Source organism: Dermabacter sp. p3-SID358 (assembly GCF_025147465.1).
In the GTDB taxonomy this organism is placed as follows: Bacteria; Actinomycetota; Actinomycetes; order Actinomycetales; family Dermabacteraceae; genus Dermabacter.
In genome coordinates this window covers 1-57671 of the sequence record NZ_JALXOZ010000008.1, presented here as the reverse complement: position 1 = coordinate 57671, position 57671 = coordinate 1, and the positions used below count along the sequence as shown (strand labels likewise).

The 57671-nt window shown below is 61.8% G+C and carries 49 protein-coding genes and 1 tRNA gene (1 of these 50 running past the window's edge); 35 read left to right on the top strand and 15 right to left on the bottom strand.

Annotation, left to right across the window (positions count from 1 at the left end; all coding sequences use genetic code 11):
* Nucleotides 1-1304, top strand: the 3' portion of a protein-coding gene (locus tag M3B90_RS05185) for a beta-N-acetylhexosaminidase (RefSeq protein WP_259888959.1). It extends 187 nt beyond the left edge of the window; only the last 1304 of its 1491 coding nucleotides appear in the window; its start codon lies off the left edge, out of view; it ends in the stop codon at nucleotides 1302-1304.
* 12 nt (nucleotides 1305-1316) lie between these two features.
* Here M3B90_RS05185 and M3B90_RS05180 read toward each other — a convergent pair whose 3' ends face one another.
* A complete protein-coding gene (locus tag M3B90_RS05180) occupies nucleotides 1317-3338 on the bottom strand; it encodes an Ig-like domain-containing protein (RefSeq protein ID WP_259888958.1) in 2022 nt (673 codons plus the stop codon).
* A gap of 54 nt (nucleotides 3339-3392) precedes the next feature.
* Between M3B90_RS05180 and M3B90_RS05175 the strand changes: the two genes are divergently transcribed.
* Entirely contained in the window at nucleotides 3393-4796 is a 1404-nt protein-coding gene (locus tag M3B90_RS05175; protein ID WP_259888957.1) for a phosphotransferase, read from the top strand.
* On the opposite strand, the gene M3B90_RS05170 is transcribed toward M3B90_RS05175, so the two are convergent.
* Nucleotides 4780-8199 carry an ATP-binding protein gene (locus M3B90_RS05170; protein WP_259888956.1) on the bottom strand — a complete coding sequence of 1140 codons (3420 nt, stop codon included), beginning with the start codon at nucleotides 8197-8199 and terminating at the stop codon, nucleotides 4780-4782. The two genes, M3B90_RS05175 and M3B90_RS05170, sit on opposite strands and share 17 nt — an antisense overlap.
* On the bottom strand, nucleotides 8196-8951 hold the full coding sequence (locus tag M3B90_RS05165; RefSeq protein ID WP_259888955.1) for a DUF4194 domain-containing protein: 756 nt from the start codon (nucleotides 8949-8951) through the stop codon (nucleotides 8196-8198). The genes M3B90_RS05170 and M3B90_RS05165 overlap by 4 nt, the downstream gene beginning before the upstream one ends.
* A 117-nt stretch (nucleotides 8952-9068) precedes the next feature.
* Here M3B90_RS05165 and M3B90_RS05160 point away from each other — a divergent pair, with 117 nt between their 5' ends.
* Genes M3B90_RS05160 through M3B90_RS05150 form a run of 3 tightly spaced genes read left to right on the top strand, consistent with a single transcriptional unit; the run spans nucleotide 9069 to nucleotide 10970 of the window.
* Nucleotides 9069-9740, top strand: coding sequence for a hypothetical protein (locus tag M3B90_RS05160; RefSeq protein ID WP_259888954.1), 672 nt, complete (start codon nucleotides 9069-9071; stop codon nucleotides 9738-9740).
* A 13-nt stretch (nucleotides 9741-9753) separates the two neighbouring features.
* A complete protein-coding gene (locus tag M3B90_RS05155; RefSeq protein WP_259888953.1) occupies nucleotides 9754-10341 on the top strand; it encodes a hypothetical protein in 588 nt (195 codons plus the stop codon).
* A gap of 2 nt (nucleotides 10342-10343) precedes the next feature.
* Nucleotides 10344-10970, top strand: coding sequence for a hypothetical protein (locus M3B90_RS05150; RefSeq protein ID WP_259888952.1), 627 nt, complete (start codon nucleotides 10344-10346; stop codon nucleotides 10968-10970).
* On the opposite strand, the gene M3B90_RS05145 is transcribed toward M3B90_RS05150, so the two are convergent.
* Entirely contained in the window at nucleotides 10948-12441 is a 1494-nt protein-coding gene (locus tag M3B90_RS05145; protein ID WP_259888951.1) for a DUF3375 domain-containing protein, read from the bottom strand. The genes M3B90_RS05150 and M3B90_RS05145 overlap by 23 nt on opposite strands.
* A 35-nt stretch (nucleotides 12442-12476) precedes the next feature.
* Nucleotides 12477-13736 (bottom strand): tRNA guanosine(34) transglycosylase Tgt, encoded by a 1260-nt coding sequence (gene tgt, locus M3B90_RS05140; RefSeq protein WP_259888950.1) that lies wholly within the window; start codon nucleotides 13734-13736, stop codon nucleotides 12477-12479.
* Between the two features lie 112 nt (nucleotides 13737-13848).
* Between tgt and M3B90_RS05135 the strand changes: the two genes are divergently transcribed.
* Nucleotides 13849-16248: an acyltransferase family protein gene (locus tag M3B90_RS05135; protein WP_259888949.1), complete on the top strand. Its 2400-nt coding sequence runs from the start codon at nucleotides 13849-13851 to the stop codon at nucleotides 16246-16248.
* 6 nt (nucleotides 16249-16254) lie between these two features.
* Here the strand turns inward: M3B90_RS05135 and M3B90_RS05130 are convergent, their stop codons facing one another.
* Both M3B90_RS05130 and M3B90_RS05125 read right to left on the bottom strand, forming a co-directional pair.
* A complete protein-coding gene (locus M3B90_RS05130) occupies nucleotides 16255-16722 on the bottom strand; it encodes a DUF2304 domain-containing protein (RefSeq protein WP_259888948.1) in 468 nt (155 codons plus the stop codon).
* Nucleotides 16719-17426 (bottom strand): glycosyltransferase family 2 protein, encoded by a 708-nt coding sequence (locus tag M3B90_RS05125; protein ID WP_259888994.1) that lies wholly within the window; start codon nucleotides 17424-17426, stop codon nucleotides 16719-16721. The genes M3B90_RS05130 and M3B90_RS05125 overlap by 4 nt, the downstream gene beginning before the upstream one ends.
* A gap of 231 nt (nucleotides 17427-17657) precedes the next feature.
* On the opposite strand from M3B90_RS05125, the gene M3B90_RS05120 reads away from it, so the two are divergent.
* From M3B90_RS05120 to M3B90_RS05110, 3 genes are read left to right on the top strand one after another with little or no spacing between them, the layout of a single operon-like run.
* Entirely contained in the window at nucleotides 17658-19637 is a 1980-nt protein-coding gene (locus tag M3B90_RS05120; protein WP_259888947.1) for a DUF6541 family protein, read from the top strand.
* 47 nt (nucleotides 19638-19684) lie between these two features.
* A complete protein-coding gene (locus M3B90_RS05115; protein ID WP_259888946.1) occupies nucleotides 19685-20560 on the top strand; it encodes a glycosyltransferase family 2 protein in 876 nt (291 codons plus the stop codon).
* Entirely contained in the window at nucleotides 20547-21866 is a 1320-nt protein-coding gene (locus M3B90_RS05110) for a hypothetical protein (protein ID WP_259888945.1), read from the top strand. Before M3B90_RS05115 ends, M3B90_RS05110 begins: the two co-directional genes overlap by 14 nt.
* On the opposite strand, the gene M3B90_RS05105 is transcribed toward M3B90_RS05110, so the two are convergent.
* Nucleotides 21827-22900: a glycosyltransferase family 2 protein gene (locus M3B90_RS05105; protein WP_259888944.1), complete on the bottom strand. Its 1074-nt coding sequence runs from the start codon at nucleotides 22898-22900 to the stop codon at nucleotides 21827-21829. The two genes, M3B90_RS05110 and M3B90_RS05105, sit on opposite strands and share 40 nt — an antisense overlap.
* 23 nt (nucleotides 22901-22923) lie before the next feature.
* On the opposite strand from M3B90_RS05105, the gene M3B90_RS05100 reads away from it, so the two are divergent.
* Entirely contained in the window at nucleotides 22924-24237 is a 1314-nt protein-coding gene (locus M3B90_RS05100) for a M18 family aminopeptidase (RefSeq protein WP_259888943.1), read from the top strand.
* A 36-nt stretch (nucleotides 24238-24273) separates the two neighbouring features.
* Nucleotides 24274-26373 carry an acyltransferase family protein gene (locus tag M3B90_RS05095; RefSeq protein ID WP_259888942.1) on the top strand — a complete coding sequence of 700 codons (2100 nt, stop codon included), beginning with the start codon at nucleotides 24274-24276 and terminating at the stop codon, nucleotides 26371-26373.
* Here the strand turns inward: M3B90_RS05095 and M3B90_RS05090 are convergent, their stop codons facing one another.
* Nucleotides 26374-26694 (bottom strand): hypothetical protein, encoded by a 321-nt coding sequence (locus M3B90_RS05090; RefSeq protein WP_259888941.1) that lies wholly within the window; start codon nucleotides 26692-26694, stop codon nucleotides 26374-26376. It lies immediately after the preceding gene.
* Nucleotides 26687-28120 carry a glutamyl-tRNA reductase gene (locus M3B90_RS05085; protein WP_259888940.1) on the bottom strand — a complete coding sequence of 478 codons (1434 nt, stop codon included), beginning with the start codon at nucleotides 28118-28120 and terminating at the stop codon, nucleotides 26687-26689. Before M3B90_RS05085 ends, M3B90_RS05090 begins: the two co-directional genes overlap by 8 nt.
* A gap of 58 nt (nucleotides 28121-28178) precedes the next feature.
* On the opposite strand from M3B90_RS05085, the gene hemE reads away from it, so the two are divergent.
* From hemE to M3B90_RS05030, 11 genes are all read left to right on the top strand, one after another.
* Complete coding sequence (gene hemE / locus M3B90_RS05080; RefSeq protein ID WP_259888939.1) at nucleotides 28179-29258, top strand: uroporphyrinogen decarboxylase; 1080 nt, start codon at nucleotides 28179-28181, stop codon at nucleotides 29256-29258.
* 11 nt (nucleotides 29259-29269) lie between these two features.
* The gene (gene hemG / locus M3B90_RS05075; RefSeq protein ID WP_259888938.1) at nucleotides 29270-30709 is read left to right on the top strand and encodes a protoporphyrinogen oxidase; all 1440 of its coding nucleotides are present in this window, start codon (nucleotides 29270-29272) and stop codon (nucleotides 30707-30709) included.
* A 33-nt stretch (nucleotides 30710-30742) separates the two neighbouring features.
* Nucleotides 30743-31438: a hydrogen peroxide-dependent heme synthase gene (hemQ, locus tag M3B90_RS05070; RefSeq protein WP_259888937.1), complete on the top strand. Its 696-nt coding sequence runs from the start codon at nucleotides 30743-30745 to the stop codon at nucleotides 31436-31438.
* A complete protein-coding gene (locus tag M3B90_RS05065) occupies nucleotides 31435-32535 on the top strand; it encodes a ferrochelatase (protein ID WP_259888936.1) in 1101 nt (366 codons plus the stop codon). The genes hemQ and M3B90_RS05065 overlap by 4 nt, the downstream gene beginning before the upstream one ends.
* The gene (gene hemC / locus M3B90_RS05060) at nucleotides 32532-33476 is read left to right on the top strand and encodes a hydroxymethylbilane synthase (RefSeq protein ID WP_259888935.1); all 945 of its coding nucleotides are present in this window, start codon (nucleotides 32532-32534) and stop codon (nucleotides 33474-33476) included. The genes M3B90_RS05065 and hemC overlap by 4 nt, the downstream gene beginning before the upstream one ends.
* A complete protein-coding gene (locus M3B90_RS05055; protein WP_259888934.1) occupies nucleotides 33473-34225 on the top strand; it encodes a uroporphyrinogen-III synthase in 753 nt (250 codons plus the stop codon). The genes hemC and M3B90_RS05055 overlap by 4 nt, the downstream gene beginning before the upstream one ends.
* Before the next feature lie 3 nt (nucleotides 34226-34228).
* A complete protein-coding gene (gene hemB / locus M3B90_RS05050; protein ID WP_259888933.1) occupies nucleotides 34229-35239 on the top strand; it encodes a porphobilinogen synthase in 1011 nt (336 codons plus the stop codon).
* Between the two features lie 23 nt (nucleotides 35240-35262).
* Nucleotides 35263-36549 carry a glutamate-1-semialdehyde 2,1-aminomutase gene (gene hemL, locus M3B90_RS05045; protein WP_259888932.1) on the top strand — a complete coding sequence of 429 codons (1287 nt, stop codon included), beginning with the start codon at nucleotides 35263-35265 and terminating at the stop codon, nucleotides 36547-36549.
* A gap of 4 nt (nucleotides 36550-36553) precedes the next feature.
* Nucleotides 36554-37090: a hypothetical protein gene (locus M3B90_RS05040; RefSeq protein ID WP_259888931.1), complete on the top strand. Its 537-nt coding sequence runs from the start codon at nucleotides 36554-36556 to the stop codon at nucleotides 37088-37090.
* A gap of 135 nt (nucleotides 37091-37225) precedes the next feature.
* Complete coding sequence (locus M3B90_RS05035; RefSeq protein WP_259888930.1) at nucleotides 37226-39640, top strand: NlpC/P60 family protein; 2415 nt, start codon at nucleotides 37226-37228, stop codon at nucleotides 39638-39640.
* Nucleotides 39640-40263 (top strand): hypothetical protein, encoded by a 624-nt coding sequence (locus M3B90_RS05030; RefSeq protein WP_259888929.1) that lies wholly within the window; start codon nucleotides 39640-39642, stop codon nucleotides 40261-40263. Before M3B90_RS05035 ends, M3B90_RS05030 begins: the two co-directional genes overlap by 1 nt.
* On the opposite strand, the gene M3B90_RS05025 is transcribed toward M3B90_RS05030, so the two are convergent.
* The 3 genes from M3B90_RS05025 to M3B90_RS05015 form a co-directional block, all read right to left on the bottom strand.
* The gene (locus tag M3B90_RS05025) at nucleotides 40241-41467 is read right to left on the bottom strand and encodes a glycosyltransferase family 1 protein (RefSeq protein ID WP_259888928.1); all 1227 of its coding nucleotides are present in this window, start codon (nucleotides 41465-41467) and stop codon (nucleotides 40241-40243) included. The two genes, M3B90_RS05030 and M3B90_RS05025, sit on opposite strands and share 23 nt — an antisense overlap.
* A complete protein-coding gene (locus M3B90_RS05020; RefSeq protein WP_259888927.1) occupies nucleotides 41455-42642 on the bottom strand; it encodes an NAD-dependent epimerase/dehydratase family protein in 1188 nt (395 codons plus the stop codon). Before M3B90_RS05020 ends, M3B90_RS05025 begins: the two co-directional genes overlap by 13 nt.
* A gap of 61 nt (nucleotides 42643-42703) precedes the next feature.
* Complete coding sequence (locus tag M3B90_RS05015) at nucleotides 42704-43579, bottom strand: serine hydrolase (protein ID WP_259888926.1); 876 nt, start codon at nucleotides 43577-43579, stop codon at nucleotides 42704-42706.
* Nucleotides 43580-43677: 98 nt separating this feature from the next.
* Here M3B90_RS05015 and M3B90_RS05010 point away from each other — a divergent pair, with 98 nt between their 5' ends.
* The 8 genes from M3B90_RS05010 to M3B90_RS04975 are packed head-to-tail and all read left to right on the top strand — an operon-like array spanning nucleotide 43678 to nucleotide 53180.
* A complete protein-coding gene (locus M3B90_RS05010; protein ID WP_259888925.1) occupies nucleotides 43678-44376 on the top strand; it encodes a DUF3662 and FHA domain-containing protein in 699 nt (232 codons plus the stop codon).
* Nucleotides 44377-44383: 7 nt separating this feature from the next.
* On the top strand, nucleotides 44384-44896 hold the full coding sequence (locus M3B90_RS05005; RefSeq protein WP_259888924.1) for an FHA domain-containing protein: 513 nt from the start codon (nucleotides 44384-44386) through the stop codon (nucleotides 44894-44896).
* A complete protein-coding gene (locus tag M3B90_RS05000; protein WP_259888923.1) occupies nucleotides 44893-46179 on the top strand; it encodes a PP2C family serine/threonine-protein phosphatase in 1287 nt (428 codons plus the stop codon). The genes M3B90_RS05005 and M3B90_RS05000 overlap by 4 nt, the downstream gene beginning before the upstream one ends.
* Nucleotides 46179-47588, top strand: coding sequence for an FtsW/RodA/SpoVE family cell cycle protein (locus M3B90_RS04995; RefSeq protein ID WP_259888922.1), 1410 nt, complete (start codon nucleotides 46179-46181; stop codon nucleotides 47586-47588). Before M3B90_RS05000 ends, M3B90_RS04995 begins: the two co-directional genes overlap by 1 nt.
* Nucleotides 47585-49030, top strand: coding sequence for a penicillin-binding protein 2 (locus M3B90_RS04990; protein WP_259888921.1), 1446 nt, complete (start codon nucleotides 47585-47587; stop codon nucleotides 49028-49030). Before M3B90_RS04995 ends, M3B90_RS04990 begins: the two co-directional genes overlap by 4 nt.
* Nucleotide 49031: 1 nt before the next feature.
* Complete coding sequence (locus tag M3B90_RS04985) at nucleotides 49032-50360, top strand: serine/threonine-protein kinase (RefSeq protein WP_259888920.1); 1329 nt, start codon at nucleotides 49032-49034, stop codon at nucleotides 50358-50360.
* Nucleotides 50306-52516 (top strand): Stk1 family PASTA domain-containing Ser/Thr kinase, encoded by a 2211-nt coding sequence (gene pknB, locus M3B90_RS04980; protein ID WP_311199941.1) that lies wholly within the window; start codon nucleotides 50306-50308, stop codon nucleotides 52514-52516. Before M3B90_RS04985 ends, pknB begins: the two co-directional genes overlap by 55 nt.
* Nucleotides 52503-53180: an aminodeoxychorismate/anthranilate synthase component II gene (locus tag M3B90_RS04975; RefSeq protein ID WP_259888919.1), complete on the top strand. Its 678-nt coding sequence runs from the start codon at nucleotides 52503-52505 to the stop codon at nucleotides 53178-53180. The genes pknB and M3B90_RS04975 overlap by 14 nt, the downstream gene beginning before the upstream one ends.
* 62 nt (nucleotides 53181-53242) lie before the next feature.
* Here M3B90_RS04975 and M3B90_RS04970 read toward each other — a convergent pair whose 3' ends face one another.
* Both M3B90_RS04970 and M3B90_RS04965 read right to left on the bottom strand, forming a co-directional pair.
* Nucleotides 53243-53431 (bottom strand): hypothetical protein, encoded by a 189-nt coding sequence (locus M3B90_RS04970; protein ID WP_259888918.1) that lies wholly within the window; start codon nucleotides 53429-53431, stop codon nucleotides 53243-53245.
* Nucleotides 53431-54171 carry a class E sortase gene (locus tag M3B90_RS04965; RefSeq protein WP_259888917.1) on the bottom strand — a complete coding sequence of 247 codons (741 nt, stop codon included), beginning with the start codon at nucleotides 54169-54171 and terminating at the stop codon, nucleotides 53431-53433. Before M3B90_RS04965 ends, M3B90_RS04970 begins: the two co-directional genes overlap by 1 nt.
* A 157-nt stretch (nucleotides 54172-54328) precedes the next feature.
* On the opposite strand from M3B90_RS04965, the gene M3B90_RS04960 reads away from it, so the two are divergent.
* From M3B90_RS04960 to M3B90_RS04940, 5 genes are all read left to right on the top strand, one after another.
* Complete coding sequence (locus M3B90_RS04960) at nucleotides 54329-54640, top strand: cell division protein CrgA (RefSeq protein WP_259888916.1); 312 nt, start codon at nucleotides 54329-54331, stop codon at nucleotides 54638-54640.
* Nucleotide 54641: 1 nt separating this feature from the next.
* On the top strand, nucleotides 54642-55472 hold the full coding sequence (locus M3B90_RS04955; protein ID WP_259888915.1) for an SGNH/GDSL hydrolase family protein: 831 nt from the start codon (nucleotides 54642-54644) through the stop codon (nucleotides 55470-55472).
* Between the two features lie 62 nt (nucleotides 55473-55534).
* Nucleotides 55535-56380: a hypothetical protein gene (locus M3B90_RS04950; RefSeq protein ID WP_259888914.1), complete on the top strand. Its 846-nt coding sequence runs from the start codon at nucleotides 55535-55537 to the stop codon at nucleotides 56378-56380.
* A 57-nt stretch (nucleotides 56381-56437) separates the two neighbouring features.
* Entirely contained in the window at nucleotides 56438-57472 is a 1035-nt protein-coding gene (locus tag M3B90_RS04945) for a hypothetical protein (RefSeq protein ID WP_259888913.1), read from the top strand.
* 122 nt (nucleotides 57473-57594) lie between these two features.
* Nucleotides 57595-57670 (top strand) — tRNA-Arg (locus M3B90_RS04940).
* Nucleotide 57671: the final 1 nt, after the last annotated feature.

The following is a 57671-nucleotide window of genomic DNA, read 5'->3' as shown; positions in this document are numbered from 1 at the left end:
CGATTACCGCCGGCAGCGAGGCTGCGCTCGCCGATGGCCGCAATGCTTTCGCACAGATCGTGCACCTTTCTGCGGTGAGGTCACAGCTCGCGAACGCGGCGACCGTGGCGAGCGAGCAACCGTCGGATCCCACATACCGCATCCCGGCACTCACGCTCAGCGATTCCCCGGCGCACGCGTGGCGCGGGCTCCTCGTGGACCCCGCGAGGCACTTTCTGCCGGTTGAAGACCTCAAGCGACTCATTACCGTCATGGCTGTCTACCGCATGAACGTGCTGCACCTGAATCTCACGGATGATCAGGGCTGGCGTTTCGAGGTGAGTGGCTACCCGCGACTCACGGAGGTGGGTGCGTGGCGCGAGCGCACGGTCGAAGGTACACCGCAGTTCGAAGGTGAGGACACGTTCGCCGAGGATCGCCACGGCGGTTTCTACACGCAGGATGAACTGCGTGAGCTCGTGCAGTATGCGCGTTCGCGTGGCGTTACCCTGGTGCCGGGTGTCAACCTCCCGGGCCACGCACAAGCGGCAGTCGCCGCGTATCCGAACCTCGGAAACTTCCCGAACCGCCAGCTACTCGTGCGCGAAACATGGGGCGTGAGCGATCACGTGCTTGGGACATCGGAGGCGTCGTTCCAGTTTGTGCGCGATGTGCTCGAGCAGGTCGCCGATATTTTTGACTCTCCGTTCGTTCACGTTGGTGGCGAAGATGCGCCGCTTACAGAATGGGAACACTCGCCCGAGGCTCGTTCGCGCCGCGAGGAATGGGGGTACTCGCGCGAGAGCGAGATCCTCGGCCGTTACTTCGCCCTCGCGGCTAAAGTCCTCCACGATAAGGGCAAGCGCCTCGCGGTGTGGGATTCTTCCACGCTCGTGCGTGTTCCCGACGACGCGGTCGTCCTTGCCGGCCGCGACCCGAAGGGTGTGAAGGCCGCGGTATCGCGGGGTTTCCAGACGGTTGCGGCACCCGAGTCAATTCTCGGGCTTGACCGCGTGCAAGGCCGAAATGAACCCGCGGGTGCAAACCCCTCGTTGAGCCTCGAGGACGTGCTCGAATCAAAGCCGCTTCCGAAGAAACTCAGCGAGGAGCAAGAAAGGCTCGTGCTCGGCATCGAGGCGACGGCATTCGGTCAGTTCATTCCGACGGCACGCCACCTCGAGTACATGCTTTTTCCGCGTCTTGTGGCGATCGCGCAACACGCGTGGGGCTCATCGATCGAACCGGATGAGCTTCGTGAGCGCATCCGCGCGCACGAGGCGCTTCTCGCTCACCTCGGTGTCGAATCGCGAAAGATCCTTGATTAGGAACCGAGCCTCTTAGCGATCCAGCTTGCGGTCTTTTCGCATTTGCGCTCCTACCCACAGGGAGACGATACCCGTAAAGATGAGAAGCGCCGTACTCGTCATGAAAACAGCAAAGGTCGCACTCGAACTGGGCATAAGGCGTCCGTAGATCGCGCTGAGACCCGCGTCGCGCGAGGTCGGACCGGAACCCGGCACGAGCGGCTCGACGTCGATCACGATGTGCGCGCTCGTGCGAAGCCCCGCCGAGTCTTCAACCGTATATTCCACGGGTTTTGTTCGCCCCACAAAGGTTCTCGCGGGGGTAAATCGCACACCGCCAGCGCTCGTCACTTCGAAGACTCCCTCTTCGGGTATTTCGAGGCGGCGACCCGAACCAGCAACGAGCTCCTGAACATTGGTTGCGCTCGAGCTGTGGAGCACGAGAGTCGAGGAGTCGAAGCCTTGACCTGGGCTCGCGGGGGTGTCGTTGCCGAGCACGTCGATCGTCACGGAGTTGACGCGGCTATTGGAGAGGGCCTCATCGTCGCGTGCGGTGGGCACTGCGCTCGCGTATTGCGCGTGCAGGGTTCCGCTGGTGGTGTTAGAGGCGAGGGCGCTTTCGATCGTGAACGTCGCGACGTGGGGCGAATCGTTGAGCGACGCGTCGGGCGTGAACGTCACGGTGCGGGCCTCGGTGTCGAAGACCCATTTCCCTTCCGCGGGAACCATCATCGACTTGCGGTCTGCAGAGAAAGTTGTGCCCTTGGGCATGTCGCGATCGGAGAAAGCGAAGGTTGAGGGTTGGACGTTGAGCGACCCGTCGAGCGGGGTGAACATCGCGGCCTGGCCCCACTTCACTGCCGTATAGCGGGCCCCGACCTGGGGATAACCAACGCTCACGGGGGCAACCGATGACCTGTTGCCAATTGGGTCTGCACCCTTGATACCCATGGGTGTGACGTCGCGAACTCGGTCACCGAGCGGGGTAAACGTGAGCTTTCGAGCATTCCGGTCGAGCGCCCACGTTCCCTGGTCAGCCACAGTCACGGATAAACCATCTTCGGAAGTGAAGTACGACGTATCGCCGCCGAATGGCGCTAGTTCGAGCGTAGCGGGATCGATATTCTTCGTGGCGTTCGTAAGGTCGAAAAAGACTGGTTGGCCGTATTTCGCGGCTCCCGTGATGTCCCTGATCGCTGGGGTTTTCACGGTCACCGTCCCCTGCGCAACTGGATGCCCTTTCGTGTCGTCGCCGGTCATGGTGACGGGCCGTGGTTGGGTACCGAGCCTCTCGCGACGCGGCGTGAATGTCACGCGCGGTTTGCCTTCGGTCGTGAGTGTCCACGTTCCTTCCTCGGGCACAATCAGGCGAGTGCCGTCATCGACGAGTGCGCTTCCCGCAGGAAGTCCGTCAAGGGTAAATGCAAGGGACTTTGGGTCAACGTGCCCTGTTCCATTTGGCAGTGGGATCGTGACCTTTTCGCCTTCGGAGGCGCGAGCACTCACATTCTGAACCCCGGGGTAGGTCACGGTAACGGTCACGGGGGTTGATTCGTAGCCGGCTTTTGAACGCACCGAGAACCGCACGCTGTGGGATCCTCCCGCTCTGGGATTCTCGGGGGTGAACGTGATGCGAGTGTCGTTGATGGACCATTCTCCAACCCCCTCGATCAAGAGTTTCCTCCCTCCCTTTGTGGGCTTCGCCTCGCGCGACTCACTGCTCGCGAGAAGTTTCATCGAATCGAGATCGAGGGACTCAAGATCCTCCGATCCCACCATGAAGAGGAGGTCGAAGGTTCCCGTATTTCCGAGAGACGCGGTGTCTTTGAGCGCGGCCGGATCCGCCGGCAGGGTGAAAGGCCCGTCTTCACCGAGCGCGTGCGCGGCTGGAACGAGGGGAACTCCGCCTGGAGCGAAAGGCGCGGGGGCGAGAGCGGGTCCGACAGTTGCTGCAATGACAAGCGCGCACGCTGCGGTCCGCGCGAGGGCACGGCTGAGAATCGATTTCTTGCGCACGATTCCGCCTCCCACAACTGCCTCGAATTCACCCGCCACACTACCAGCGACGATAGTCTTAGAGCACCCAAGTATCCCAGCGTAGGGAGTCCCATGCTCAGCATCGTGTTTTCCGATCATGTTCGCCGCGAGTCGTTCCTCGAGGATGCCGCGCGCTTCATCATGGGGCAGCGCTGGGGTGCTCTTTCATCCCGTGAGGTACCGCAACTGCAGATTGCGGGCTGGACTCGCCTCGCAGAGGACGAGCACCTCGTCGTGTCGTTTGTGTCTCTCGGTGCGGATGACGGCGTGCGCTTTGCATTCCCCGTTGCGTGGAATAAGGACGGCCGGGTCGAGGAAGGCGAACTCGAGAATCTTATTACGCAGGTCGAGACACCGTTTGGATCGTACAATGTGTACGACGCGACGGGAATCGACCGCGCCCGAGCGCTACTCGCACGCGCTCTTTTCGAGGGGGCTTCAGGCGAAGGGCTCAACCTCGAGCCCACACTGTTTGACCCGACCGCGCATCGCGTTCGTGAGGATCTGCAAGCGATTACGTCTACCGAGCGCCTCGTGGGAGAACAATCAAATACGTCGCTCATCATCCACACGGAAAGCGGCAATGAATATATCCTCAAGCTCTTCCGCCGCCTCCACGAAGGCACAAACCCCGATGCGGAGCTTCAGGAGGCACTGCAAGCGGAAGGCAATACGCAAATCCCCGACTTCTTCGGCTACGTCAGTGGGACGGACGCGCTTGGCGGAACCGACGTCGCGCTCCTCAACCGCTTCCTTCCACACGTCCAAGATGCGTGGCGTGAGGCTCTCATTGCCGCTGCCCAGGGCATCGATTTTGCGGGGCAAGCGTCAGACCTAGGCACATCCCTTGCGCAGATCCACACGGACCTCGCGAAGGCGCTGCCCACCGAGCCCGCGAGCACTAACGTACGTGCGCTCACGCTCGAGTCGATGAAGCGGCGCTTCGTGCATCACGCCGAGGCTCTTCCCGTTCTCGAAAGCTTTACCGAGGCCGCGAATGAGGTGTTCACGCGCGCATTGCGCGTCGAATGGCCGCCGTTCCAGCGCATTCACGGCGACCTTCACCTCGGGCAGGTCCTTAATTCGCCGAGTGAAGGCTGGGTGTTCCTCGATTTCGAGGGAGAGCCTTTTCGGCCCATGTCAGAGCGCGTGAAGCCCGATTCGCCGTGCCGGGATGTCGCCGGGATTTTACGGAGCATCGACTACGCGGCGGCGTATGTCGAGCTCAACGAAGGCATCGATGCGCGCGAGTGGGCCCATGCCGCCCGGGAGTCCTTCATCGAGGCGTACCTCGCTCAGTCGGCTGCACGCGGCGGCGGGCAAAGCACGGAAGATTTGCGCTTCCTTTTCCGCGTATTCGAGCTCGACAAAGCCGCCTACGAGGCCGTGTATGAGTCACAGAACCGCCCGGAGTGGCTCCCGATCCCCCTCAGCGCGCTCGAGGAGCTCACCGCAAACGCTACGCAGCAGGGATGAAGTCGATGGGGCTCACGGAGGAGTAGCGGTCCTCGCGGATCGACACGACTCCCACGCCGCCGATGAAGGGCGCGAGGGCTTGGGGGTTCTTGCCGGGGTTCGCGAGGATTACCTGGAAGCCGAAGTGGCGGAAGGACTCCATCGCGGCGGTGATGAATTTGCCCGCACCCTTGCTAAACGCCTCGTCGATGATGATGGGGGCGTAGCGGGGCACGTCCACGCCGGTCCCGGCGAGCTGATAACGCAGCGCCGCGGCGAGGCAGAACGTCGTGAGGCGCTCGTTCTGGCCACCCGAAAGCGGGCCACCCGATTCATGCGCGTGCACTACCTCGCCCGCGTCGTTCACTTCTTCGGCGTGGAAGTGGACGTGGCGGCGCACATCGAGGATCGCGCGTGAGGCGAGATCCTCGCGAGTTCGAGCCTTCGTGATGATATCCATGAGGTGCTGGAGAGCAAGGAAGCGCTCCTCGGCCTTGTCGCGGTCGAGCGTGAGGTCGTTCTCGAGGCTCGAGTTCGTCGCCTCGTTCAGGGCGCGCTTGAACTCGTCCAGGGCCGCAAGGTGAACCGGCCGCATCGAGAGCTGAAGGTAGCGACCCTCGTGGAATTCGACCTGGGCAAGCAGCTCGTTGATCTTCGCGAGGCGTTTGCGGATTTGCGCGGGCTCTCGCGCGATAGCTGTTGCGAGGGCCTGCACGTCGCCGAGGGTGTTCGATGTGAAGAATTCGAAGAAGCGATCCTCGACCTCGGGAAGCTTTTCCTCTTCAATGCCGCGGAGGATCGCGAGATATTCGGGGGCCGCCTCAAGCGACGTGTCGACGTCGGCGCCGTCAGCTGGCCAGCGCCGCGTGAATTCGCGCATCGCCGTGCGCATGTCCTCTTCGGCGCGTGCGGTTTTCTTCGTGAGTGCCATGAGCTCGGCATCGAGGGTCGCTGAGGCATCGCGCGTGACCTGGTCGATGTTGGAAAGGAGCAGCGTAGGCGCGATGGCGCGGAAACGCCCCTCCAAGTCTGTGCTTGTCGCATCATCGAGGGTGCGCTCCTCAATCTGAGCCTCGGCCTGAAGGTGACGCTCGCTGATCTGGTCGAGCTGTTCGTTGACACGCCCGAGCTGGCCCACGATCTCGAGGAGCTCCTCGTCGCCTTCGCTAATCGACATCTCGACCTGATCGATTTGACGCGCGATTTGGGTGAGGGCACTCGAGCCATCTTCGGCGGCGCGCACCATGTCCTCGAGGTTGGCGATGCGGCGCGCGACGCTCGCGGCGTCTACGTCGTCCCAAGTCACTGCCTGGATTGCCTGGAGAGCGAAAAGCTTCTCACGCCGAGAGTGGGCTTCCTTTTCGAGATCGCGACGACGGGCCTGCGCCTCAAAGAGGGCCTGCTCAACGCGCGTGCGCTCGGCCTCGAACACTGCGCGCTTAGCGCGGTTGTCGAAGCCGAGAACCCAGCTAGATCGATCGCTGATCTGCCTCTCGGCGTTCTTCTCGTGACGAGTCGCGGAATGCTTGATCTGGCCCGAGCGGAGTACCGCGCGAGGGTGCTTCGTGAATTCCTCGAGGGTTTCCGCGCATAGGTAATCCATGCGCGAGGCAACCTCGTTCGAGAGCCACTCGTGGAACTCACCCTCGCGGATCTCAATCTTCGCGCCGAGTGAGCGATCGCCGAGTTTCTTCGGAGCGGTTTTCACGCTCGTGTTGATGCGGTTGTAGGACACGCGCCTGCGAAGTTTCATGCCGTCAATTTCACGGGCGAAGGCGCGGTAGGCACGCTCGGGAACGAGGATCGAACGTGCGAGGCCCCGCAGGGCCTGCTCGGCCGCGGCCGTCCATTCCTCTTCGCCCGCGCGCACCTGGAGCAGCTCGGCCGCAAACGGCAAATCTGTGGGGGCCACGCCGATCCGCTCGGCAAGAAGATCGCGAAGGGCCACGTCGTCAGAGTGAAGGTTCGAGGCACGCTTCGTGAGCGAGGCGAGTTCCTGGCGAGTCGTCTCAAGCGCGTGGGCGTGCTCACGCACTTTGGCTTCGGCCTCCCACTGAACCTGCGCTTCGTTCTTCTCGTCGTCTTCGAGCGTCGAGCGCAGTTTCGCAACCTCGCGCTGGGTTTGCATGAACGTTTCTTCGTTCGAGGGCGTATGAAGGTCCGCGAGCGCGAGCTGTCCCGAGAACTCGGTTGCGCGTTCGCGGCGGCGGTCGCGTTCGACCTCGAGGCCCGCAATCTGCTTCTTCCAGGCGTCGATCTCACCGCCACCGGCGCTCTTGCGCTGCTCTTTGAGCTGGGCGAGGTCGCCACGCGCTTCGGCGATGTCTTGTGAGAGGCGGTTGCGGTGGGCGCGAAGCCTGTCCTGATCGCGCGTAAGCCGATCTTTTTCATCGGCGAGGAGACGCACGAGATGCTGTGCGGCAAAGACGTCGATATCGTTTCGGCGGTCCACGAGCTCGCTTCCTCGAGAACGCGCCTCGCGCCACACCTTGTCGGCTTCGCGCAGGCCCGTGAGAACGTCACGTTGCTCGCGCGCGGTCACGAGCGCGTCGTACACCTCGGAAAGGTTTTGGAAGTTGGCAAGGGCCTGGTCGGCAAGGTCGAACGTGCGGGGTTCGTCGAGCATGTAGTCGCGAAGCAGCGCGTTGACGTCGCCAAGTTCCTTCGCTGATTGAATTTTGTGGAGAAGCCCGAGCGCCTTTTCGTCGGGGATGCCAAGAATCTGGCTGAAACGCGCGCGGTATTCACGGAACTGGCGGAAGGTTTCGGTGCCTTCGAGGGCCCTTTCGAGCTCACGCCCTTCAATGCTCGTGCTGACAAATGGGCGAAGGTCGGCGACGTCGTAAGGCTTCGAGGAAATGACGTAGAGGCTTCTGACATCCGAATCGGCGCTGTGCCCCGACTGAAGGAGGAACATGCGCGTAAGCTGCAGGGTTTCACCGAGCCCGTTGCCGAAGCGAAGGCTCACGACGCTCAGCGTCGTGTTCTCGCGCAGCACTTCCTGGCTGAATTCTCCGGTCGCGGCGTCGTAGTGCATTGCCCATGCCCCACGCACGTAGCTCGCCACGGTTCGGCGGTACTTGGCGCTGCGCGGTCCCGCATCGGAAGCGGCAGCGTTGAAATGGAGGGTGCGCGGTGGGGTGAGGAGAGCGCTAATCGCGTCGAGAAGTGTGGATTTACCCGTGCCGGGGCCGCCCGTGAGGAAGTAGCCCTTCGAGCTGATCTCGAGGTCGTGGGTTCCGTGGAAAGTCCCCCAATTACTCAACTGCACGTGGTTGAGGCGCCATTGGCCAGGGTGGGGGTGTTCGTGGTCCGTCACGTCACGTTGAGGGGTTTCGGCGGCGGTTCCGACGCTTGCCTCGCCCAGGCCGTCGAGGGCATTTTGCGCGTCGCTCATGGGCGTATCTCCGCTCGTGGAACTCATTCGGCCTGTCCTTCGGTTGTGGCGCGGGAATCGTCAAGCGCGTTTGCGGCACCCGTGACGTCGTCACCCGCACGCTCGTAGAGATCGATGAAGGTGCGCGCGGTATCGGGGTTGATCATGAGTTTGAGCACGGGCGAGACCTCGAAGGAGTCGCCCTGTTCTTCAAGGAGGCCCGCGCGCTGAATTTTTGCAATCGAGGATCGAATGTCTTTTGCGAAACCCGCTTCGTCGGTCGAGGTCGATCGGCGGTAGGGGGCGATGTTCGCGAGGAGCTCCGCTTCGCTCACGACCGCGCGCTGCCCTCGCGAGGACTGCGTGAGAAGGTGCTGGCGCAGCACGAGGAGAAGGACGGTATCGAGCCGGTTGAGACCGGTGAGTCGGCGAAGAAGTTTCGGGGCGTCGGGGTCGTCCTCGCTTTGACGCACAAACGCGACCTGCGCGTCGTCGTCGAGAACAAGGTCGAGGAACATGTCGGCAAGGCGCTGCTCGATGTAGGCGCGATCGCGAAGGAGTTGGCCGTAACGCTGCGGGTCGCGGCGGCCGTCAAGGTAGGGGCCTTGGAGGAGAGCGACGAGGACGCGGCGGGAGTCATCCACGAGCGCGCCCCCGGTTGAGCCGGCGTAGGTGAGGTCTTCGTCGTCGCTTGCGAGTGCCCAGTCGTCGCTTTCGATACCCGACATCGTCTCGGGCGTGGCGGCGCCATCGGCTGTCTCCTCGTGTTCACGCATGCGCGAGCCCTCCTCGTTTTCCACGCCCTTCAGCCTACCGGCCATGCGAGAGTTATCCACAATTCTCGGGCGCGTGACTCCGTATCCACGCCATCCTCCATAGGCTCGAGGCGTCACCTTGCGCCAGTCGAAGGAGCCGCCGTGACCGCATCCAAGCCAACCGTTGCAGATCCTCGAATACCCGCGCGGGTGTGGATCGTTCTCGCCTCGATCGCCCTTGTCTGCGCGCTTTCAGCACCGATCGCCCCTCCGGTGTTCATGGCACTTTTTCCCTTTCACGTTCCTGATCCGCCGGGAACTCATTCCCCGCTCGGCGGTCTCAATGACATCGTCGCGCATATCTTCGTTGCTGCGCTGATCTTCACTGCCTTTCTCGGCGCGGGCAATCTCGCCGGTCTCACCGCAATTCCATTCGCGATTACGGCTCTCACGCGATTGGAGCGTACGGGGCGGATGTGGTTCGCTGCCGCGGCGATCATCTTCTTCGTCGTCGGGCCGCTCCTCGAGGTTGCGAGCGCCGTGACTCTTGTGGGGATCTTCTGGAATCTGCCAAGCGAGGTCGCAATGGACCCGGCAACCGGAACGGTTCGAGTGGAATGGGAGGGCATCAAGTCCATGCTGTTCCTCGGAGCGTTCATCGTCCCTTTGGCGATCGATCTCGTGCGATTCGCCGTCATGGTCTTCGCGGGATTCGTGGCGTACGACTCCGAGCTTCGGCCCGCTCCACGGGTATCGATAGAGGCCGGGCAACCGTCGGATCTTCCAGCGCGCCATTCCGGTACCGTAGAGTTACGCACATCACCTTTCACCTAGTTAGGGAGGTACCGTGGCTGTACAGGCGCCCCCCTCTCATCGCGGCCCCGCGGCGCTGTGGATCCTTTTCAGCGCGCTCGCACTGGTGATGATCCCCCTGCTGCCGATTATTCTTTTCACCTTCTCGTTCGACGATCCCGCCTCGCCCTTACCCGAGAGCGCCGGGAGTGTGGCCATCTACGCACAGCAGTTCGATTCTCTCGTGGAATACCTGAAATCGGTCGCCACTCTCCTCATCATCGGGATAGTTGGTGCGAACCTTCTCGCTCTTTTCTCCTTCCCCTTTGCCTACACCGCTCTCAAGCGGTGCACCCGCAAGGTTCGCCAAAAGAACATTCATTCGCTCATCTACTTCGTGCTGGGCCCCATTTTCGTGGTTCTCAGCTTCATCGTGTTCGTCGTGCTCTACCTCGTGGTGATGAATGTTCTCGAGGCGGTGACGTCAAACAGCGAGGCTGCACGAAACGTTGCGGTGCCTTTCTTGCTCGCCGCTTTCGTGATCCCCCCGCTCCTCGACATCGCGAGATTTGTCTATCTCCTCTTCGCCGGAATTCGGGTGTACCGCACACAATCATCGCCGCAGGAGGTTGAAGCACCGTGACCATGTCGTCAACCATGCACTCGAAACGCGACCATCGTGACCTTGCGCGCGTATGGGTGGTTCTCTCTTCGATCGCCCTTGCTCTCCTCTTCCTCGCGCCCGGCGTCGCTCTCGTCCTTCTCGTCTTCCCGATTTTCATCGAGGACCCCCCGAACACGATGCCCGCCTTCAGAGGCGTCAACACTCTCTTTTTCACGGTCGTGCGCTCGGTTCTCGTGTGCGTTGTCGCGGCGCTCGCTGCAAACGCGCTTATTCTCGCATCCCTGCCAGCAGTCATCCGTGCGATCAAACACTGCCCCACGCCGGGTGCCGCACGATTCGGAAAGATTTCCGCCATCGTTTTCGGGGTGGGTCTCGTTTTCAACGCCGTAGTCTGGGGCGTGGTCCTCGGCCCCTGGTTCTTGTCCCTTTTCCCCGCTCTCCAAGAAAGTGCCCGCACGCTTGGAAGCATCGGCTCGAAGGCCTTCGAGAAGCTTTCGTACTTCACCTACCCGCTCGTCCTCGCGCCATTTGTCTTCGACGTGGTGCGCTTCATCGCGATGCTGATTGCCGGCATCGCCGTCTCCACGGCGAGGCATAAGAGTGCGGTGCTGCCCGCCGTGGCTCCTACGGCTCAGGCACCTCGCTGAGGAAGAAGAACGCCGGTACTCGCGCCACATAATCGGTTCCGGCTCCCTCGAGCGCGTCTTCGCGCCAGCGAACGATCTCCGTGTCTCCTTCGCGCGCGCTGGCGTGTGCCGTCGCAAGGAACATGAGCCCGATAATGCTCGCGAGACCTTGCGGAGCGCCCTGCTCTCGCACGACCTGACCGATACTCGCTTGCCCCTTCACCTTAACGACGTCGTTGACGGATGAAGAGAGACCCACGAGATCGATGTCGTTGGTGCGCACAAGCTCGTCGAGTACCTCGACGCTCAGGCGTGAGGCATCGTGGACCTCCGCTTCAGGTGGCACTCCCGGATCGCTCGGGTCCTTGAGGAGATACTGCGCGACGGAGTTCATCTGCGAGCGCGAGAGACCCAGGTCAATACTCTCGACCCTGCGGTGGCTCACGGTGTCCTTTTGCGAAAGGGCGATGCCTTGCGCCTCTTGGAGGAGATCGAGAAGCACGCGGTGCTGGCGGAAATCCTGGCTGCGCACGAAGCGCGCAAGGGACCGATATAACTCAGTCTTGACGTCGAGCACCTCTTGCGCCGGCTCGTAAAGGTCGCTGAACACGTTCGCGAGGCGATCGCGCTCACGGCGCGTGAGATTTCGAGTGAAGTCCCGCGTCAGCAGGCGGTCCACGAGGTCCTGGGCGCGCTCGTTGAGCTTCGGATCATTGAGCATCCGGAAGAACGCCGTGAAGGTCTTGCCCACTTTGGACTGGCCGAGGAGATCGTCTCCCGCGAGCAGCTGCTCGAGAACCTCGCCGCGCGAACCCTCGGGCGAGAGAATCTGCTCGCGAAGGTTCAGGTCAACTGCGCGAAGATCCTCGCGGTACTGAAGGAAGTCACCGCTAAGCTCGTCGGCCACCTGAAGGATGTCGCGAAGACGCTCCGCGGAGTGTTCTGCTGGGGGCAGCATGAGCTCACCCTCGCTCAGCGCCTGAATTTCCCGCTCGATTTGCGCGCGGCGTAGCTGCAGCCCGCGAAGGCGCACGTCCAGGTCGCCCTCGGTGTCTTCAGCGAGGCGCTCGAATTGCTGCATGACGAGCGTGAGGCGCGATTCAGTGGTGGTGGGGCGATGCTCCTCGAGAGAAGAGATAAAGCCGATCGCTTCGACAGTCGAGACGGAAAGCTCGAAGGTCGTCTCGACTGTCGTGGGGTCGTCGCGCCGAGTCAAGTAGCCTTCTCGCACCCACGCATCAACGTAGTCCGAGGCTCCGCGCTGGACATCATCATCGCCTCGTAGCAGATCCAGGTGGCTCGCCACGCGCGCCACAAGCTCCGATCGATCAAGCCGACGGTCGCCCGCGGGAAAAACGGTCTGCAAAATCGCGAGGGTTGCGGGCGCCTTCGTTGCGGAAAGTAGCCGCCACGTGGACATGCGGCGAAGACGCTCGTAGGCCTCGGCTCGCTCAGCCGCGCTGTGCCCGCCGAAGGATTGAAGATCGCTCACACTCACGCCTCAACACTATCGAAACAGGGCCCGACCTAGCGGTACTCGCCGTAGTAGGCGCCCGTGCGCTCCTCACGAAGTGCCTCGAAGTCGCCGCTCGAAATCGCCCCGCGAATCTCCTCGACGAGACGCACAACGAAGCGCTCGTTGTGGATCGTGCACAGGGTCGACGACAGCATTTCCTTCGCCTTAAAAAGATGGTGGATGTAGGCGGCGGTGTAGTGGGTGCACGTATAGCAGTCACACCTCTCGTCGATTGGGGCGAACTGCGTGCGGTACTTCGAACCCGTGAGGTTCACGCGGCCCCGTGCGGTATACACGGCGCTGTTGCGCGCGACACGTGACGGGGAAACGCAATCGAACGTGTCCGCTCCCGCGGCGATGCCCGCGAAAAGGTCATCCATCTCAGAAAGACCAAGGAGGTGGCGCGGCTTTTCTTCGGGCAGCTCGTCGGTCACCCATCCAACGATCGTCGAGAGGTTTTCCTTCTCGAGCGCGCCGCCGATGCCGAAACCGTCAAACTGCCAGCCGTCAACGGTCATGGCACCGAGGTCACGCGAGGCCTTGCGCCGCAGGTCTTCGTACTGCGCACCCTGGATAACGCCCCACAGCATCTGGTAGGGCTTTCCTTCGCGTTCCTCGGTGAGGCGTTTGTGTTCGGCGATGCAGCGTTCGGCCCACAACCGCGTGCGCTCGAGGGCTTCTTCTTGATAGCCACGCGAATTCATGAGAGTTGTGAGCTCGTCAAACGCAAACATGATGTCTGCCCCGAGCGAGTGCTGGATCTGCATGGAGAACTCGGGCGTGAATCGATGCTCCGAACCGTCGATAAAACTGCGGAAGTTCACGCCGTCGTCGTCCACGTGCGCGAGACGTTCCTTGCCTTTCTTCGTCGCGTGATCGGTGCCATCAGGCGTGCTCGCGCGGTCATTTCCCGCAAAGGATTCGGAAAGCACCTTCTGAAAGCCCGCGCCAAGGCTCATGACCTGGAAACCGCCCGAGTCGGTGTACGTGGGGCCATGCCAGTTCATGAAGGCACCGAACCCGCCGGCCCCGTCGATGAGCTCATGGCCAGGCTGGAGATACAGATGGTAGGCATTCGCGAGGATCGCTTGCGCGCCAAGCCCCGCCATCGACTCCGGAAGCACCGATTTCACCGTTGCCTTGGTCCCCACCGGGATAAACGCCGGGGTCTGAATATCACCGTGCGGCGTGTGGATCACGCCCGCGCGGGCCTTGTCACCGTGGCGCGCGACAATGTCGAAACCTGCGCCCTCTTTCTCGCTCGTGCTCATTGGGCCATTTTCCCACGAGAGAGCGCACACCGTCGACGCGGGCGGGATAGCACCTTCGCGTTTGCCCTGTAAGGTTCTGTATCGTTCCACGTTCACGAAACCGGAAGGGCACATGGCGAACGCACGCGGGCACCGTGCCCCTTCGAAAAGCGAAAGCGCCCCCAGTTTTGCGCTCGAGGATTTCGTCCAGGACGCGCAAGATCCCGCCCTCGATGACCTCGATGGCTTCTCCTGGGTGCAGGAAGCCGAGGAGCGCGAAAGCGAAGACATTGCCGCGTGGGGTGCCGCCGAAGACACGGGCGAGCCGTTCGTGTGGTACCAGGGGCCACAGGTCGCCGAGCAAGCGTCGGACTCCCCCGACCCCGACCCCGAAAAGAGCGCACAACCCGCCGCTTCCGCCAAGAAGGCCCAGCCCTCCCACTTCCGCCCCGAAATCGAGGGACTTCGCGCCGTGAGCGTGTTCATGATCGTTGTGTACCACGTGTGGCTCGGGCGCGTTTCGGGCGGCGTAGACGTGTTCCTCTTCATTTCGGCGTTCCTTCTCGGATCCTCTTTCGCCCGGCGCCTCGACGCTCGAAAGCCCTTCGGCCCCGTGCGGTACTGGCTACGCACGTTCACGAGGCTCATGCCACCAGCCACGGTCGCAATCCTTGGCACGCTCTTCGGGAGCTACGTCCTCCTGCCCGAATCCTCGTGGCAAACCGTGATCTCTCACGCAATCGCCTCAGCAACGTACGTGCAGAATATTTGGCTGTCGATCACGAGCGTGGACTACTACGCGCTCGACGCCTCGACCGCCTCGCCGCTTCAACACTTTTGGTCCCTCTCTCTCCAGGGCCAAGTGTTTCTTACGTGGCCGCTCTTGTTCATCGGCGCGAAGTTTACCGCAAAGAAGAGTGCACACCCGCGCCGCGTCGCATTCGGCTTCTTCGCCGTGATCGCCGCCGCGTCATTCGCTTTCTCGATCTACTACACGGCAACCCACCAGTCGGCCGCCTACTTCTCCACGCCCGCGCGCGCATGGGAGGTCGCGTGCGGGACGCTTCTTGCGCTCGCTCTTCCCACACTCGACCGCTTTCTCGGTGCCGCCCGACCCGGGTCCTCAACCGTGCCACGTCACCGAGCCCTACGTGCACTCGCGGGCTGGGCGGGCTTCGCCCTTCTCGTTTCGCTTGGCCTCGTGCTCAACGTCCAGGGGCTTTTCCCCGGCTGGATAGCCCTCTGGCCGCTCGCGGGCGCAGCTCTCATCATCGTTGCTGGGTACTCGAGAACGTCATGGGGCTTCGACAGAATCCTCACGATGAAGCTCCCCCGCACTCTCGCCTCGAGCTCCTACTGCCTTTACCTCGTACACTGGCCGATTCTCATCCTCTGGCTCGCCCACTCCGGCCAAAAGCGTGCCGGCGCGCTCGACGGCCTCTGCGTCATCGCCGGAAGCATGGTGCTCGCGTGGATTCTCTCGAAACTCGTCGATTCGCGCTTTCGTAAGCCCTCGTGGAAGAGTGCCCCCTGGTGGCGCTCCCTCACGGTGATCGGCGCGTGCCTCGCCCTCGTTCTCGGCGGCGCATTTGGTCTCCGTGGCTACCTTGCAAGCCTGCAAACGTCGACCCCCATCACTGCCTCCACCCCCGAGGACTCTCGCGCCCTCACCGAGGCCTTCGACCCCGACACCCTCAGCCCAAAGGGCTTTGAGCTGGACGGCCAGTGGCCCAAGCTCCCGCACCTGTGCGACGACCCCACGGGCACCCTCGCGGCCACGAAAGACATTCCGTGCGAGACCCTCCGGCCCCTCAAGGCGAAAACGAACGCGACGGTGCTCGTGGTGGGATCTTCGCACTCGCGCCAGTTCATCCCCACCCTTCTCGACGAAGCGAAGGCGAAAAACTGGCAGATCATCAACTTCACGAAGAATGCATGCACGTTCCGCGAAGATTCGATGCTTGCGGAAGGCGAGTACTGCAAGGGCTATTTCGACCAGGTCATGAAGGCCATCGATGAGCACGACCCCGACCTCGTGCTCATGACCTCCACGTCCGCAACGCCCACGGGCACCGGGGAAAAGGTCCCCGACGGCACCCGCGAAGGCATCCAAGCCGTCCTAAATAAAGGCGCTAACGTGCTCGCCGTTCGCGATGCGCCGCGCTGGCCGACGAGCCTGTACACGTGCGCCGAGACCGTGATCAACGCGGGCGGCGACCCGAAACTCGCCGACGAGGCTTGCGGGGCTGACCTGGGCTCAAAACTTGCTGCGAACGACCCGAGCGAAACCCTCGACGGCATGACCGGGCAGAGCGGTGCCAAGCTCTACCGCATGGATCTCAGCGACCTCATCTGCCCCGAAGATCGCTGCGCTCCGATCCAGGGCAACGCCTACGTGTACATGGACGACAACCACCTCACCCGTACGTTTACAAGCGGGATCGCCAAAGAGGTATCAGCGCGGTTTGAGCAGCTTGGGATCCGGCTCGGGGAACGCTCGGGAGAGTCGGGGTCCGACGGTGACTCCTCTTAGGCGCGGCTAGTCTTCGAAGTCGTTCTCGGTAAGGTCTTTGTGGCTGAGGCGTGGAATGGGACCTGTGAGGCGGTCGACCGTCGCATTACGCGGCTCCTTGAGCTCGCTCGCAGCGACGGAAAATTCTCGCGCGACTTGGCGGCGAAGTGAGCTGACCTCGGTATCAAGAATCGCCACGTGTTCTGCGAGGGTTCGTGTTTCTTCCTCCATCGCTGAAAGCTCGAGCGAGAGCTGCACAATGATGCCGAGCAGCATGACGATGGATAACACGAACAGGAGGTTCGAGGGCACCCTAAAATGGAGGAGGTCAGCCGCGATTTGGAGAAGCCTCGGGAAGATCGCGAGCAGAACGACCCCTCCGCCGACCACAACCCAGAGGGCGACATACTTTTCGCGAAGTCGCCCTGAGCGCAGCAGCAAAAACACGACGATGATCGCGAAAATAGCGGCACCGAGAACGAGAAGGCGACTCATACTTCCTCCTCCTGATCGAGCGGACGCTTGAGGGGTTTACGCGTAAGCGCAATGAACATCGAGAACATGGCTCTGAAAAGGTAGATGGCCGCTTTCCAAGGCGCTGCCGAGGGCGTCCCACCCTGGCGGGGCCGCATTTCAACGGGAACCTGAGTCACGGTGAGTCCGGAACGGACAGCAACAACGAGCGAATCAATCGTGTCGCCGAGGTATTCGGCGGGAAAGTGCCGAACGTACTGTTCAATCGCCCGGCGGTTACCTGCCCGAAAGCCACTGGTCGCATCGGTGAGGCGAGTTTTCCCTAATCGAGAGAGGATCCATGCAAGCATCTGCATCGCCCACCATCGAGGCCCCGACGCTTTATAGTTTCCTTTTTCGGCAAAGCGGGCCCCAATTGAAATATCAGCGCGCTCGAGCCCAGCGAGAACGGCGGGGATATCTCTCGGGTCGTGTTGCCCATCGGCATCCACCTGGATCGCACTGTCGTAATGATATTTCTTCGCGAACGTATAACCGGCGCGCATGGCCCCACCAACACCGAGGTTAAAGGGAAGATCCATGACGATAGCCCCGGAGGCTTTCGCGATCTGGGAGGTGCGATCAGCAGAGCCATCGTTCACGACGAGAACATCAACCCACGGCACCGCCTGCCGGATCTCCTCGATCGTGGAACCGATCGTATCTTCCTCATTCCAGGCGGGCATGATGACGAGAATCTTCTTCTCAGGGGAACCTTCCACCGAAACGGAACCTCTCTCAACAGTGCGATCTAGGCGCTGCAGCGCGTTCTGACACCCAGTGTAAAGGCACGGACCATCGTGAATGGTGAAGCCTCCGCTTCCAGGGAAACGAACATCACCCGCGTTTGAACCATACTCACTCCGTGATCCGGTATACGCTCGTGAAGTACTTCTTGCTCCGAGAAAAGGCGGCACATGACCTGGCTACCTCTGCTCCTCCCGGCGGTCGTCGCGTGCCTGTGGGTGACGGTACCGGGCTTGGTGTTGAACCTCAGCGTCGGAAGTCGCCCGCTCACAGCATTTTTCTTGTCCCCGCTCACATCAATTGGCATCATCGCCATCGCTGCAATAGCTGCACCTTTTGTGCGGCTCGCATGGGGCCCCCTTCCGGTCATCCTTTTGACTGTCGCTCTCTCAGCCGTTGCGCTCTCAGTTCGGTTGGCTCGCGACCGAAACTCACTCAGGGCGGGTGTGAGACTTCCGAAAGTCAGGAAAGAAAACGTTTGGTACATCCTGACGAGCGCACCGAGCCTTGCAGTCATCACCGTCCTGGGCTCCTTCGCTCTTATGCTGCGCCACGTCAAAAACTTCCTGGGATCGCCATACGCATTTTCACAGAAATTCGATGCGATCTTTCACCTCAACGAGGTGCGCTGGATGATCGAAACCCAAAACGGTTCGAGTCTCGATGCTCTATCCATGACATCAGCGCCGTGGGAGTCGCAGTTCTACCCGTCAGCATGGCATGGCCTCACTTCGCTTACGGGCCTCACTTCCGGGGTTCACGACGTTGGCCTTTTGACCAATTCCAGCATCATCGCCACCCTTTGCGTGATCTGGCCGGTATCGATGATCGCACTCATCTATGTACTCATGCCGGGCAGCATCCTGCGCAGTTCACTCTTTCCAGCAGGCGTGATCCTCGCTGGAGTCCCCGCCTTCCCATTTACCTTTGTCGACTATGGCGTTCTCTACCCGAATCTCTTGGGATACTGTCTCCTGCCTGCCATGTACATTCCGTTCTTCGCCTTCATTGGGCAAGCACGTCGATTGAATCTCCGAGTAGTGCCGACACTCACCATCGGTGCCGTCGGAGCTCTGGGAACCGCTCTTGCTCACCCGACGGCAGCGCTCATGGTTCTGGCTGGATCCACGGTGACCACTATGTACCTCACGGCGCGCTATGCAGCGCGCCGAAAAGGATGGCGACTCATCGCGATCCATGCAGGCGGCTCGGTCGTACTCTTCGGTGCCACCATCATTGCGTGGGTGAAGATCCGACCGCCAGGAAAGGCGCCCGAGACGTGGGGACCCGTGACCGACACTTTGGGCGCGATTGGCCAAGTCATCATCAATTCGCCTGTGAACGGGATCCCTCAATGGCATATCCTCGTTCTTCTGATTCTCGCGATCGTCGGAGCGCTTCACACGCGATTCTATCTTCCCCTCACTCTGTGGAGTCTGTGCGCTTTCCTCTGGGTCGCCGCCGCCTCGTGGGACTTCGGGTCCGCTCGGCGCTTCCTCGTAGGCGTCTGGTACTCGGACGCAAACAGGCTTTACGCGCAAATGGGCCTATTCCTTATACCTGCGGGAGCTCTTGGCGTTGGCTACGCCTGCAAGTGGATTTATCGAAAAATTCGCCAGCTTGGGCAGTTCCGTGGAGGGCTCCCCCTCGTCGCCGCTCTTGGCGCCGTTGCCTTGATCGCCACCACTCAAGCGACTCCCGCTATGGATTCACATATCGACAACATCGAGCGCTCCTACAAGCTTGCGGCTCGAACCAATTCGGTCAACCAGCAAGAGCTGACTTTCATGCATGAACTCCCTGAATATGTAGGCCCCCACGACAAGATTTTTGCTAACCCGTGGCGAGGGGAAGGACTCATCTACGCCTTCACCGGACTCAATGTGTCGACACACCACCTCCTCGAGCACGAATCGAGAACAGAGGACTACCTCTTCAAGCACCTTGATGAAATTGATGAAGACCCAGTAGTATGCGCGGCGATTAACGGGCAAGATTACGACTACGTTGTGCACTTCGCAGGCCCAGCGATCGATAACGATTACTTCACGACCCCCGGATTCAACCACCTTGAAAAAACGAAGAAATTGAAGCTTGTTCATCAGCGGGGAAATGCCTATCTCTACCGCATCACAGGTTGCGATGAGTAATGACCAGCTACCCTCACTAACCATTCACTAGCGACTTGGAGATCACCGTGACTGTTGATATTTTGTTCCCCTTCTATGGCGATGTTGATTTCATGAAGCAGGCCGTACATTCCGTCATCCGGCAAACCAACCCGGACTGGCGACTCATCGTTGTCGACGACGGTTACCCTGACGATTCAATCCCCGGTTGGTTCGAGTCCCTTGGCGATTCGCGCATCACCTATATGCGTAATGAAAAGAACCTGGGCGCCAATGGCAACTACACGAAAGCCCTGGGGTTCGTAGAAAACGACCTTGTCACCGTCATGGGGGCAGACGACATCATGCTCCCGAACTACATCGATTGGTTCGTGGACGCTGCCGCCAAGAACCCTGAGGCGCAGATTTTCCAGCCGGGTTGCGTTGTGATCGACGAGAACAACGCTCTTTCCAACACCCTGGTGGAAAAAGTCAAAGAGCACTACCGCCCTTCAAAAACCACTCTCCTACGCGGCGAGGAGCTCGCAGTCTCCATTATCCGCGGTGATTGGCTGTACTTCCCCTCGCTCGGATGGCGTGCCGACACTATCGTCGGGATCGGCTTCCGCGAAGGTTTGAACGTGGTTCAGGACGTAGCTCTCGTGCTTGATGTCGCCACGAGCGGCGGCGCGCTTTACTACGACCAAACAGTTGCCTTCATGTATCGCCGCCACCGCGGATCCGATTCGTCGTGGCGTGCCCTGGAAGGCACCCGTTTCGACGAGGAGCGGCGCTTCTTCTACCAGATTTCTCAAGAAATGAACGCTCGCGGCTGGAACCGCGCCGCCCTCATTTCACGCGCCCACGTATCGTCACGGCTGCACGCTCTAGCGCTACTCCCCAAGGCCGCTATGGCGAAAAAATGGCAGGGAGTAAAGAACCTCGCAACGCATGTCGTCAAGTAACGCACGAACCGTCACCAAGCTCGAGTCTGCCGCGATCCTGGCAGCTTCGGCTTGTGCCGCTCTCTCAGCGTTACTTGCCACGTGGTTCGCCAACCGCTACCTGCCGCCGGCGGAAGTCACAGAGTTTCTTCTTTTCTGGTCTGTACTGTTTGGCATTTTCGGAATCATCGCCGGAATTCAACAGGAGGTCACTCGCGCCGTAGGCGCGGTGCACATTCGCGGTCAGGCAGAAGGCGCCCCCGTCGTGCTCGCAGCGGGAACAGTTGGCGGTGCGTGCGCGATACTAACCGCGTTGACATCGCCTCTGTGGGGGCCCTCTACCCTCCCCTCGCACACGTTCGCCTCGGTTGCGCTTCTCTGCGGTGGTGTCGGGCTCTACGCCTTTCATGCCGCGGTGAGCGGAGCTTCCGCGGGAGCCGGGAAATGGATGCTCTTTTCCGTTTGCGGCGGAGGGGAGGCTCTGTGGCGCCTGGCGGCGATGGCCGTTGTTTCCGTAGGCGCGGCTTCGCTGCTTGGACTCGAAGCAGCGGCCGTCTCACCCGTCCTCTTTTGGATTGTTCTTACCATCATCAGCCCAAAAGCTCGTGGTTTACTTCGTGGTCGAGCCGATGTTCCCTACGGGAGGTTGATGCGCAATGTGGGGCTCGCGATGGGCTCTTCTACCGCATCCGCGGTACTAGTCACGGGCTTTCCTGTTCTTCTCAACGCAAGTCAAAACGCCCCGGTTGGCTCAGAAACCTTCCTTGTGATGGGCGCGTTAATACTTGCCGTCTCGATCTGCCGTTCTCCGATCATGATTCCATTGCAGGCCTTCCAGGGCGTTGCCATCGCCTCATTTCTTCGGCAACGGCACAGGCCACTGGCAGCATTCGCCCGACCAGCGGGCGCGCTCTTGGGCGTCGGAGCTGTGGGAGCTATCGCTGCGTATGTCCTTGGCCCTTGGCTATTCTTGCTGATCTATCCGCCAAAACCGGGAGCCGAAGGCGCGTATGCTTCTGTGGCACGTGGCCTGGTGCTCGGAGCTTTGACGTTTGGGTCCGCAATCATGGCGCTCCTTGTCCTTTCGGGCACGGCAGTACTTGCCCTCGACCTCCATAGAACGTACCTGGCAGGGTGGGCCATCGCGGCGGTGACGACCACGGCTCTTCTATTTGCTGTACCCATCGACATCATTGGGCGAGTGATGGTGGCCCTCTATTGTGGCCCTGCAGCAGGAGTCCTCGTCCATCTCGCGGTCATGAAGCGGTCGGTTAATCGCTCCCGGCATCAAGACGGTAGGTCGCTCGAGCGAAATGCCATGCCGTAACGACGTTTAATGTAAAACCCGTAAAGGGAACGGTACAAGGAAGGCGATACCTTCAGAAGAAGCCCCGCTGCTCCGAAGATCGGACGCACCTTGAAGCACGTCAACGCGTCTCGGAGCGAAATACGGTTGCGGATCTGCGAAAGCGCTTCCTTTGATGCCTGCGAATCCACAACCAACGCTTGCTGAGCGTTGTTGAGGTAAGTAAGGACCTTCGAGACGGTTAAAGCTGAATGCACCGTGGAATCTTCCGGGCGAGCTTTAGTCGCCTCCGCCATAAGGGCGACAAGGGCGTCGCTTTCCCTCACCGGCGTGACTCGACCCCACGTGAGGCCACCGGCATCAACCGTGTACCGGTAGAGCGCTTCAGACGTGACGACAATATCGTGGGCACCCATCAGCGCATTCAAGACGAAAAGTGCGTCTTCCGCACGGTGAATCTCTTCGGCAAACCTCGCATCACGCACGGTGTCCCTCAGAAAAATTTTGTCCCACAGGTAAGGGGTGAAGGAGTCGTGCAATAGCGCGATGACGGCATCGCGGCCGTCCATTTCTCCTTGTGCGGCGCGTTCTCGAACGCGTTCGGTTCCTTCCGTTGAGATCAGCTTGTGGGCACACACTGCTATCTCTGATGAGGACTGATGTGCTGCGGTGTGAAGCGCTTCAAGAAACCGTGGTTCATAGGCATCATCGGAGTCCAAGAATGCAAGCCATTCACCGCGGGCCTTCTCGAGTCCAGTGTTGCGCGCAGCTGAAACGCCCCTATTCTCGTCAAAGGCAAAGACCCTGACTCTCGGGTCTGGATTGGCCTCGAGGTACTGCTCAATCACGTCTTTAGCGTGGTCCGGTGACGCATCTATGATCACCACGAGCTCCCAGTCAGGGTCCGTTTGTGCCTGTACTGACTTAATTGCGCGCACGACACTCGCTGCAGTGTTGTACACCGGCATGATGATCGACGTGCGTGGTTTTTGCTGATTCATGACGCCTCCTACCGCTGACAACAACTCGCCCCAACTATAGTGGGCCGGAAGCATGGATCGTTGCGAGGAGAGCTATCGTGAATCAAACAGCTGTCAAGGATGCGCGCGCTTTTGCCGAGGACCTGGGGGAATTCGTGAAGTCCTCCCCCAGCTCTTTTCATACCGTCGAGACCGTGCGAACGCACCTAAAGAACAATGGCTACGTTGACCTGTGTGAGGCTTCCGCGTGGACCGATATCGCTCCCGGAGGGCGTTATGTTGTCTGCCGTGATGGCTCTATTGTCGCTTTCGCGCTTCCCGTCGACGCTTCGGGAACAACCCCGCTTCGCGTCTTTGGTGCTCACACTGACTCTCCTGCATTGAAACTCAAGCCCAAGAGCTCGATCACCTCGCATGGCTTTAACCAGGTCGGTGTCGAAGTCTACGGCGGCGCGCTTTTCAATTCCTTCCTCGACCGTGACCTCAAACTTGCCGGGCGGCTCGTACTCAAGAGCGGCGAGGAACTCTTGGTCGAAACCGGCCCATATTTAAGGGTTCCCCAGCTTGCCGTTCATCTCGACCGCGGCGTGAACCGGGACGGCCTCAAGCTCGACCCCCAAAAGCATCTTCAACCCATCACGGGTCTCGGTGAAAACGGTGAGCACGACGTGCTCGCCGACCTCGCTCAGATCGCGGGTGTCAATGCAGAAGACATCGCCGGCTACGACATCGTGACGGTCGACGCGCAAGCTCCTCAGCTGATCGGTTCTCGCAAGGAGTTTCTCGCAAGCGCCCGCCTCGATAATCTCCTCTCGACTTTCGCAGGGATGCGTGCGATGGCGGAACACGAATGCGCAGCAGACGGGCCAATCGCACTTTTCGTTGCGAACGATCACGAGGAGGTTGGTTCTGCGAGCCGCTCAGGTGCCGCCGGCCCGTTCCTTGAGGACGTCCTCGCGCGCCTGTACGCCGCTCTTGGCGCAAGTGATGAGGAGAGGCGACGCGCGTTCAGTCGCTCCATTGTGGTCTCCTCTGACGTCGGACACTCTATCCACCCGAATTACGTGGAGCGCCACGACCCTGCCAACCACCCCGTTGCGGGGAAGGGTCCCATTCTCAAGATCAACGCCGATCAACGCTACGCGACCGACGCCCATGGCGCAGCCTTTTGGGCTCGTGCTTGCGCACTCGCACGCGTGGAGTACCAGGAGTTTGTGTCGAATAATGCGATGCCGTGTGGCTCCACGATCGGCCCGATCACCGCGACGCGCCTTGGTATGACTACGGTCGATGTGGGTGTTCCGATCCTCTCAATGCACTCGTGTCGCGAGCTCACGGCGGTCTCTGACCCGTATGATCTTTATCGAGCCGCGTGCGCTGTTTTTTCGCCAGAGATTTCAGCCAATATCTAGTTCCGAGCGACCTACCGCCCCTATCGAATCGGTTTTATGTCTTCATCTGCAGCATCTGCTCCCACTCATCGTGCGGAGCCCCCGAAGGAAAAGCGTGTCTTTCGCACTGACGTCCACGGGTTGAGGGGCCTCGCCGTTTTCCTCGTCGTGGTCTACCACGTGTTCGTTGGGCGCGTTTCGGGCGGCGTTGACGTTTTCCTGTTCATCTCCGCGTACTTCCTCACCGGAACGTTCGTGCGACGCATGGAGACCGGCAAGCCAATTGCGGCCGTGGGGTATTGGGGGCGAACGTTCAAGCGCCTGCTTCCACCTACGGTCGTCGTGACGTTCGCGATTTTGGCCGCGACCTACCTTTTCCTCCCCGCAAGCACATACGTGCCGATGCTCAAGGATGCGTTCTTCACCCTTATTCAGGGCGAAAACTGGTGGCTCATCAATCAGGCCACCGACTACTACGCTGCCGATCGCACCGTGGCGAGCCCATTTCAGCACTTCTGGTCGCTCTCAATTCAGGGCCAGGTGTTTCTCGCCTGGCCTCTGCTCTTTGCACTCCTTGCTCTGGGGCTAAAGGCGTTCGAGCGCCGCTTCCCGCCTAAGAACCAGCACCAGCACAACATTCGCGTGTGGTCAACGAGCGGTATCGCGATCGGCGCCGTCACTCTCGCGAGTTTCATCTGGTCGGTTGTGGAGACCGCCCAAGACCAGCAGACCGCGTACTTCGATACGTTCGCTCGATTCTGGGAGTTCGGTCTTGGCGGGCTCGTCGCGATCGCCCTTCCGCTTATCGCCGAGCGCACCGATACGCTTCATCCCAATAGTCCGAAGGGGCGCCCGTGGCGTTTCGCCCTGTCGATGGTTGGTGTTCTCGCGCTCGTATCGATGGGCATGCTCGTGGATGTCGCCGGGAAGTTCCCCGGCTGGCTCGCCATTTGGCCTCTAGGTGCTGCAGCCTTCGTCATGATCATGGGCTACAACCCAATCCTTAGCTCGAAGCCGCTCCAGAAGCTTGGCGGCATTTCCTACGGTCTCTATCTCGCCCACTGGCCACTACTCGTCCTTACGCTCCAGGTTCTCGAAATCCCCAAAGCGTCATTCTGGCTCGGCGTGGTCCTCGTGATCGCAAGCCTCGGCCTTGCGTGGCTTATTACCAAGTTTGTGGACACTCCGTTCCGCCGATGGAAGTGGGCCGGCGCGAAGACCCACCGTTCCGTCGGTGTGGCAGTTGCGACGGTGGTGATCGGATTGATTCCCGTCGTGGGGGCTCAAGCGCTGATCGCCGCGCATCAGGCAAAGCTTGAGAAGCTCGCGGTGATCAACAACCCAGGTGCGCGCACAATCGCGGACCCGAAGCTGTATGACCCAACGAATGACCCAAACGTCACGACTCTTCCCACCGAGGCGGACCTACCCGACGACTGGTTCGATGCCGGTCCCGAATGTGAGGAAGCCGGAGCTCCTGACACCACGAACTGGAAAAAAGCTTCCTGCAGGACTTCGCGAAAGGGCCCCATCACTGGCAAGAACATGCTCGTTGTGATCGGAAGCTCACGCATGGAGCAAACAGGGGCCTCAATACTGCCAACAGCGCAGAAACATCACTGGGACGTCATGGAGCTCACAGTGCCAGGTTGTGCGGTGGGCATGAACAAACACGATTTCTGCGAACCTTTCACCTCAGAAGCAACGCAATACCTCCTCGAACTTCAGCCTTCGGCAATCGCGCTTCAAACCACCTTCGTCGACGAAAACGGACACGAGGTCGTAAACGAGGGAGCTCTCAAGCTTGCAGAGAAGTTCTCGAATAAGGGCATCCGTATCATCGCGACTCGCGATATCCCCCGTCTCAAGACAAGCCCAAGCGGATGCGCGATTGAACATAAAGATGATCCATCTGTGGACTGCGTAGAAGAGATTAGTCCAGAAATCATCGCTGAACGCCCGGATAGGGCAACCATTTCAGCGGCTGGTTACCACGCTCTCGATCTCAACCGTTACATCTGTCCCGAGGCCCGGTGCGAACCAATCATTGGCAATATGTACGTCTTCCTCGACGCGAATCACATCACTGCATCGTACTCGAAGTCTATGGCTGAAATTGTTGATCAGCAGCTAGGGGACGAAGGTTTCCGCTGGTGATCAGGCGACCCGCTCGATTGCGTCCCTTGACGCGTCCGCGCGCTCGACGATCGTGGCGTCGCCGGTGGCGTCTCGAACGCGGCGGGCGTCTTTCGTGAGCTCATCGATCTGGTAGAGGGCGCTGTCGAGAAGACCCTCGACCGCGCACAGCAAGGCAAGGTCGATCCGCGCATGGATCGCCTTGGGCGTGTCATCACCTTCAACAAGCAGCGTGGGAAGATGCGCGAAGGCACTCGCGCTCGAGGCCGGGGCCTCATCACTCAGGAGCGCACGAAGGCGCGCTTCGGCGCTTTCGCCGATCTCGACGCGGTCATCAAACATGGTTTCCTCCCTGTTTCTCGGCCTCTGCACCCTCCTGGGCCTCGCCCTCGCGAGCTGCTTCCAGTTCGCGTCGCATCTGTTCCATTTTTGCGACGCTCATGGGCGGCCTCTCGAGCCCGTCACGTCCGGGGCCTTCGGGGTCCGACGCTTGCCCGGCCCCATCGACGCTCAACGTTCCCGTAACGTCCACCCCAAAGATCGTATGGACCGCTCCGAGGAACTGATCGGCCTGCCCGGTTTTCGCGAGTTCTTGCGCGCGCACCATCGGCGAATGCAAGAGCTTGTTGTACACGCGCCCCAGGGAGCGCTGCACCTGTTCGGCGGCAGCATCGCCCGCAGAGCGCCGAACCTCCTCCACCTCGACAACGATCATGTCCTTCACGCTGCGGCGCAGCGCGCTCACGGCCGGATCGACGGCGCGGATCTGCTGACGCTCCTCAAAGCGCACAACCCCCGTATCAATGAGCTCTCGCGCGCGCTCGACTTCGCCGCGGGCACTCTCACCAGCGCGGATCGACTCAAGCACCAGCACTCGCACACCCGGAAGCGCCGCCGCTGCCGGGTCAACATCGGCATGGAGGGCAAGGTCGAGGATCACGAGTTCTTCGCTCGTTGCACGAGCCTCGAGGGCACGTTCAAGCGTCACCGAATCGATCACGTGGGTGCCACCGCCGGAGGCCGCAATCACCACGGTTGCGCGCGAAAGGGCCGCCTCGAGCTCCTCGGGCGCGACGGGGGTGGCGCCGTGCGAATCGGCAAACTGACGAGCGCGACCGCTCGGGGAGTACACGCGCAAGGTTCCGACGCCTCTTCGGTGAAGCTCGGCGCTCGCGACACGCGCGAGTGCACCCGTGCCAATGAGGAGCGCCTCACGCCCCTCGAGCTCGGTCGTGAACAGGTGCGCGGAGTCGAGCGCGACCGCGACGGAGCTTCGGCCCGCAGCCCCCACCTTCGTTTTCGACGAGACCTGCTTCGCGGTGCGCAACGCGCCCTGGAAGAGGTCGTTGAGAAGGGTCGTGGTGTGCCCCGAGGCGAGGGCGCTCGAGAAGGTCATGCGCACCTGTCCGGTGATCTCGGCCTCGCCGAGCACCTGAGAGTTCATACCCGACGCCACTTCGTACATATGACGTGCGGAAATGCTGCCCGCATCGACGAGGAGCATGCGCGCGACCTCTTCCGGAGGAAGACCGCTCGTGTCGGTCACGGCGCGCGTGACGAGGTCGATCGCGTCGTGGAAACGGTCAACATCGGCGTAAACCTCAAGGCGGTTGCACGTCGCGAGGCACACCCAGCCGGTGAGCGGCTGCTCGGGGTGGGCCTCATTGAGCGCGGCAAGGCGCGCATCGAGGTTCTCGGAGCCGCGGGTGATGCGTTCGAGTCCTTCGAGCCCAAGGTTGTCGTGTGTGGCGCGCAGCGCAATAAGCATGCAGCAAGCCTACGGCGCGGGGACTTCTTTCTCATCGAGATCGGGCACAATAGAGGCGATGACCACGCCACATTCTGAACTGCCACCAGTCTCCCTTCCCGCGCGCGAGAGCGCCCTCGTGAAGCGGCTCGCAGGCCGTGGTGCGGAGGTCGCTTCCGAGTCGCCGAGCGTGTGGTTCATGCGCCAGGCCGGGCGCTCGCTTCCCGAATATCGAGAGGTACGCGAAGGCACGAGCATGCTCGAAAGCTGCCTCCTGCCCGAGCTCGTCACGGAAATTACTCTCCAGCCCGTGCGAAGGCACAAGGTCGATGCAGGCATCTTCTTCTCCGACATCATGGTGCCGCTCAAAATCGCGGGAATTGACGTGAGCATCGAGCCCGGCATCGGCCCCGTGCTCGCCCACCCGATCCGTTCGAAAGCCGACATCGACGCACTCCCCCCGGTCGATGACGTGTACCGCGCCGCCCTCGAGCCCATCCGCGAGGCCGTGCGCCTCACGACCCGCGAGCTCGGCGCGACGCCCCTCATCGGTTTTTGCGGAGCCCCCTTCACGGTCGCGAGCTACATGGTCGAGGGCCGCCCGAGCCGCGATCACCTCCGCGCGCGCGCCCTCATGACCGCCGAGCCTGAACTGTGGGCACGCCTCGCACAGTGGGTCGCCGATATCTCCGGTGAGTTCCTTCGCGCCCAGGTTGAGGCGGGTGCGAGCGCCGTGCAGCTCTTCGACTCGTGGGCGGGTTCCCTCGCCGAAGCGACCTACCGCGCGCACGTCCTTCCGTTCTCGCGAGCCGCGCTCGACCACGTGCGTGACCTCGATGTTCCCCGCATCCACTTCGGCGTGGGCACGGGCCACATGCTCAGCGCCATCCACGAGGCGGGCGCAACAACCGTCGGACTCGATCACCGCACCCCCATCCCCACCGCGGTTGAAGCCCTGCCCGCCGGCACTGCCGTTCAGGGCAACCTCGACCCCGCCCTCCTTTTCTCCTCGGAAGAAGCCCGTTTCGCCGAGGCCGCGCGCATCGTGCGTGAGGGCCGCGCGGCAGTCGGGCACGTCGTCAACCTCGGCCACGGGGTTCCACCGGACACGGACCCGCAGGTCCTCACCGATCTCGTGGCGTTCATCCACGAACAGTAGGAGCACTCGTCATGCGCACGATTGACACCGTCGTGATCGGCGGAGGGGTATCCGGTCTGATCTACGCCCGCGAGCGCGCCCTCAAGGGCGAGCAGGTACTCGTTGTCGAAGCGAAAGACAACGTGGGGGGAGCGGTCTGGTCGCACACTCTCGAAGGAATCGAAACCAACACCGGGGCGGAAGCGTTCGCGATCGGTCGCGGCGCCATGCTCGGTCTCGTCAACGATCTCGGCCTCGGGGATCGCGTGGTCGCACCCGCGACCGGCTCGAGCTTCATCGTGGGCGACGATCGCGCGTACGCCTCGCCGCGCAACGCCGTGTTCGGCATGCCCGCGAAGCCCCTCGCGAAGGATGTGCGCGAGGCACTCGGGTTCTGGGGAGCGCTGCGCGCCTGGCGCGAACGCCTCGTCCCGGCGAAGCGCGCCACGGGCGATGACGTCACCGTCGCCGAGTTCGTGCGGGCGCGCTACGGAAAAGCCGTGCTGGAGAGGCTCGTCACCCCGATCATTCGGGGCGTGCACTCGGCTGATCCGGAGAAGCTCGAGCTTCGCGCCGTCATGCCCCGCCTCGCGAGGCGCGTGCAAGAACTCGGAAACGCCCACAAGGCCATCGACGAAATCCTCGACCAACGCGGGGTGCGCTCAAGCTCGGGCTCCGCCGTCCATTCGCTCGAACCGTCGATGGCGGAGCTACCCAAAGCTCTCGCGCGTGATATCGAAGCGCACGGCGGGCATATCTTCACCCACACGCCCGTCACCGGGCTGCGTGCCTCGAGCGAGGAGCGCGCGTGGATCGTCACTGCTGCAACGCAAGCGACGGCCGTCACGCGCGAGTTCAAGGCGCGCAGCCTCGTAATCGCGACCGGCCCCGAGGTTGCTCGGCACCTTTTGAGCGCCTCGGCCCCCGCCATTGCGGACCTCATTCCCGTCGCTCCCGCAACGCCCGTGCGGCTCGCGACCCTCGTGCTCGACAACCCGGAGCTGAACGCGAAGCCGCGCGGCAACGGCGTGCTCGTTGACCCCGCCTCGACCGCGATCCGCGCGAAGGCCATGACCCACGCGAGCGCGAAATGGGAACACATCCACCGTGCTGCGGAGGCCTCGAAACCAGGGCGGAACGTCGTGCGGCTCTCCTACAACCCAGATGCCGACGGCTCCCTGCCCGATACCGAACGGTTCCCCGAGCTCGCGATCCACGATGCGGCCGCGATTTTTGGCCTGCAGGCGTCGGACCTCTCCGTTGCTGACTGGGCCCTCACCGACTGGACCGGCACCATGCGCCAATCCGGTCCCGGCCACACGGCCGCCCTCGAGGCCCTCGCGGAGGCTCTCGAAACACAGACCCGGGGGGCCGACGCTGCCCTCCCCCACCTCGAGCTCACGGGCGCCTGGCGCGCAGGCAACGGGCTCGAAGCCATCACCCGCTTCACGCGCGAGATTGCCTCGCGCTAAATCACGCAGAACCACGAAAGAAAGGACCCTCCCATGAGCGAGGAAGTCAAGGAAGAAATCCGTTTCACCGCCTATTCCGTGTACCGCAAAATCGGCGGTCTGAACGACGAAGGCATCGTCACGCCCGAGCAGGTGCTTGAGGATCTCGAGCGCACTGTCGCCTCCCTCGCGGGGGCGGATGTCGAGGTACTCGGCTTCTACGATGTTTCCGGCTTCCGCGCCGAGGCCGACTTCATGGTGTGGCTCGCGTGCGAGCGCCCCGAGGCACTCCAGGAGGCCCTGCGTCTCTTCGAAAACTCGATTGCCGGAACCTACCTGGAAAAAGAGTGGCAGGCCATGGGCGTGTACCGCGGCCACGAGTTCTCCCGCAGCCACAAGCCTGCCTTCATGGAGGCCGATAAAGAGCGCAAGGACTGGATCACCGTGTACCCGTTCGTGCGCAGCTACGACTGGTACCTTCTCGACGAAGCCGAGCGCCGAGAGATGATGAAAGAGCACGGTATCTACGGGCGCGAATACCCGAATGTGTGGGGCAACACGACTGCCGCTTTCGCCCTCGGCGACTACGAGTGGCTCTTGAGCTTCGAAGCCGACACCCTTCCCGAGCTCGTGGACATGATGCGCCACCTCCGGTACACGAAGGCGCGCCTGCACGTGCGCGAGGAGCTTCCCTTCCACACGGGCCACCGCATCGGCGAGCTCAACGAGGTCGTGGAGGTGCTCCTGTGACCCACACGGCCATCCTGTTCTCTTCGTTTGGCGGTCCCGAGAAACAAGAGGACGTGATCCCTTTCCTGCGCAACGTCACACGCGGCCGCGGGATCCCCGATGAGCGCCTCGAGGAGGTCGCCACTCACTACCGCGCGCTCGGGGGCAAGAGCCCCATCAACGAGCAAAACCGCGACCTCATCGCACGGCTCGAGGCCGAGCTGAAGCGTCGCGAGCTCGACATTCCCGTGTACTGGGGCAACCGCAACTGGGAGCCGTACGTTGCCGATACCGTGCGCCAGATGCACGAGGACGGCCACACGAAGGTCGTGGGCCTCGTGACAAGCGCGTACTCGAGCTACTCGAGCTGCCACCAGTACCACGAGGATTTCCGCAAGGCCCTTTCCGAAACGGGCCTCGAGGGCACGGTCGAGATCGACAAGGCACGCGTGTACTACAACCACCCCGGCTTCCTCGAGCCCGTGGTCGATGCCGTGAGTGCCGCGATCAGGGAGCACCGCGAAGGCGGTCACGATCCGAGCGCGATCGAGATCCTCTTCTCGACGCACTCGATCCCCACGTCGATGGCGGATGTGTCGGGCCCGAAGAGCACGTGGGAGAAGGGCTCGGGCGGCTGGTACGTCGCCCAGCACGAGGCAGCGATCGAGTACGTGATGAACCGCGTGCGCGAGGAACTCGGAGCCGAGAACACACCGGAGAATGCCCAGCTCGTGTACCAATCCCGCTCGGGTGCGCCGCACGTGCCGTGGCTCGAACCCGACATCAACGACGTGATCGACGAGCTCGAAGACCGCAGTGCCGTGATCGTCGTGCCGATCGGCTTCGTGACCGACCACGTCGAGGTCGTATGGGATCTCGACACGGAGGCGAAGGAATCCGCCGAAAAGAAGGGACTCGCCTTCATCCGCGTAGCCACGTCCGGAAGCGACGACCGGTTCATCGGTGCGCTCGCCGACCTCGTTGAGGAGGCCGTGACACCCGGTTTCGAGCGCCGCGCCGTGATCGATGTTCCGGGCGCGCTCGAGAACGAAGGCGCCGCGGGTGCGTGCGGCCTCGAGTGCTGCCTCGTGCGCACCCCGGAGGGTACGTTCGCATGATGCGGCTCGGCACACGCGCCTCGACGCTCGCGCGCACGCAGTCCGCATGGGTGGCCCGCCAGCTCGTCCCGGGCGGCGAGGGCGATTCCGACGGTTTCCAGCTCGTCAACGTGTCCACACACGGAGATCGTGACCGCACGAGCTCGCTCACGCGGATCGGCGGCACGGGCGTATTCGTGTCCGCGGTGCGCGAGGCGCTCCTCGCCGGTGAGGTCGACGTGGTCGTCCACTCGCTCAAGGATCTGCCCACGCTTCCCGCAGACGGCATTCGCCTCGCGGCGATCCCCGTGCGCGAGAATCCAGCCGATGCGCTCGTGACCCGCGAGGGCGTGAGCGACCTCGCGTCGATTCCACGCGGTGGCCGCGTGGGGACCGGCAGCCCGAGGCGTGCGGCACAGGTGCTCCTTGCACGGCCGGACCTCGAGGTGGTCCCGATCCGCGGCAATATCGAGACGCGCATGGCCTACGCCGAGAGCGGGGAGCTTGATGCGGTTGTTCTCGCCGCCGCCGGGCTCCTCCGGCTCGGATTCGAGGCACGCATCGCCGAGAGTTTCGATCCGTGGCAGTTCCTTCCCGCGCCTGCCCAGGGCGCTCTCGCTGTCGAGGTCCGCGAGAATCTCGATCCGGAAAGCGACCTCTCGCGGACACTGTCCGCGCTTGATCACGCACCGACCCGCTTCGCGGTGACGGCCGAACGCGCGCTTCTCCGTGCACTCGAGGCGGGATGCTCGGCGCCAGTCGCAGCATTTGGCGAGGTCAGTGCCGATAATCGACTCATTCTCAAGGCCGGGGTATACGGTCGAGACACCACGATTGTTCGCGAAATCCGCACCGAGGAAACGGTGACGGTCGCCTCTGCCGAGGCCGCGGGCAGGGCACTCGCGGAGGACATGCTCGCTTCCGGTGCCCGCGATCTACTTGCTGAGGAGTGGTTAGCATGACAGCACCCGTTCTCGTGACGCGCCCCGCCGGCCGCGGAAGCGGCCTCGTCGCGGAGCTTGAAGCCCGCGGCTTCGAGGCCGTCCACTCACCGTTCACGGAGTTCACGTTCGAAACCGACGCGGACCTGCGCGACGCGATGAGCGACCTCGCGCACGGGGAGTTCGATTGGCTGCTCCTCACCTCTGCCACGACCGTCAAAGCACTTCGAGCGCTGCCCGAATGGTCGGAGCTTCCCGCGGTCCAGGAATTCAAAGCAGCCGCGGTCGGCGAAGCAACGGCGGCGGCCGCTCGCGAGGCTGGCCTCGAGGTCGAGACGATCGCCCAGGGAAGCGCTGCCTCACTCATCGACGTCTTTCCCGTGAATCAGCAGGGAGGAGACGGGCTCGCCCAGCGCATCTTCTACCCCGTGAGCTCTGCTGCCGCGCCGCAGCTCGAGCTCGCCCTGCGCATGGCCGGCTACGAGGTCCAGCGCGAGACCGCGTACCGACCAAAGACGATCCCGCAGCCGAGTGAGGTCGTCGATAACCTCGCCGCGGGCGGCTTCAGCGCCGTCGTCGCGACGAGCCCCATGATCGTACGCGCACTCTCGAGACTCGCGATCCACGAGAGCACGAAACTCGTCGTCATCGGCAAGCCGAGCGAGGAAGCCGCGATCAGCGTCAATCTCCCAGTTGCCGCGGTCGCGAAGGACCCGAGCGACCGTGCGCTCGCCGAAGCCGTTGCCGAGGTCCTTGGAAAGGAAAGCTGAGCCATGAGCATCAACGCTCCCCTCCACCGCCCACGCCGACTCCGCTCGAGCGACATGATGCGCCGCCTCAACCGCGAGGTGACCCTCCGCAGCGCTGACTTCATCCTCCCCGCCTTCGTGCGTGAGGGCACGAGCGAACCGCGAGAGATCACCTCGATGCCCGGCGTGATGCAGCATTCGCTCGACTCGCTCGTCGAGGCCGCTCGCGAAGCGGCCGAACTCGGGCTCGGCGGCATCATGCTGTTTGGCGTCCCCGAAAAGAAAGATGCCGTCGGATCCGGAGCAACCGACCCGAACGGCATCCTCAACGTTGCTATCGCGCGCTTACGCGAAGAGGTTGGCGATGCTCTCCTCGTCATGGCGGATCTGTGCCTCGATGAGTTCACGGACCACGGTCACTGCGGCGTTCTCGACGAGCGCGGCGGTGTGGACAACGATGCAACGCTCGAGATCTATCGCGAGATGGCGCTCGCCCAGGCCCGCGCGGGGGCGCACGTCGTCGCCCCCTCCGGCATGATGGACGGCCAAATCGCCGCGATTCGCGACGCGCTCGACTTAGAGGGCTTCACGGACATCGCGATCTACGCCTACACCGCGAAGTACGCTTCGGCGTTCTATGGCCCGTTCCGCGAGGCCGTTGATTCCTCGCTCTCGGGCGACCGCAAGACCTACCAACAGGACCCGGCGAATGGCCGCGAGGCGCTGCGCGAGCTCGAGCTCGACCTCGCCGAGGGCGCCGACATGATCATGGTCAAACCCGGCCTTCCGTACCTCGACGTGCTCGCCGAGGTTGCGGCCGCGAGCCCCGTGCCCGTAGGCACCTACCAGGTTTCGGGAGAGTACGCGATGATCGAGGCCGCGTGCCACAACGGCTGGCTCGACCGCGAACGCGCCGTGCTCGAGTCGCTCCTCGCGTTCAAGCGCGCGGGAGCCGCGCACGTGCTCACGTACTACGCGCCCTACGCGGCGAAGCTCCTCGCCGATCTGCCCGCCCACCTTCGCGAATTCGCCTGATCCCCACGCCTCAGGAGGTTTCCATGGCCACGAATGCCGAACTCTTCGCCCGCGCCCAGCACTCGATTCCGGGAGGGGTGAACTCGCCCGTGCGCGCCTTCGGGAGCGTCGGCGGCACTCCCCCGTACCTCGTGAGCGGAAAGGGCGCGCTCCTCACGGACTCGGAGGGCACCGAATACGTGGACCTCGTGGGTTCGTGGGGCCCGATGATCCTCGGCCACGCCGATCCGCGTGTTGTTGAGGCCGTCACCGATGCCGCTACCCACTCGCTCAGTTTCGGCGCCCCGCACGAGGGTGAGATTCGTCTTGCCGAACTCGTCATCAACCGCATCCCCGCGGTGGAAAAGATCCGCATGGTCAACTCGGGCACCGAGGCCACCATGAGTGCGCTTCGCCTTGCGCGTGGCTTTACGGGGCGCGATCTCATCGTGAAGTTCGCGGGCTGCTACCACGGCCACGTCGATTCACTCCTCGCGGAGGCCGGCTCTGGGGTTGCCACGTTTTCACTTCCCGGCTCAGCGGGAGTGACGGATCCGACGGCCGCCGAAACACTCGTGCTCCCCTACGGCGACCGCGAGGCCGTTCGCAAGGCCTTTGCCGAGCACGGCGAGAACATTGCCGCGATCATCACCGAGGGTGCGCCGTGCAACATGGGCGTCATCAATCCGGGCGACTTCAACGCGTTCCTCCTCTCCGAAGCGCATGCTGCTGGCGCGCTCCTCATCGTCGACGAGGTTCTCACGGGGTTCCGCGCGAGCGGGACGGGCGCCTATGGTCTCGATGGTGTCACGCCGGATCTCGTGACGTTCGGCAAGGTCATCGGTGGCGGGATGCCCGTCGGCGCGTTCGGCGGACGCGCCGACATCATGGAGCGCCTCTCGCCGCTCGGCCCCGTGTATCAGGCGGGCACGCTTTCGGGTAACCCCCTCGCGACCGCCGCGGGCATCGCAACTCTGAGCCAGCTCGACGACGCGCTCTACACGCAGCTGAATGACGCGACGTCGACCCTCACCGCGGCGTTCGACGAGGCACTGAGCGCCGAAGGCGTCCCCCACTCGATCAACCGCTTCGGCACGCTCTTCTCGGTGTTCTTCACCGAGGAAAAGGTGCGCTGCTACGAAGACGCGAAAGGGCAGGATACCGACGCATTCGCGCGCTTCTTCCATTCGATGCTTTCCCAGGGCATCTACCTGCCGCCAAGCGCTTTCGAGGCGTATTTCGTTTCGAAGGCCCACACGCCCGATATCCTGGAACGCATCGTCACCGCATTGCCCACCGCGGCAAAAGCCGCGGCTTCACCGAAGGGATGACTTCATGAGCGAGACGCAGGACTGGAACGCCCAAGGCTACGGCGCCGAAGCGTTTGCGGCTTTCCCGCCGAACCTCGACACCGAAGCCCAAGGCGCAGCCTTCCTCGCACGTCTCGGCCTGTTCGGCGCCCTCGCCGGCGTGCTCGCGGGCCTCGCGACCTCGCAGATCACGTGGTGGCTTTCGCTCGGCCTCTTCATCGCGTGGGTCATCGGTGTGATCGCCGCCGGTTGCATCGCTGGCCTTGCAGCGAAGAAGCACCGCTCGGGAGTGGGGTACCCCGCCGACGGAGAGGCGTGGCTTCGCACATTCGCCCGCGCGTTCATGATCGTGGGCATCGTTCTCGGCGTGGCAACCGTCGGAATCACCATCGCACTCACCTTCGCTTTGCAACCCGACGCCAACGCTGCAGCGGCCGAGGCCAAACCGCTCGCGAACTTTACGCCCGCGATCCTCCTCAGCATCGTGTCGATCCTCGCCGTCGCGGCGATGCGGTGGGTCGCCTCGACGCGTACAACCTGGCTGCTCTACGGTGCCAGATAGTAGCCCGAGTCACTTCTGAGCAACTGTTTCATTACAGCTTTATTACGATTGTTGCCCAAAGGACTGCCGGGCCTCACACAACGGCTCTAATACCCTAAGCTGAGGGGGCTTCATCTTCTCTCACGCGAGGTTCCTATGTATCCCCTTTCCTCTCTTACAGGTCGAAAGATTTCTGCAGCCCTCATAGCCGCAGGAGTCGTTTTCACGCCACTCGCGGTCCAGGCTGCCCCCGCAGAGCCAACTGACGACCCATCACACTCGGCAACCGCAACCCCCGCATCAGAGCCCACGGAAACGGCCGACTCCGAGACCCCGGCCGCAGAAATGCCGGCCGACGAGACTCCCAGCGACGACAATACCGACGCCCCTCTCGACACGCCGAGCTCCGATCCCAGCGATTCGAGCCCCGTGCCCAGCAGCGAGCCCGGATCCAACTCGGTGGAGGAATCCACAGAGGCTCCCACCGAGCGACCCGCACCGCGCATCCGAACCTTTAGCGCAAAGCCCCAGAGCGCTCCCACCAAGTTTGCAGTCGTAGGTGCGATGCGCGGCTACTGGGAAAAAGCAGGCGGCACGAACTCGTGGATCGGCAACCCTACATCCAATGAGAAGCCTCTCGACAACGGTGGCGTGGTTCAACACTTCGAGAGCGCCGACCTCTACTGGTCGCCGAGCAGCGGTGGATCCCACGCCATCATGCGCGGTGGCGCTTTCGAAGCAACGTGGAAGCAAAACGGGCACACAAAAGGGTGGCTTGGCTATCCCACGAGTGACGAAATTCGTGTCCCGGGTGGCGTGGCTCAAATATTCAATGGCGGAACCCTCTACTTCAACACGTCAACCAGGAACGTCTACATCACCAAAGGGTCGATTCGCGCCCACTACAACCACCTCGGTGGGACACGTGGCTGGCTAGGCTTCCCCACGTCGAATGAGATTCCGACCTCAGGTGGGGTCTACCAATACTTCACCAACGGCATCGTGTATTACTCCTCCCGAACCGGGGCTCACGCGGTCGCCAATCGTGGAGCGATCATTTCCCTGTGGGGCTCACGACGCTACGAGCGCGGCGAACTCGGTTTCCCCACCTCGGAGGAATACTCGGTGCGCGGTGGCCGTGCACAAGATTTCCAAAACGGCACCATCTACTGGAACTCACGCACTGGTGCCACCCAAATCACCAAGGGCGCTATTGGGGGCCACTACAAGTCGCTCGGCGGATCCGCGAGCTGGCTCGGGCTTCCCACGTCGGATGAGATTCCGACCTCAGGTGGGGTCTACCAATACTTCACCAACGGCATCGTGTATTACTCCTCCCGAACCGGGGCTCACGCGGTCGCCAATCGTGGAGCGATCATTTCCCTGTGGGGCTCACGACGCTACGAGCGCGGCGAACTCGGTTTCCCCACCTCGGAGGAATACTCGGTGCGCGGTGGCCGTGCACAAGATTTCCAAAACGGCACCATCTACTGGAACTCACGCACCGGAGTTACGGAAGCTACGAAACACGCGATCCGGCAGAGCTACAACAACATCGGGGGTCCTAACGGCGCGCTCGGCCTCCCCCGCAGCAGCGAAACCAAGCTCAACAACGGCGTCACGATTCAGTACTTCGAGCGAGGGAACATGTACTGGCACCCGCGCACCGGTGCCTACGCCGTGCATTCCGGCATCCTAGACCTGTATGCGAAGCGCGGCTTTGAGCGTGGCTTCCTTGGCTTGCCCACCTCGCACGAATATACCTACAAGGGGCAATACCGTCAGAACTTCGAGAACGGAGTGCTGTACTGGACCAGTTCGAATGGTGCAGGGGTCGTGGGCTGGGAGCCCGCTAATCCCTACTACTTCGGTCCCACGAACCACCCCACGACCTCGCGCGGCGGGCACAACCTCACGAAGGGCTGGAACGGCGTGCGCGTGGCTGCTGTCCAAAAGCGCCTCGGGATCTATTCGAGCGGTCACAAAGCGACGATGGACACGAAAACCATCAACGCCGTAAAGTCGTGGCAACGCAAGCGCGGTCTCCCTGTGACCGGCGTCGTGGATAAGCGCACGTGGGACTCGCTCGGTACGGGCGTGAGCTGGTACGCGGACGGCTACACCGTGAAACCGCGAGTAGGCATCACCGCAAGCCGTCAACAACGCATCGACACCATGGTGAACTATGCACGTTCGCAGGTGGGCTCGCCTTACACCTGGGGTGGAGCGGGCACCTACAATCTGGGCTTCGACTGCTCGGGTATCGCGATCCAAGCGATGAATGCCGCTGGTCTCGAGACTGGGGTCACTCCCGAACAGCACGCGGGTGCGAACTGGCTCTCCACGCACTACTTCTACAACTCCAAGAAGTTCCGCAAGGTGCCAATCTCGCAACTCCAGCGCGGTGACTGGATCTTCTACCGAGACTCGGGCGGCACCATTCGCCACATGACGATGTACCTGGGCAACGGCCAGATGCTGCACTCGTGGGGGCCGGGCGTGCACATTCGTTCGTACACCCGTAATCTCCCCGGTCGCACGGCGGACGCCTACGTTTTGAGGCCCTTCTAGTGCGAACATTCACCCGTCGCCTCTCGGCACTCGCGACCGCCCTCCTCTTGGGAGTGTGCACCGCCTGCTCGGGAGGCGACGCGCCGCCCTCTCAGGGAACCGGCGGCGAAAGCTCTTCGACGGCCGAAAGCGCATCTTCGGCCCCCAAAGAGGGTCGTGTGAGCGATGCCGAGGCTTCGCCTGGCGACGGCTATGTGCCTTCACAGGCCGACTCAAATGGAAAGTTTGACGAGTCGCTCTTCGCACCCGAGGCTGCAAGTCATCCGGGCACGCGCACGCAGGATAACCCTGAAATGTGGGATCCGTACGCGACCGCGGGTGCGCGCACGTATGAGGAAGACTCCGCTGCCCGCGGCACCTTCCCCGAAGGGGTCCTCGACTTGGGGAAAGATCCGGCGGGTGATGGCTCGGCGTATATGAAGGTCTTCGGCGAAGTTATCTCCGATGTCGAGACGAGCGCCGACCGCGCCGCGGCTAATCCCAGCGACGCCGAGAAAGCGATCGTTAACCGATACGAAGATTCGGTGATGATCCGCATTCTCCGTGACGAATCCGGTGCGAGCTACGTGGTTGCTCAGAGCGCCGATACGCAGCACGTCATCACTTACGCGGCCAAGATCTAATCCGCGCCTCCGCACTCTCAATGGCTCGGCGGTAAAGGCTCACAAAGTCCTCGCTCGCGGCCGCCCACGTGTGCCTTTCGGCTTCGCGCCGAGCACTTTCACCCACACGGGCTCGTAATGCGGCTCCGCTCTCCCCCATGAGCGTGTCGAGGATTCTCTCCAGTTCGTGCTGGTCGCGAAAAACGAAGCCCGTCTCCCCGTCGACGATTTGTTCGAGGGTGGGGCCCGAGCGCGCCGCGAGCGGCGGGAGGCCAGAGGCCATCGCCTCGAGGAGAACGAGGCCGAGGGTCTCGGTCACAGAAGGAAAGACGAAGAGGTCGTGAGCGCGGTACGCACGTGCGAGCTCTTCCCCCTGAAGCACTCCCGTAAAGCGCGTTCGAGTTCCGCGAAACTCCCGCTCGAGGTCGGCGCGATGAGGCCCTTCGCCTACGAGGGTCAGCTCGAGATCATCGCGACAGCGCATGAGCGGCGCAAGTCGTGAGAGGTCTTTTTCGGCTGCAAGACGCCCCACGAAAAGGAGCCTCAGCCTGCGGTTGTGGGAGTCGTGTGGTGGGGCGGGCGTCGGACCTTTCCCAGGGTGAAAAAGCTGCGTGTCCACCGCCCTGCGCACGACCTCGACCCGCTCAAGCCCCATCGTGCGCGCTTGCTCGCGCATCGCCTCACTCGTGACCACGTTAAAAGTCGCCTCGCGGTGCAGGCGTCGAGTCGCCCACGTGATAATCGGCGCGCTCCACGCCCACGCGCGATACCGAGATAGGTAAGCGGGCAGATTCGTGTGATAGCTCGCGACGAGTGGAATGCGGTGCCGACGAGCAGCGCGAACGGCTGCCTGTCCAAGCAAAATCGGCTGGGCGGCGTGGATGACATCGGGGCGAAAATCCCGCACGACGCGCTCGGTGAGGCGGTACGTAGAGGGAGTGGGAGGCGACCAGGGCCTGCTCGGGTAGAACGGGACGCGCACGGTTCGGGCGCCATGAACGGGAGCACGCTTACTTTGGTGCTTGTTATCCGGGTCCGACGCCACCTCATATTCATCGACGCCGAGCCCCGGCGCGATGATCTCCACCTCGTGTCCTTCGGCGATGAGATGCTCGACGAGATGCGTGAGGCGGGTGACGACCCCGTCGACGCTCGGCACGAACGTTTCGGTGACGAGCAGGACTCGCAGATGCCCCCGGCCAGCCTCGCCGTTCACTTGCGCCACGTGACGTCCGGGAGGATCAGCTCGTTTCTTACGCGATCGGTATGGGCGCTGGCCGACTCGAGGATCTCGCCGAGCACAACCTCCGTCAGCACATGCGGCTCGAGGCCAAGATCAATAAGGCGCGTATTCACCGCGTTGTAGTAGTGGTCGTATTTTTCGACGCGAGGATTCTCGAGGTAGTCGATTCTCGCGTCGATGCCGAAATTCGAAGCTGTCGTAACAACCTTCACGGCGAGCTCTTCAACGCTGAACGATTCCGTGAACTGGTTAAACACGCGGAATTCACCGGGTGAGGCGGGGTTCGTGCACGCAATCTCGATGCACCGCACCGTGTCCTCGATGTTGAGGTAGCCACGGGTCTGCGAGCCGTCGCCATAGACGGTGAGGGGGTGGCCCGCCACAGCCTGAATAAGAAAGCGATTGAGGGCGGTGCCGAAAACGGCGTCGTAGTCGAACCGGTTTACGAGGCGTGGATCCATGCGAGTCTCGTCGGTGTGGAGCCCGTACACGATGCCCTGGTTGAGATCCGTTGCGGCGATGTCCCAGATCTTGCACGCAAACATGATGTTGTCGCTATCGTGCACCTTCGAGAGGTGGTAGAAGCTACCGGGCTGCTTCGGGAACGGGAGGCGATCCCTCCGCCCGCGGTGCTCAATCTCGATGAATCCCTCTTCGATGTCGATGTTCGGCTGGCCGTACTCGCCCATCGTCCCGAGTTTCACGAGGTGACATTCAGGGGCGAAATCGCGAATCGCCCACAAGACATTGAGGGTGCCCTCGACGTTCGTGCGCTGCGTGTATATCGCGTGCTCGCGGTCGATCATCGAGTAGGGGGCGCTTCGCTGCTCAGCAAAGTGCACGAAGGCCTCTGGCTGAACATCACGCACGACAGCGCTCAGAAACTCATAATCGCTAAGGTCGCCAATCCGCACGTCAATATCTTTGCCAGAAACGCTCTTCCATGCGGCAACGCGCTCCTCAAGAGAGAGGATAGGCGTGAGCGAGTTCGAGCCGAGCTCGTCGTCGATTTTGCGGCGTACGAGCGAATCGACGATCGTGACATCGTGGCCGCGGTTCGAGAGGTAAAGAGCGGTGGGCCACCCGCAGAAACCGTCGCCTCCCGCGACAATAATTCGCAGTCTCTGCTCCCCGTTGTCGTTTTTGGCCTGCTGCATCGCCCGTCCTTTCACGTTGAGCCCTCACTCCAGGATAGTGACGTGCGACACTCCCCAGCTCTTAAGACTGTGCTCGAGACGCGCGTATAAGGACATCATTAAGGGACGGCCACACGCGTACGTGGTCTTCGCAGAACGGTTTCGAGGAGAGGAACGCCGCGCTCAACCCGCCCGGGGGTGCCTCGAGGTCAACCCACAAGAACGATCCCGATTGACCAAAGTGCCCGAACGTGCGAGCCGAATTAAGCGACCCAGTCCAATGCGGATCTTTTTGACTCTTTATTTCCGCACCGAGCCCCCAATCGTTAGGGTTTTGACGCCCATAACCGGGGAGTACGCCCGAAAGCCCAGGGAAATGGACGCGATGTGCCGACTCGGCGAGGTCTGCCGAAATAAGTGTCGGGTTCATGAATTCGTACCCGAGGACAAGCAGATCCTCAACGCTCGCGCGGTAGTCCTTTGCAGGCGAGCCCGCGACCTCAACGCTCTGCATACCAAGAGGCTTCGTCACGCTCTCACGAACCCACTGATCAAAGCTGGAATCGACCGCGTCCGCAACGACGCGCCCGAGCTGTTCAATACCCGCGTTCGTGTACATGCGCCGCTTTCCTGGCTCGGCGAGGAACTCACCGCCCTCAAAAGCGTAGCCCGCTGCGTGCGCGAGCAAATGCTCGACCGTACAGCCCTCCGGTGTGTCTTCACCCGCGGAATCGTTGAGAGCGAGAGCACCCCGATCGATGGCGACAAGCGCCGCGTAAGTGGAAATCAACTTCGACACACTCGCGAGGGGGAACACTCGATCGAGGTCCCCATACGCCGCGACCAGGCGACCGTCGGAACTAATGAGACCAACGGCCGAATCGAAACTTAGGGGCGAAAGGAGCGAGTGGAGAGAGGTGAAAAGTTCGTGGTCAGATTTTGCATGCACATCACTCATATTCCAATCCTCCACCACATCCTTACATCTGAACGAATCACGCGTGCGGCGTACACGGTAGACTCGCGGCGTACGACGTTTACCCAAGGAGATCCACGTTGAGCTTTCTCGACCGAATCGAGCGCAGCCTCGACCGCGGTGTGTCGAACGTGTTCTCGCGCGGCGGCAGCATTAAGCCGCTCGACCTCGCCCAGGGGCTCAAGCGCGAATGTGACGACCAAATCCAGGTCCTCGACCGCGCCCGCACGCTCGCACCCAACACCTACTCCGTGTACCTCAACTCCGTGGACTACGAACGCTTTGCCTCGTGGGAAGACACCCTCGTGGACGAGCTCCAGCGAATCCTCGTAGACCACGCCGACCAGCAAAAGTACCTTTTTGTTGGAAACGTGACCGTCGCCCTCAAACGAGACGATGAAGTCAAAGCTGGTCGCTTTGAGACAGAGTCGAGCACCGAACGCTCCTCACTGGCACCCGCCACAACAGGCGGCGAAAACTTCCAGCCGATCCTCGAAATCGACGGTCAACAGTACTTGCTTACGGGACGTGTGACGGTAATCGGGCGCGGGGGCGATAGTGACATCATCCTCGACGACACGGGAGTGAGCCGTCACCACCTCGAACTCAGCGTAGACGGCACCTCCATGACAGCGACCGATCTCGGCTCCACGAACGGCACTTTCGTCAACGGCGAGCGCATCACGACCCCCACAGGATTGCCCGATGGCGCCACGATTCGCATCGGTCGCACGCGCCTGACCGTGATCCTGCCCTCGGGCGCCCCCGCTGAGTGGTGAGGTCCGCGTGAGCGAGCTAACCCTCATCGTTCTGCGTTTCGGCTTCGTCGTCGCGCTGTGGCTTTTCGTGATCGTCGCGCTCATCGTCATGCGCAACGACCTCTTCGGAACCACGGTCATTACGCGCGGCGGGAGCGGTCGAAAAGCAGGCGCTGAGCGCCGCACCGTGAGCGACCCCTCCGCGCTCAATCAAGGGCAAAAGACCACCGACCCGAACGCCGTGCAGACCCAGCTTGTTGTCACTGCCGGTCCTCTTCGAGGCACGACCATTCGCCTCGCGGCTTCCCCCATCCTTATCGGACGCGCTCCCGAGTGCACCCTCGTGCTTTCGGATGAGTACGCCTCTAACCGCCACGCGCGCGTATTTCCCCACGACGGCGAGTGGTACGTCGAAGACCTCGGCTCGACAAACGGAACGACTCTCGCCGGAAAGCCGCTCGAAGGCTCCGCGCCATTCAAACCTGGCGCCACCATCACGATCGGCAATACTCAGATTGAATTGAGGCGAGGCCCCCGATGACCATTGCGTTGCGCTACGCAGCGAAAACAGACGTTGGGCTCGTACGCTCGAACAACCAAGACTCAGGCTACGCCGGCTCCCACCTCCTCGTCGTCGCCGACGGCATGGGGGGTCACGCCGGCGGCGACGTTGCAAGTTCCGTCGCGGTAGGAACACTCGCCGAACTCGAAACCGACGCTCCCGGAACCGATATCGTTGCCGCTCTCGAAGGAGCCGTACTCGACGCGAACGATGCCATCCTCAGAAGATCGCGCGAAGAACCCCAACTCGCGGGCCTCGGCACGACCGTGACCGCACTCTTGCGCGCCGGGAACAAGTTCGCACTCGTCCATATCGGCGACTCGCGAGCGTACCTCGTACGCAATGGTGAATGCACTCAGGTCACGAAGGACCACACGTTCGTGCAACGCCTTATCGACGAAGGCCGCTTGACCCCGGAAGAAGCAGAGCGCCACCCGCAGCGCTCCATGATCATGCGGGTCCTTGGCGACGTCGATGCTGATCCCGAGCTCGACCTAAGTCTCAAACCCGCTGTCCCGGGCGACCGCTGGATGCTGTGCTCCGACGGCCTCTCGGGGCTCGTCTCTTTCGAAACCATTAGCGATGTCCTCGCGAAAGTCGAGGACCCGGATGAATGTGCGGGGCAGCTCGTTGAGCTCGCCCTCAAAGCGGGCGGGCCCGACAACATTACGTGCGTCGTTGCCGACGTGATCGACATTGATGATCTTCGCAAGGGCGATCCCGGCCCTTCGAGCGGGAGCATCGTCGTTGGTGCTGCCGCGCGCGACCGCCACCGGCCCACCTCAGCGACGGGACCTGCGGCGCGCGCCGCGGCCCTCACCCGCGAAGAGGCGCCCTACGAGGATGAAGATTACGCAGAGGAACCTCCTAGGCGCTCAATGTGGCCCGTAGTCGCCCTCTTCACACTCATCGCCGCAATCTTGGCAGGTGGTGCGTGGTTTGCCTACGACTGGACCCAAGATCAGTACTATGTCGGCAGCAACGGCAAAACCGTCGTGGTCTACAGGGGCATAGCCCAAGACCTCGGGCCAATCTCCCTCTCTCACGAAGAAGATGTCACGAGCATTGCCCTGAGCGATCTGCAACCTGTGACCCAAACCCAGGTCACGAATACCATCAGCGCCAAGAACCGCGAAGATGCGGACCGCATCGTTGCACAGCTTGCCGCCGAAGGAAGCCTTTCCAGGAACACGTCTGCAGGCTCAAGTGATCAGGGCGGGGCGAGCGATTCCGGCGGAGCCGCCGTGGATGGTGGGCAGTAGTGGCAACGGTCATCAGCTACCAGGCACGAACAAGGCGCTTCTTGCACCTTGTTCTGCTGATTGCTGCCTTCGCGATCGGTCTTGGCGCGAACGTCCTCGTAGACCTTGGGCGCAACGATCAAATCGCCACCACGACCTGGTGGCAGATAGGTGGACTCGGCGTCGCCGCTCTCGTTGTGTACATCGTCGCAACCGTGCGTGTGCCCTACGCCGACCCGCTGCTCTTACCGATCGCACTTCTCATCAACCTCATCGGCCTCGCGACCATCAAGAGCGTCGATCTCGTGTACGCGAAATACACATCCTGGCCCCACGGATTCGCCTCGCGTCAAATCATGTGGACGACACTCGGTCTCGCCTGCGTCATCGGTGTTTTGATGCTCATGAGGGATCACCGCCAACTGCGTCGCTACACCTGGATCACGGGTGCCGTCGGACTCTTCGTTCTGCTCTTGCCGCTCGCCCCCGGCATTGGCGCCGCCAACTATGGCGCACGCATTTGGATACGCATCGCTGGCTATTCGTTCCAGCCCGCCGAGGTCGCGAAGATCCTCTTTGCCATGTTTTTCGCGGGCTTCCTCGTTTCACGCCGCGACACCCTCGCCCTCGCCGGCCCCCGAGTCCTCGGCATCACGCTCCCCCGATGGTCCGATCTTGGCCCGCTTTTGTGCGCGTGGGCAGGCGCGACCGCCGTACTCGTGTTCCAAAATGACCTAGGCACGTCGCTTCTGTTCTTCGGTCTTTTTGTCGTCATGCTTTACACGGCTACGGACCGCCTCAGCTGGTTCGTGATTGGCGCCCTCATGTTTGCGCCCCCGGGAATCTACTACGTGCTGAAGCTCGGGCATGTGCAGCGGCGCTTCGAGTGCTGGCTCGACCCGATGAGCCGCGCAAACTTCAGCAACTGCGGGCAGATCAACAACGGAATCTTCGGCATTGCGAACGGCGGGCTCGTTGGTGCCGGCCTAGGCGAAGGTCGTCAGGATACCGTTCCGTTTGCACAGTCCGACTTCATCTTCGCGTCGGCTGCGGAGGAGGTTGGGCTCGTGGGCGTGTTCGCGCTTCTCGCGCTCTACGCGATTTTCGTGCAGCGCGGTCTTCGCTCCGCGGTGGGGATTTCCGACGGTTTCGGCAAGCTCATCGCCGCTGGTCTCTCTTTCACCCTCGGCCTTCAGGTCTTCATCGTCGTGGGCGGCGTGACCCGGGTGATTCCCTTGACGGGTCTCACGCTGCCTTTCATGGCGGCGGGTGGCTCGAGCCTCGTGTCGAACTGGATAATCGTTGGACTGCTCATGAAGCTTAGCGATGCCGCGCGCAGACCTGCTGCACGCAGTCTCGGCGAGACCGAAAAGCACATCGCAACCGATCAGCAGGCACCTCGAACGATGGACGCGGAGGTGACCGCATGAATAAGCCGCTCCGTCACGTTTCACTTGTTCTCGCCGTGCTGCTTCTCTTCCTTTTCGGCTCGACCACCTACTTCCAGGTGATTAAGGCAGAGGAGCTCAACTCGAGCGGTCGCAATGCACGCACGATCTACAACGAGTTCGGGCGCCCCCGCGGGCCGATCGTCGTGGACGGTGTCGCCGTCGCCTCGAGCACGAAGGTCAACAACCGCTATGGCCTCAAGCGCGAATATTCCGACGGTGCTCTCTACGCCCCTGTTACGGGCTACTACAGCGTCGTGTACGGATTCGGCGGAGTTGAGAAGGCTGCGAACGGAGAACTCTCGGGCAAGGCCGATTCACTGTTCTACGACCGCCTCATGACCGTGCTTTCAGGCCATGACCCGCAAGGCGCGCAAGTAGAACTCACCATCAATGCGAAGGCGCAAGAGGCCGCTTACGATGCCCTCGGCGATCGCCGCGGTGCAGCTGTCGCGATCGATCCCGATACAGGCGCAGTTCTCGCGATGGTTTCGACTCCGAGCTACGACCCAAATGCTCTCGCCTCGCACGACACGAAAAAGGTCCAGAAGGCGTGGAAGAATCTCAACGGCGATCCCAACAAGCCAATGAACAACCGCGCGATCGCAGGCAACCTTTACCCGCCGGGCTCAACGTTTAAACTTCTCGTAGCCGCGACTGCTCTCGATTCGGGCAACTACACCCCCGATTCCGAGATCCCCGGTCCGGGAAGTTACAAGCTTCCGAACTCTTCGACGTCCATGTCGAACCACCCGAACGGCGATACATCTCCGTGCGGCCCTAACGACGTGTCAAGTCTGCAGTCCGCGCTCGAACAGAGCTGTAACACGTCGTTCGCGATGCTAGGCGTGCAACTCGGTGAGGATGCCCTGAAAAAGAAGGCCGCCGAATATGGTTTCGGCGAGAAAATGGAGATTCCTCTTCCCGTCACCTCTTCGTCGATTGCCTCAGAGATGGACGATGCGCAACTCGCCTTGAGCTCGATCGGGCAGTACGAGGACAAGGTGACGCCGCTCCAGATGGCGATGGTGGCAGGTTCGTTCGCGAACGACGGCATCGTCATGGAACCCCAGCTCATCAGGTCGGTGCGTACGGGGGATCTCAAAGAGGTCAAGGCACTCACCCCGCATAAAAAGAGCCAACCGCTATCCGCCGCCAATGCTGCCCAGATGCGTCAGATGATGGAAGCGACGGTCACGGACGGTACGGCGAAACGCGCGCAAATCGACGGTGCCGAAGTGGGCGGAAAAACGGGAACGGCGCAGTGGGCGAAAGGGAAAAAGCCCCACTCGTGGTTCGTCGGCTATGCCATTAAAGGCGACAAAAAGGTCGCGGTGGCCGTTGTCGTTGAAGAAGGTGGCTACGGGAGCGCCGCAGCCACCCCCATCGCGCGAGACCTCATGAAGGCAGTGATCGAGGAATAGCATGAAAACACGAAAAGGACTCGTTCTCGAAGGACGCTACGAACTCACTCGCCTCATCGCCACGGGCGGCATGGGCCAGGTCTGGGAAGGCAAAGACAACGAGCTCGATCGCCCCGTCGCCGTCAAGGTGCTACGCGAGGAGTTCGCGGGCGAAGACGGCTACCTCAAGCGCTTCCGCGCCGAAGCACGGCACACTGCTGCCCTCGCGCACGAAGCAATCACGGGGCTCTACGACTACGGCGAGCTTGATGGCCGCGCTTACATCGTCATGGAGCTCGTCAAGGGACGCCCTCTTTCCGACATCATCGAGGAAAACCCCGACGGCCTTGATGAGGGACGCGTCATTGCGATCCTGAAGGAGCTATCGAAGGCTCTCGATGCCGCTCACGTGAAGGGTGTTGTACACCGCGACGTCAAACCTGAGAACGTTCTCGTGGATGACAAGAACGACTGGGCGCTTAAGATCACTGACTTCGGCATCGCCCGCTCAAACGACCAGGCAAAACTCACGAAAACTGGCCTCGTCATGGGCACTGCGCAGTACCTCTCGCCCGAACAGGCAATGGGCAAGCAAGCGACGAGCCTTTCCGACATTTACGCACTTGGTATCGTCGCCTACGAAATGCTCACGGGTTCGCGGCCTTTCACGGGCACGAGCCAGGTAGAAATTGCGATGGCGCAGGTCAAGGAGGCCCCGCCGGAGCTTCCAGAACGCATCAACGCTGATTTGCGTCGCCTCGTCATGATGATGCTTGCGAAGGCACCTGCGAATCGACCCCGCTCAGCAGCGGTTGTCGCGCGCATTCTTGACTCAATCGAGCGAGGCGAAGAACCGCGCTTCGGCACGAGCGCAGTGCGTGCGCCAGGCGCTCGTTCGGAGGCGAGCTCCGCTCCATCGAAAAACGATGGCACTCACTCGAGTCGCAAGATTACATCGAAGGCGAATTCACGCACGTCGAATCCGATTTCCCCCACAGGAACTCGCACTGCGGCGATGCCACTCGCCGGCGTCGGCTCGAAACCCGTGACGATTAGGTCCTCGTCTACGGCAGCTTCGGCGCCGAGCGCACGCTCGGCTGCGAGCGCGAACTCCGCGACGAGCGCGAGTCGCGAACACCGTGAGGCAGCGCGACGAGGGACGTCTACGGGGCAGAGCGTCGGTAAAGTTAGTGTGCCGCTCATCATCGTAATCGCCGTTGTCGTGATCGCGGCGGTCGTGGCAATTCTTGTGGGCACGGGGGTCGTTTCCCTTGGCGCGAATGCACACTCATTAGAATGGACGGGCGCGGAAGTAGGCGCGCTGTTGAGGAAGGCTACGGTGACATTGTGAGCGAAGACCGCATGTTGCTCAGTAACCGCTACGAAATTGGACGTCTTCTTGGACGCGGTGGTATGGCTGAGGTCTATCTTGCACGCGACACGCGCCTTCACCGCACGGTCGCCCTCAAGGTTCTGCGCTCGGATCTCGCGCGCGACCCTCATTTCCAGGAGCGCTTTCGCCGCGAGGCGCAATCAGCTGCAGGCCTGAATCACCCCACGATCGTCGGTGTCTACGACACGGGCGAGGATCACCGCACGGAACCCGCGGGTGAAGAAGTGACGATCCCCTACATCGTCATGGAATACGTTGAAGGCGACACCTTGCGTACGTTCATCTCTGCGGAAAATCCCATGAGCGAGCAGCGTGCCTCGGCGATCATGACGGGCGTGCTGAGCGCCCTCGAGTACTCACATAAAGCGGGCATCGTCCATCGGGATATCAAACCCGGCAATATCATGATCACGAAGAACAACGAGGTCAAGGTCATGGACTTCGGTATCGCTCGCGCGGTATCCGAGTCGACCGCGGCCATGACCCAGACCCAAGCGGTCATGGGGACGGCTCAATACCTCTCACCCGAACAGGCGCGTGGTCAGCAGGTTGATGCGCGCAGCGACGTGTACTCGGCTGCCGTGGTGCTGTATGAACTCCTTACAGGCCGCCCACCGTTCACGGGTGATTCCCCGGTATCGATCGCGTACCAGCACGTGCGAGAAACTCCCGTCGCCCCTTCGACATACAACCCAAACATCAATAAGTACATGGACACCGTCGTGCTCCATGGCCTCGCAAAAGACCGTGAACTCCGCTACCAAAGCGCCGCGGATTTTGCGAAGGACATAAGCGATGCCGCTGCGGGCCGGGAACCGCGCATTCTCGGCGCGATGGCCGCGGGAGCTGCTGGCGCCGCGAGCGCCGAAGCAGCAACCCAGGTTCTGAGCCCTTCGGAGTTCGAAGAATCACGTTCATTTCAGGATCAAGAAACCCAGGTCATTCCCGCGCACACTGCTCCTCTCGCATCCTCCGCGACGCCTTCTCCAGGTGCTGCCTCGCCCGCCCCTCAGAGCGAACGAACCGCCATCGATGAGGTAGCCCCGGAAGAAGAGAAGAAACACCACGTAGGCGCCTGGATCGCCGCCCTGCTCCTTCTCCTGCTCATCGTCGCGGCTGCCGCGTGGTGGTTCATCGCACAGCAGAACCGTGAACCTGAGCAGGTGAGTGTCCCTTCGGTCGTGGGTATGGCCGAAAGCGATGCCAAGCAAACCCTCACGGACGCAGGGCTCACCCCCCAGTTCTCCGAGCAAGCGAGCACCGAGGTTGACGAGGGCCTCGTGATGTCTACCGATCCAGAGGCTGATGCTCAGGTCGCGAAAGGTTCGACAGTCAACGTCGTTGTTTCGAGTGGCCCCGACGCCGCGAACGTTCCAAAACTCGAGGGCCTCACGAAGGAAGAGGCGAAGAAAGCCCTCGAGGACGCCGGTTTTTCGATGACCGTGGCCGGTACCGAGGATTCCGCCGATTTCGATAAAGACGTTGTCCTGCGCTCTGAGCCGGGCGAAGGTGCAAGCGCCCCGCAGGGCAGCACCGTGAACGTTTGGGTCTCGAGCGGCGAAGTATCGGTTCCGAGCGTGGTCGGGTTTAGCCAGGCCGACGCTGAACAGGCCCTCAAGGACGCCGGGTTCGACGTCACCGTGGCGGGCCGTGAGGCAAAGGACGGCGAAACAGTCGGGAACGTCCTCGAACAGACCCCCGCCGAGGGTACCGCGACAAAAGGCTCGACCGTGCGACTCGTCGTCGCTGCCGAGGCCGGTCCGGTGGCAATCCCGAATGTCGTGGGTCAGACTCTCGAGGAGGCCCGCACACGCTTGAGCGACCCTAACCTCAACCTCGGCACCCAGGTCACGGAAGAGTTCTCCGATTCCGTCGAGAAGGGGCGCGTGATCCGCACTGATCCCGAGGTCAACTCCGAGGTGAAATCCGGGTCGAGCGTCACGATCGTCGTGTCGAAGGGACCTGAGCCCACACCGGCTCCTGAGCCCAACCCGGAGGCGCCGACCACCCCGGAGGCGCCGCCTACGCCAGCGCCCACCGGTCCCCCCGGGAACGGCAATGGGAACGGCAACGGAAATGGGCACGGGCAGGGCCCCGGTAATGGCGGAAACTAGACTTTTGGCCCCTTCATGCCGCATCCTCGTAGTCGATAATTACGACTCATTCGTTTACACGATCATCGGGTATCTCGAGCAATTGGGGGCCGAGTGCATCGTTGCCCGCAACGATGCTGTCCCCATGGCCGAAGATGGTGTCCCCGACCTTTCGGGATTCGACGGAGTGCTCATCTCGCCCGGCCCGGGTAATCCTCTTACCGCGGGCCGCACGCTCGACGTTATCGGAGAGTGCACACGCACGTCGACGCCGATGTTTGGGGTGTGCCTCGGTTTGCAGTCCCTCGCCCACTATTTCGGGGCGACCGTCACGCATGCGCCGCAGCTCATGCACGGCAAGACGAGCCTTATCCACCATGAAGGTCGAGGCCCCTTTGCTTCGCTTCCTTCGCCTTTTGAAGCGACGCGCTACCACTCACTCGCGGTTGTTCCGAACACCATCGACGAGACCGTACTTGAGGTCACGGCTCACGCCGACGACGGCAGCATCCAGGGGCTTTCCCACAAAAGCCTCCCGCTTCACAGCGTGCAGTTCCACCCGGAAAGTGTTCTCACGGAGGGTGGGCATTCGATGCTTGCGTTCTTCCTCGAGCTTGCCGAGGGGCGAGACGGTTCGCTCGCCGGGAAGCGCTCTCGCGGGCTCGCACCGCTTCTCAACTCTTAATGGGGGCGGGCAAGACGGTGCTCCGGAGCGCGTTTTCTTGACTCCAGCTCTCTCCTCCGCCGCTAGAATGCGATGGAATAGGGGCTTGCAGCAAAAGCCGAGATCGTTCCCTGGTTGAACGGCATGTAGGGGGCGATCAAGGGGAACCCCCACCCGAAAAGGAGCACCACGATCGCTGCGAACAGCACGAGCAGCACGAGTACCTTCACCCACCACGGGCCAGGAATGATCCTGTAGAGCCAGCCGTACATTACTTCTTCACCTCCGCGAGCTCCTTGGGAATGCCCTTTTTACGATCAACCCAGTGGTCGTACTTCGCATAGGTAATGTAACGTTCCGCGGCCGAATACATGGGGTGGCATGCCGTCATCGTGAGCATACGCTCCGTGGGTTCCTCCCCCGGTTTGTTCGGCACGGGCGCGATCACCTGGACGTCGTTTGGCTGCACAATTTCCGAATCAGTCACGTAATACACGTAGTACGCCTCTGGCCCCTCGACTACGACTGGATCACCCGGTTGGAGCCTCGCAATGTCGTGGAGGGGGCGGCCATACGTTGAACGGTGGCCCGCAAATGCAAAGTTTCCCACCTCGCCGGGAAGGGCGGTGTCAGGATAGTGCCCATTTCCGATTACGTTGAGCACCTTTTCCATGCTCACACCTTCGGCGATGGGTGACGTGACCTTATCGAACTTCGGTACGTGGAGTTCGCCCCAAACTTCGTTTTCTTTCACGTGCTCGATTTTGGGGGGTTCGCCCTTTTCCGGCGGCGCAATCTTCTTCGGCGAAGGCCCGCCCCACTTCGATTGGAGCTCTTGGATGATTACGGCGTGCTCGCGGTCGGCAACGACATCGGTCCACCACAACTGCCATACGACAAAGAGCAGGAGAAACGCTCCGGCGGTAATCAGCAGTTCGCCGAACACACCGATAATGCTCGAGGCGATGCCCCGCTTACGCTGGGGAGCACGCCTGTGGCGGGAAGAGGTCACAATGTCTCCGATTCGGCAGAGGGGGTTAATCGGCAGGCGTCGGAATAAACCCAACCTATTCCTTCGCGCACTGTACCCTAGTATATGTCGCCTCTGGCGCCTGACTTACCCCTCAAAGCGGCGCCGATGCATTTGTTTCAGTTGTGAAAGGTTATCCATGGCCAAGAAAGTTCGGCGCACCTCCACCATCCCCACCCAGCAAAACCAGCCAGCACGGGATCGAGTCACGCGCGCCGAAGCCGAAGCCCGTCGCTCACGCCGCGCGCAAGAAAGCGCAGCCGAAGCCTACAAGCCGAGCCCTGCCTGGCTCGTGCCCACCGCAGTCACGCTCCTCATCCTCGGCATCTTGTACATGGTCGTGTACTACATTTCGAGCGCCCAGTATCCACTGCCCATCGGCGACTGGAACCTCGCGGTTGGGATCGGCATTCTTCTTGCAGGTGGCGGGCTCCTCACCTTCTGGAAGTAGCATGACCGAAACCCCCACGACACCCCTTCATCCCTGGCGCCGCTTCGTAGCCATCGGTGACTCATTCACGGAAGGAATCGGCGACCCCGATCCGAACGTTCCTGGTGGTGTCCGTGGGTGGGCAGATCGCGTCGCCGAAGAGCTTGGACGCTCTTGCCCCGACTTCGCGTACGCCAATCTTGCGATTCGCGGGCGGCTCTATAAGCAGATCATTGACGAGCAACTCGAACCAGCAATCGACCTCAAACCCGACCTCGTGAGCTTCTTCGCGGGCGGGAACGACGTCATCCGCCGCGGCGACCCTGACGTGATTGCCTCCGATATCGATGCCGCAATCGCACGCCTCGCAGCAACCGGTGCCGACATCATTTTGTGGACGGGGCCCGATGTCGGCGATACCCCCGTTCTCAACCTCATCCGGGGCCGCTCCGCGATCTACAACGAGAATATGCGAACGATTGCGAAGCGCTACAACACGTTCGTCGTTGACCTGTGGGCAGCCCGCCAACTCGTCCACGAAAGCATGTGGGCCGAGGATCGCCTGCACTTCTCACCTCTTGGCCATCACACTATTGCGCGTGAAGTCCTCGCCACTCTCGATGTGCCGAACGATCTACGCGAGTTCACTCCGCATGACCCGCCGCGGCGCACATGGCGCCAGGCTGCAGAGAAGGATCTCGTATGGGCTCGCGATCACTTCGGTCCCTGGGTCATGCGGCGCATACGCGGCGAGAGCTCGGGCGATGCCGTTCATCCGAAACGCCCCGAAGCCTCACCAGTGTTCGGGCAAGGAATGCCGCCCGGGTCAGCCTCTCGGGAAGCTGAAGACTAAAACCATCCTTGTGCGATAGTGTGCAACCGCACACTCATCTCTTTCGTATCCAAGGTATCCCCATGACGACGACTCAGTCGAACCCGCTGAAGAAGTTCGCCGCGCTCTTGGTGATTCCTTTTGTTCTCCTCGTCACCGGCTGCGGTGACCTCAATGCCACCCTCAATGTCGAAAGCGCCGAAAAAATCGTTCTCAAGGGCGTGATCAGGGGGCACAATTCGACACTCGAAAACTACGGTATGAAACCCGCGGACGTTTGCACATCGAAAGATGCCAAGGGTGCTAGTGAATCACCCTTCGAAGGCACGCTCGAGACCAAGCTGACCGAAAATGGTGACACCTTCGAGTGCGAATTCACCAGTACGGTGGAAGACCCCGAAGAAATCAAGCAGATTCTCACGTACGACGAAGACTCGAACACCTACACGCTCAAGGGCATCATGCCGGCGCCAGAGATCGCCGAACGGCTCGCTCTTAGCGCCTTCATGGCTCACGTCACCATCGTCATGCCAGGCAAGGTCACTGAATCGAGTGTCGGAAGAATCAGCGGCAATGAGGTTCACATCGGCAATATCGAGAGTGTTCTCTCGGACTTCGAGATCAAGTCCGAGGGCCCCGGGTCCCCTTGGCTCATTGTCGTCATCATCATCGCGGTACTACTTGTACTCCTCTTCTTTGTGGCCCTCGCCGTCACGGCTCTCATTGTTATCGCTCGCAAAAAGAAAAAGAGCCCAGCCTCAAACGCTCAAAGTTTTCAAAACGGCTCATCTCCGCAATACCTCCCGCAACAAAGCCAGCAAGGCCAGCAATCCGAGTCACACAAGCCGAACGACCAGGCGGATCTCTGGCATCACAACAGCCAGCACAGTCCCGATAGGGATCGGGGTCCCGGTCCCGTGAGCCACTGACATACCCACAGATTTGTCCACGCAGTTTCCGGATTCCACGAAAGAAGAGGTTTCCCCTTGAAAGCACCAAAGTCCACCCCCTTGAAGAAGCTCGGGGCGTTGATGCTCATTCCATTCATGCTCCTCGTTGCGGGCTGCGGCAAGCTCGAGGCCACCATCAACGTCGAAAGCCCCGAAAAGGTCACCCTCGAGGGCGTCGCCACTATGAAGAAGTCATCGCTCGACCAGGCGCACGTGACCAACGATCAGTTTTGTGGTGAAGAGGCACTTCAACAGATTTCAGGAAATGGCAATAAGCCGGAACTGAAGCTCGAAGAAAAGGGCGACGAGGTCGTGTGCAAGTTCTCGGCCAAGAGCGAGCGCAAAAAGCCCATGAGCGACGCGCTCACGTACGATGAGGAGTCGGACACCTACACCTACACCGAGGCGTCGAAGGGTTCGATGGGCGACCAGGCAGTCGCCTCCGGGTTCGAGGTCGATGTCACCTTCGTCTTCCCCGGCAAGGTGACCGAGTCAAGCGTCGGCAAGATTGATGGCAATAAGGTCCACATCACCGACACGAAGGAATACTTCTCCGACATCAACATCAAGGCTGAGGGCAGCAGCTTCCCTTGGCTCATCGTGATCATCGTGGTCGTTGTGCTTCTGCTCCTCATCGTTGCCGCGATCGTGATCGGCGCAATCCTGCTCACGAAGCGCAAGAAGAGTGGAGCGAACCAGTCGGACTTCCAGCAACAGGGGTTCAACCAGAACTCGATGCAGGATGGTTTCCAGCAGCAGGGCTTCGATCAGCACCCCTCGCAGGGCTTCGATCAGCACCCCTCGCAGGGCTTCGATCAGCACCCCTCGCAGGGCTTCGATCAGCACCCTTCGCAGGGCTACCCGAACGACGTCCAGCAGCAGGATTTCCAGGCCTCGCAGCAGGGTACTTATCAGGCCCCGCAACAGGGCAACTATGAGGCCCCGCAGCAGGGCGGCTACCAGCCTCCCCAGCCCGGACAGCAGTCCCAAGATTTCCAGGGGCAGTCCTATGGTGAGCCCGGCAACGAGGGCCCGCAGGGCGACCAGGGCCAAACTTTCGGCAAGCAGTAGCCACCGGCCCTCGTAAATGCACCGCGACCGGGGGCTCGTGATTAGACTCACGGGCCCCCAGCTCGCACTTCGAGTCTCACCGGAGTAAAGTTGTACAGGTCGGTTCGGGAGAACGGACAGAAGCGCCCGTAGCTTAACGGATAGAGCATCTGACTACGGATCAGAAGGTTGGGGGTTCGAATCCCTCCGGGCGCGCCAG

Coding starts and splice junctions, on each gene's coding strand:
- M3B90_RS05035 (WP_259888930.1), top strand. CDS start 37,226: ATGTATCCCCTTTCCTCTCTTACAGGTCGAAAGATTTCTGCAGCCCTC.
- M3B90_RS05110 (WP_259888945.1), top strand. CDS start 20,547: ATGTCGTCAAGTAACGCACGAACCGTCACCAAGCTCGAGTCTGCCGCG.
- M3B90_RS05090 (WP_259888941.1), bottom strand. CDS start 26,694: ATGTTTGATGACCGCGTCGAGATCGGCGAAAGCGCCGAAGCGCGCCTT.
- hemB (WP_259888933.1), top strand. CDS start 34,229: ATGAGCATCAACGCTCCCCTCCACCGCCCACGCCGACTCCGCTCGAGC.
- pknB (WP_311199941.1), top strand. CDS start 50,306: ATGGACGGGCGCGGAAGTAGGCGCGCTGTTGAGGAAGGCTACGGTGAC.
- M3B90_RS04960 (WP_259888916.1), top strand. CDS start 54,329: ATGGCCAAGAAAGTTCGGCGCACCTCCACCATCCCCACCCAGCAAAAC.
- M3B90_RS04985 (WP_259888920.1), top strand. CDS start 49,032: ATGAAAACACGAAAAGGACTCGTTCTCGAAGGACGCTACGAACTCACT.
- M3B90_RS05095 (WP_259888942.1), top strand. CDS start 24,274: ATGTCTTCATCTGCAGCATCTGCTCCCACTCATCGTGCGGAGCCCCCG.
- M3B90_RS05175 (WP_259888957.1), top strand. CDS start 3,393: ATGCTCAGCATCGTGTTTTCCGATCATGTTCGCCGCGAGTCGTTCCTC.
- M3B90_RS04950 (WP_259888914.1), top strand. CDS start 55,535: ATGACGACGACTCAGTCGAACCCGCTGAAGAAGTTCGCCGCGCTCTTG.
- tgt (WP_259888950.1), bottom strand. CDS start 13,736: ATGAGCACGAGCGAGAAAGAGGGCGCAGGTTTCGACATTGTCGCGCGC.
- M3B90_RS05000 (WP_259888923.1), top strand. CDS start 44,893: ATGACCATTGCGTTGCGCTACGCAGCGAAAACAGACGTTGGGCTCGTA.
- M3B90_RS05085 (WP_259888940.1), bottom strand. CDS start 28,120: ATGCTTATTGCGCTGCGCGCCACACACGACAACCTTGGGCTCGAAGGA.
- M3B90_RS05120 (WP_259888947.1), top strand. CDS start 17,658: ATGACCTGGCTACCTCTGCTCCTCCCGGCGGTCGTCGCGTGCCTGTGG.
- hemC (WP_259888935.1), top strand. CDS start 32,532: ATGATGCGGCTCGGCACACGCGCCTCGACGCTCGCGCGCACGCAGTCC.
- M3B90_RS05125 (WP_259888994.1), bottom strand. CDS start 17,426: ATGCCCGCCTGGAATGAGGAAGATACGATCGGTTCCACGATCGAGGAG.
- M3B90_RS05135 (WP_259888949.1), top strand. CDS start 13,849: ATGGCGAACGCACGCGGGCACCGTGCCCCTTCGAAAAGCGAAAGCGCC.
- hemL (WP_259888932.1), top strand. CDS start 35,263: ATGGCCACGAATGCCGAACTCTTCGCCCGCGCCCAGCACTCGATTCCG.
- M3B90_RS05015 (WP_259888926.1), bottom strand. CDS start 43,579: ATGAGTGATGTGCATGCAAAATCTGACCACGAACTTTTCACCTCTCTC.
- M3B90_RS04970 (WP_259888918.1), bottom strand. CDS start 53,431: ATGTACGGCTGGCTCTACAGGATCATTCCTGGCCCGTGGTGGGTGAAG.
- hemG (WP_259888938.1), top strand. CDS start 29,270: ATGCGCACGATTGACACCGTCGTGATCGGCGGAGGGGTATCCGGTCTG.
- M3B90_RS05040 (WP_259888931.1), top strand. CDS start 36,554: ATGAGCGAGACGCAGGACTGGAACGCCCAAGGCTACGGCGCCGAAGCG.
- M3B90_RS04990 (WP_259888921.1), top strand. CDS start 47,585: ATGAATAAGCCGCTCCGTCACGTTTCACTTGTTCTCGCCGTGCTGCTT.
- M3B90_RS05105 (WP_259888944.1), bottom strand. CDS start 22,900: ATGCTTCCGGCCCACTATAGTTGGGGCGAGTTGTTGTCAGCGGTAGGA.
- M3B90_RS05150 (WP_259888952.1), top strand. CDS start 10,344: ATGTCGTCAACCATGCACTCGAAACGCGACCATCGTGACCTTGCGCGC.
- M3B90_RS05055 (WP_259888934.1), top strand. CDS start 33,473: ATGACAGCACCCGTTCTCGTGACGCGCCCCGCCGGCCGCGGAAGCGGC.
- M3B90_RS05170 (WP_259888956.1), bottom strand. CDS start 8,199: ATGAGTTCCACGAGCGGAGATACGCCCATGAGCGACGCGCAAAATGCC.
- hemQ (WP_259888937.1), top strand. CDS start 30,743: ATGAGCGAGGAAGTCAAGGAAGAAATCCGTTTCACCGCCTATTCCGTG.
- M3B90_RS05130 (WP_259888948.1), bottom strand. CDS start 16,722: ATGAGTCGCCTTCTCGTTCTCGGTGCCGCTATTTTCGCGATCATCGTC.
- M3B90_RS04975 (WP_259888919.1), top strand. CDS start 52,503: ATGGCGGAAACTAGACTTTTGGCCCCTTCATGCCGCATCCTCGTAGTC.
- M3B90_RS05020 (WP_259888927.1), bottom strand. CDS start 42,642: ATGCAGCAGGCCAAAAACGACAACGGGGAGCAGAGACTGCGAATTATT.
- M3B90_RS04955 (WP_259888915.1), top strand. CDS start 54,642: ATGACCGAAACCCCCACGACACCCCTTCATCCCTGGCGCCGCTTCGTA.
- hemE (WP_259888939.1), top strand. CDS start 28,179: ATGACCACGCCACATTCTGAACTGCCACCAGTCTCCCTTCCCGCGCGC.